The 55551-nt window shown below is 75.5% G+C and carries 57 protein-coding genes and 1 riboswitch (2 of these 58 running past the window's edge); of the genes, 34 read left to right on the top strand and 23 right to left on the bottom strand.

What is annotated here, in order from left to right:
• From rpe to ACTJIY_RS01500, 8 genes are all read left to right on the top strand, one after another.
• Positions 1-243: the final stretch of a ribulose-phosphate 3-epimerase gene (gene rpe / locus ACTJIY_RS01535; RefSeq protein ID WP_353709297.1), read on the top strand. The gene continues 426 nt to the left of window position 1, outside the view; only the last 243 of its 669 coding nucleotides appear in the window; its start codon lies beyond the left edge, outside the window; its stop codon occupies positions 241-243.
• Positions 244-457: 214 nt separating this feature from the next.
• A riboswitch (FMN riboswitch) is annotated at positions 458-581 on the top strand.
• A gap of 159 nt (positions 582-740) precedes the next feature.
• Positions 741-1865: a bifunctional diaminohydroxyphosphoribosylaminopyrimidine deaminase/5-amino-6-(5-phosphoribosylamino)uracil reductase RibD gene (gene ribD, locus ACTJIY_RS01530; RefSeq protein ID WP_440673031.1), complete on the top strand. Its 1125-nt coding sequence runs from the start codon at positions 741-743 to the stop codon at positions 1863-1865.
• Entirely contained in the window at positions 1865-2500 is a 636-nt protein-coding gene (locus ACTJIY_RS01525) for a riboflavin synthase (RefSeq protein WP_439157376.1), read from the top strand. The genes ribD and ACTJIY_RS01525 overlap by 1 nt, the downstream gene beginning before the upstream one ends.
• Positions 2501-2553: 53 nt before the next feature.
• Positions 2554-3933 carry a 3,4-dihydroxy-2-butanone-4-phosphate synthase gene (ribB, locus tag ACTJIY_RS01520; RefSeq protein ID WP_440697217.1) on the top strand — a complete coding sequence of 460 codons (1380 nt, stop codon included), beginning with the start codon at positions 2554-2556 and terminating at the stop codon, positions 3931-3933.
• A complete protein-coding gene (gene ribH, locus ACTJIY_RS01515) occupies positions 3930-4397 on the top strand; it encodes a 6,7-dimethyl-8-ribityllumazine synthase (RefSeq protein ID WP_253049397.1) in 468 nt (155 codons plus the stop codon). Before ribB ends, ribH begins: the two co-directional genes overlap by 4 nt.
• Before the next feature lie 73 nt (positions 4398-4470).
• Positions 4471-4734: a phosphoribosyl-ATP diphosphatase gene (locus tag ACTJIY_RS01510; protein WP_024839663.1), complete on the top strand. Its 264-nt coding sequence runs from the start codon at positions 4471-4473 to the stop codon at positions 4732-4734.
• A gap of 109 nt (positions 4735-4843) precedes the next feature.
• Positions 4844-5698 (top strand): ATP phosphoribosyltransferase, encoded by an 855-nt coding sequence (gene hisG / locus ACTJIY_RS01505; RefSeq protein ID WP_253049399.1) that lies wholly within the window; start codon positions 4844-4846, stop codon positions 5696-5698.
• Between the two features lie 60 nt (positions 5699-5758).
• A complete protein-coding gene (locus ACTJIY_RS01500; protein ID WP_253049401.1) occupies positions 5759-6253 on the top strand; it encodes a PH domain-containing protein in 495 nt (164 codons plus the stop codon).
• A gap of 95 nt (positions 6254-6348) precedes the next feature.
• Here the strand turns inward: ACTJIY_RS01500 and ACTJIY_RS01495 are convergent, their stop codons facing one another.
• The gene (locus tag ACTJIY_RS01495) at positions 6349-8259 is read right to left on the bottom strand and encodes a DEAD/DEAH box helicase (protein ID WP_353709294.1); all 1911 of its coding nucleotides are present in this window, start codon (positions 8257-8259) and stop codon (positions 6349-6351) included.
• Between the two features lie 401 nt (positions 8260-8660).
• On the opposite strand from ACTJIY_RS01495, the gene ACTJIY_RS01490 reads away from it, so the two are divergent.
• The 11 genes from ACTJIY_RS01490 (at position 8661) to ACTJIY_RS01440 (ending at position 19585) form a co-directional block, all read left to right on the top strand.
• Positions 8661-9287 (top strand): CDP-alcohol phosphatidyltransferase family protein, encoded by a 627-nt coding sequence (locus ACTJIY_RS01490; RefSeq protein ID WP_440673208.1) that lies wholly within the window; start codon positions 8661-8663, stop codon positions 9285-9287.
• Complete coding sequence (locus tag ACTJIY_RS01485) at positions 9284-10255, top strand: DUF881 domain-containing protein (RefSeq protein ID WP_440673033.1); 972 nt, start codon at positions 9284-9286, stop codon at positions 10253-10255. Before ACTJIY_RS01490 ends, ACTJIY_RS01485 begins: the two co-directional genes overlap by 4 nt.
• Positions 10252-10584, top strand: a complete 333-nt coding sequence (locus ACTJIY_RS01480; protein WP_021483549.1) for a small basic family protein — start codon at positions 10252-10254, stop codon at positions 10582-10584. The genes ACTJIY_RS01485 and ACTJIY_RS01480 overlap by 4 nt, the downstream gene beginning before the upstream one ends.
• On the top strand, positions 10581-12002 hold the full coding sequence (locus ACTJIY_RS01475; RefSeq protein ID WP_440673034.1) for a DUF881 domain-containing protein: 1422 nt from the start codon (positions 10581-10583) through the stop codon (positions 12000-12002). The genes ACTJIY_RS01480 and ACTJIY_RS01475 overlap by 4 nt, the downstream gene beginning before the upstream one ends.
• 177 nt (positions 12003-12179) lie before the next feature.
• The gene (locus ACTJIY_RS01470; protein WP_047234767.1) at positions 12180-12662 is read left to right on the top strand and encodes an FHA domain-containing protein; all 483 of its coding nucleotides are present in this window, start codon (positions 12180-12182) and stop codon (positions 12660-12662) included.
• Positions 12659-13420: a transcriptional regulator FtsR gene (ftsR, locus tag ACTJIY_RS01465; protein WP_353709291.1), complete on the top strand. Its 762-nt coding sequence runs from the start codon at positions 12659-12661 to the stop codon at positions 13418-13420. The genes ACTJIY_RS01470 and ftsR overlap by 4 nt, the downstream gene beginning before the upstream one ends.
• Before the next feature lie 110 nt (positions 13421-13530).
• On the top strand, positions 13531-14004 hold the full coding sequence (locus ACTJIY_RS01460) for a bifunctional nuclease family protein (protein WP_024839673.1): 474 nt from the start codon (positions 13531-13533) through the stop codon (positions 14002-14004).
• A gap of 212 nt (positions 14005-14216) precedes the next feature.
• A complete protein-coding gene (locus ACTJIY_RS01455; RefSeq protein ID WP_253049411.1) occupies positions 14217-14807 on the top strand; it encodes a MerR family transcriptional regulator in 591 nt (196 codons plus the stop codon).
• Between the two features lie 197 nt (positions 14808-15004).
• On the top strand, positions 15005-18403 hold the full coding sequence (locus tag ACTJIY_RS01450) for a pyruvate carboxylase (protein WP_440673036.1): 3399 nt from the start codon (positions 15005-15007) through the stop codon (positions 18401-18403).
• 79 nt (positions 18404-18482) lie between these two features.
• Positions 18483-19325: an MBL fold metallo-hydrolase gene (locus ACTJIY_RS01445; protein WP_440673037.1), complete on the top strand. Its 843-nt coding sequence runs from the start codon at positions 18483-18485 to the stop codon at positions 19323-19325.
• Positions 19322-19585, top strand: a complete 264-nt coding sequence (locus ACTJIY_RS01440; protein WP_440673038.1) for a DUF2510 domain-containing protein — start codon at positions 19322-19324, stop codon at positions 19583-19585. Before ACTJIY_RS01445 ends, ACTJIY_RS01440 begins: the two co-directional genes overlap by 4 nt.
• Before the next feature lie 59 nt (positions 19586-19644).
• Here the strand turns inward: ACTJIY_RS01440 and ACTJIY_RS01435 are convergent, their stop codons facing one another.
• The 6 genes from ACTJIY_RS01435 to ACTJIY_RS01410 form a co-directional block, all read right to left on the bottom strand.
• Positions 19645-20892 carry a phospholipase D-like domain-containing protein gene (locus ACTJIY_RS01435; protein ID WP_440673039.1) on the bottom strand — a complete coding sequence of 416 codons (1248 nt, stop codon included), beginning with the start codon at positions 20890-20892 and terminating at the stop codon, positions 19645-19647.
• A gap of 101 nt (positions 20893-20993) precedes the next feature.
• Positions 20994-21263: a DUF7218 family protein gene (locus tag ACTJIY_RS01430; protein WP_277515497.1), complete on the bottom strand. Its 270-nt coding sequence runs from the start codon at positions 21261-21263 to the stop codon at positions 20994-20996.
• Between the two features lie 103 nt (positions 21264-21366).
• The gene (locus tag ACTJIY_RS01425; RefSeq protein WP_440673040.1) at positions 21367-22836 is read right to left on the bottom strand and encodes a hypothetical protein; all 1470 of its coding nucleotides are present in this window, start codon (positions 22834-22836) and stop codon (positions 21367-21369) included.
• Positions 22837-22869: 33 nt separating this feature from the next.
• Positions 22870-23934: a tyrosine-type recombinase/integrase gene (locus ACTJIY_RS01420; protein WP_253049425.1), complete on the bottom strand. Its 1065-nt coding sequence runs from the start codon at positions 23932-23934 to the stop codon at positions 22870-22872.
• Between the two features lie 113 nt (positions 23935-24047).
• The gene (locus ACTJIY_RS01415; protein ID WP_440673041.1) at positions 24048-24758 is read right to left on the bottom strand and encodes a histidine phosphatase family protein; all 711 of its coding nucleotides are present in this window, start codon (positions 24756-24758) and stop codon (positions 24048-24050) included.
• Between the two features lie 229 nt (positions 24759-24987).
• A complete protein-coding gene (locus tag ACTJIY_RS01410) occupies positions 24988-25452 on the bottom strand; it encodes a hypothetical protein (protein ID WP_439157365.1) in 465 nt (154 codons plus the stop codon).
• 188 nt (positions 25453-25640) lie between these two features.
• On the opposite strand from ACTJIY_RS01410, the gene ACTJIY_RS01405 reads away from it, so the two are divergent.
• Entirely contained in the window at positions 25641-26030 is a 390-nt protein-coding gene (locus ACTJIY_RS01405) for a hypothetical protein (RefSeq protein ID WP_253049431.1), read from the top strand.
• Here the strand turns inward: ACTJIY_RS01405 and ACTJIY_RS01400 are convergent.
• The gene (locus ACTJIY_RS01400; RefSeq protein WP_439157364.1) at positions 26018-26185 is read right to left on the bottom strand and encodes a hypothetical protein; all 168 of its coding nucleotides are present in this window, start codon (positions 26183-26185) and stop codon (positions 26018-26020) included. The genes ACTJIY_RS01405 and ACTJIY_RS01400 overlap by 13 nt on opposite strands.
• A 48-nt stretch (positions 26186-26233) precedes the next feature.
• On the opposite strand from ACTJIY_RS01400, the gene ACTJIY_RS01395 reads away from it, so the two are divergent.
• The gene (locus ACTJIY_RS01395) at positions 26234-26656 is read left to right on the top strand and encodes a hypothetical protein (RefSeq protein WP_253049435.1); all 423 of its coding nucleotides are present in this window, start codon (positions 26234-26236) and stop codon (positions 26654-26656) included.
• Positions 26657-26703: 47 nt separating this feature from the next.
• Here ACTJIY_RS01395 and ACTJIY_RS01390 read toward each other — a convergent pair whose 3' ends face one another.
• A complete protein-coding gene (locus ACTJIY_RS01390) occupies positions 26704-27228 on the bottom strand; it encodes a putative immunity protein (RefSeq protein WP_253049437.1) in 525 nt (174 codons plus the stop codon).
• 272 nt (positions 27229-27500) lie between these two features.
• Between ACTJIY_RS01390 and ACTJIY_RS01385 the strand changes: the two genes are divergently transcribed.
• Complete coding sequence (locus ACTJIY_RS01385; protein WP_353709283.1) at positions 27501-28259, top strand: DinB family protein; 759 nt, start codon at positions 27501-27503, stop codon at positions 28257-28259.
• 6 nt (positions 28260-28265) lie between these two features.
• Here the strand turns inward: ACTJIY_RS01385 and ACTJIY_RS01380 are convergent, their stop codons facing one another.
• Positions 28266-29099, bottom strand: a complete 834-nt coding sequence (locus ACTJIY_RS01380) for a class I SAM-dependent DNA methyltransferase (protein ID WP_440673042.1) — start codon at positions 29097-29099, stop codon at positions 28266-28268.
• A 91-nt stretch (positions 29100-29190) separates the two neighbouring features.
• On the opposite strand from ACTJIY_RS01380, the gene ACTJIY_RS01375 reads away from it, so the two are divergent.
• On the top strand, positions 29191-29631 hold the full coding sequence (locus tag ACTJIY_RS01375; protein ID WP_253049440.1) for a pyridoxamine 5'-phosphate oxidase family protein: 441 nt from the start codon (positions 29191-29193) through the stop codon (positions 29629-29631).
• A 26-nt stretch (positions 29632-29657) separates the two neighbouring features.
• Here the strand turns inward: ACTJIY_RS01375 and ACTJIY_RS01370 are convergent, their stop codons facing one another.
• The 3 genes from ACTJIY_RS01370 to ACTJIY_RS01360 all read right to left on the bottom strand — a co-directional run bounded on the left by ACTJIY_RS01370 (position 29658) and on the right by ACTJIY_RS01360 (position 32560).
• Positions 29658-30407 carry a hypothetical protein gene (locus ACTJIY_RS01370; RefSeq protein ID WP_440673043.1) on the bottom strand — a complete coding sequence of 250 codons (750 nt, stop codon included), beginning with the start codon at positions 30405-30407 and terminating at the stop codon, positions 29658-29660.
• 150 nt (positions 30408-30557) lie between these two features.
• Positions 30558-31196 (bottom strand): FMN reductase, encoded by a 639-nt coding sequence (locus tag ACTJIY_RS01365; RefSeq protein ID WP_253049442.1) that lies wholly within the window; start codon positions 31194-31196, stop codon positions 30558-30560.
• Between the two features lie 176 nt (positions 31197-31372).
• Positions 31373-32560, bottom strand: a complete 1188-nt coding sequence (locus ACTJIY_RS01360) for an LLM class flavin-dependent oxidoreductase (RefSeq protein WP_440673044.1) — start codon at positions 32558-32560, stop codon at positions 31373-31375.
• A gap of 368 nt (positions 32561-32928) precedes the next feature.
• On the opposite strand from ACTJIY_RS01360, the gene ACTJIY_RS01355 reads away from it, so the two are divergent.
• Complete coding sequence (locus ACTJIY_RS01355) at positions 32929-33273, top strand: RNA polymerase-binding protein RbpA (protein WP_021483180.1); 345 nt, start codon at positions 32929-32931, stop codon at positions 33271-33273.
• Positions 33274-33439: 166 nt separating this feature from the next.
• Here ACTJIY_RS01355 and ACTJIY_RS01350 read toward each other — a convergent pair whose 3' ends face one another.
• From ACTJIY_RS01350 to ACTJIY_RS01305, 10 genes are all read right to left on the bottom strand, one after another.
• Positions 33440-34258, bottom strand: a complete 819-nt coding sequence (locus ACTJIY_RS01350; protein ID WP_253049446.1) for a polyprenol monophosphomannose synthase — start codon at positions 34256-34258, stop codon at positions 33440-33442.
• Positions 34255-36006, bottom strand: a complete 1752-nt coding sequence (gene lnt / locus ACTJIY_RS01345) for an apolipoprotein N-acyltransferase (RefSeq protein WP_440673045.1) — start codon at positions 36004-36006, stop codon at positions 34255-34257. Before lnt ends, ACTJIY_RS01350 begins: the two co-directional genes overlap by 4 nt.
• Before the next feature lie 286 nt (positions 36007-36292).
• Positions 36293-37933 carry an amidohydrolase gene (locus ACTJIY_RS01340; protein WP_440673046.1) on the bottom strand — a complete coding sequence of 547 codons (1641 nt, stop codon included), beginning with the start codon at positions 37931-37933 and terminating at the stop codon, positions 36293-36295.
• A gap of 127 nt (positions 37934-38060) precedes the next feature.
• On the bottom strand, positions 38061-41036 hold the full coding sequence (locus tag ACTJIY_RS01335; RefSeq protein WP_440673047.1) for a DEAD/DEAH box helicase: 2976 nt from the start codon (positions 41034-41036) through the stop codon (positions 38061-38063).
• A 90-nt stretch (positions 41037-41126) separates the two neighbouring features.
• Positions 41127-42242 carry a diacylglycerol/lipid kinase family protein gene (locus ACTJIY_RS01330; RefSeq protein ID WP_440673048.1) on the bottom strand — a complete coding sequence of 372 codons (1116 nt, stop codon included), beginning with the start codon at positions 42240-42242 and terminating at the stop codon, positions 41127-41129.
• 43 nt (positions 42243-42285) lie between these two features.
• Positions 42286-43029: a twin-arginine translocase subunit TatC gene (tatC, locus tag ACTJIY_RS01325; RefSeq protein WP_253050706.1), complete on the bottom strand. Its 744-nt coding sequence runs from the start codon at positions 43027-43029 to the stop codon at positions 42286-42288.
• A 36-nt stretch (positions 43030-43065) separates the two neighbouring features.
• Positions 43066-43332 carry a Sec-independent protein translocase subunit TatA gene (gene tatA / locus ACTJIY_RS01320; protein ID WP_440673049.1) on the bottom strand — a complete coding sequence of 89 codons (267 nt, stop codon included), beginning with the start codon at positions 43330-43332 and terminating at the stop codon, positions 43066-43068.
• A 57-nt stretch (positions 43333-43389) separates the two neighbouring features.
• The gene (locus ACTJIY_RS01315) at positions 43390-43716 is read right to left on the bottom strand and encodes a hypothetical protein (RefSeq protein ID WP_353709273.1); all 327 of its coding nucleotides are present in this window, start codon (positions 43714-43716) and stop codon (positions 43390-43392) included.
• 10 nt (positions 43717-43726) lie between these two features.
• Entirely contained in the window at positions 43727-44740 is a 1014-nt protein-coding gene (locus ACTJIY_RS01310; RefSeq protein ID WP_440673050.1) for a helix-turn-helix transcriptional regulator, read from the bottom strand.
• A complete protein-coding gene (locus ACTJIY_RS01305; protein ID WP_439157356.1) occupies positions 44733-45833 on the bottom strand; it encodes a helix-turn-helix transcriptional regulator in 1101 nt (366 codons plus the stop codon). The genes ACTJIY_RS01310 and ACTJIY_RS01305 overlap by 8 nt, the downstream gene beginning before the upstream one ends.
• A 36-nt stretch (positions 45834-45869) precedes the next feature.
• Between ACTJIY_RS01305 and ACTJIY_RS01300 the strand changes: the two genes are divergently transcribed.
• The 10 genes from ACTJIY_RS01300 to ACTJIY_RS01255 form a co-directional block, all read left to right on the top strand.
• Positions 45870-47039, top strand: coding sequence for a DUF3866 family protein (locus ACTJIY_RS01300; protein WP_440673051.1), 1170 nt, complete (start codon positions 45870-45872; stop codon positions 47037-47039).
• Positions 47036-47836 (top strand): DUF4129 domain-containing protein, encoded by an 801-nt coding sequence (locus tag ACTJIY_RS01295; RefSeq protein WP_440673052.1) that lies wholly within the window; start codon positions 47036-47038, stop codon positions 47834-47836. Before ACTJIY_RS01300 ends, ACTJIY_RS01295 begins: the two co-directional genes overlap by 4 nt.
• Positions 47833-48393, top strand: a complete 561-nt coding sequence (locus tag ACTJIY_RS01290; RefSeq protein ID WP_440673053.1) for a hypothetical protein — start codon at positions 47833-47835, stop codon at positions 48391-48393. The genes ACTJIY_RS01295 and ACTJIY_RS01290 overlap by 4 nt, the downstream gene beginning before the upstream one ends.
• The gene (locus tag ACTJIY_RS01285) at positions 48390-49397 is read left to right on the top strand and encodes an AAA family ATPase (protein WP_440673054.1); all 1008 of its coding nucleotides are present in this window, start codon (positions 48390-48392) and stop codon (positions 49395-49397) included. The genes ACTJIY_RS01290 and ACTJIY_RS01285 overlap by 4 nt, the downstream gene beginning before the upstream one ends.
• Entirely contained in the window at positions 49394-50749 is a 1356-nt protein-coding gene (locus ACTJIY_RS01280) for a DUF58 domain-containing protein (RefSeq protein WP_440673055.1), read from the top strand. Before ACTJIY_RS01285 ends, ACTJIY_RS01280 begins: the two co-directional genes overlap by 4 nt.
• On the top strand, positions 50746-51300 hold the full coding sequence (locus tag ACTJIY_RS01275; protein WP_440673056.1) for a hypothetical protein: 555 nt from the start codon (positions 50746-50748) through the stop codon (positions 51298-51300). Before ACTJIY_RS01280 ends, ACTJIY_RS01275 begins: the two co-directional genes overlap by 4 nt.
• Before the next feature lie 103 nt (positions 51301-51403).
• The gene (locus tag ACTJIY_RS01270) at positions 51404-51982 is read left to right on the top strand and encodes a Dps family protein (RefSeq protein ID WP_253049476.1); all 579 of its coding nucleotides are present in this window, start codon (positions 51404-51406) and stop codon (positions 51980-51982) included.
• Positions 51983-52159: 177 nt separating this feature from the next.
• The gene (locus ACTJIY_RS01265) at positions 52160-52648 is read left to right on the top strand and encodes a VOC family protein (protein ID WP_440673057.1); all 489 of its coding nucleotides are present in this window, start codon (positions 52160-52162) and stop codon (positions 52646-52648) included.
• Between the two features lie 735 nt (positions 52649-53383).
• The gene (gene argG, locus ACTJIY_RS01260; protein ID WP_440673058.1) at positions 53384-54832 is read left to right on the top strand and encodes an argininosuccinate synthase; all 1449 of its coding nucleotides are present in this window, start codon (positions 53384-53386) and stop codon (positions 54830-54832) included.
• Between the two features lie 143 nt (positions 54833-54975).
• Positions 54976-55551 carry the 5' portion of a YigZ family protein gene (locus tag ACTJIY_RS01255; protein WP_440673059.1) on the top strand. Its footprint extends 81 nt past the window's final position, so 576 of the gene's 657 nt are visible here — the first part of the coding sequence; its start codon is at positions 54976-54978; its stop codon lies off the right edge, out of view.

The following is a 55551-nucleotide window of genomic DNA, read 5'->3' as shown; positions in this document are numbered from 1 at the left end:
GGGCAGTCGTTCATCGAAGGGACCCTCCCGAAGATCCGACGGGCGCGCGAGGCCGTGAGCGAGTCCGGGCTGGACGTGTGGATCCAGGTCGACGGGGGAGTGTCGCGCACGACCATCGAGCGGGCGGCCGACGCGGGGGCCAACGTCTTCGTCGCCGGGTCGGCGGTGTACGGGGCGGAGAGCGTGCCGGGTGAGATCCAGGCGCTGCGCGAGCTGGCGGAGGCGTCGGCGCACGCACACTGACGACCGGCCGAGAGGGAGCCCGCACCTCGGGCTCCCTCTCTCGTAGCGACAAAAATAGTGTGCCAAGCGGTCATGACGACCCCCACCTACCGAGGCCGGTCACCACACAGCACGGAGGGGAGGAGTCGTTCGGTCACGTCTGCTCGGCAGGCGGACAGGCGGGCCCCGGGGAATGCGCGAGTAGCATGCTCGGTTGGAAGCAGCAGTACGCACGAACGTGCTCCGGGGTCGGTGCAATTCCGAGCCGGCGGTGACAGTCCGCGACCCGCGCCCACGCGCGGTTGACCTGGTGGAACTCCAGGACCGACGGTGACAGTCCGGATGGGAGGAAGCACGTGCGGCGCGGCCACGCCTGGGCGTGGTGCTCCGGCGACCCGTCGGAGCACCCGTCCGTGACGGCGACGGCCTCGCCGTGGTGAGCGACGCCGTCGGGCCCGTCCAGGCCTGACCCCGCCGCCCGCCCTCACCCCGGAGCACGCGTGCCCGGGAGGAGGACGATGGGCGAGCACCCCAGGACCCTGACGATCGACGCCGCGATGACGCGCGCGCTCGAGCTCGCGGGACGCGGACCCGCGCACGGACCCAACCCCCGGGTCGGCTGCGTCCTGCTGGGGCCCGCCCCGCACGGCCCTGCCCTGCCAGACGGCGCCGCGCCCGACTCGGTGGACCCGCACCCGCGGCCGGTCCTCGCCGAGGGATACCACCGAGGTGCGGGGACGCCGCACGCCGAGGCCGCCGCCCTCGCGGACGCCCGGGCGCGCGGCGTCGACGTCACCGGCGCGACCGCCGTCGTGACGCTCGAGCCGTGCGCCCACACCGGCCGCACGGGGCCGTGCGCGGACGCGCTCGTGGCCGCGGGGGTGGCCGAGGTCGTGCACGCCGTCGACGACCCGAACCCCGTGGCGACGGGTGGTGCGCACCGCCTGCGCGCGGCCGGGGTGCGCGTCGTGCGCGGCCTGCGCGCCGCCGAGGGCGAGGAGCTCCTCCGGGTGTGGCTGACGTCCGTGCGACGCGGTACGCCGTACGTGACGCTCAAGACGGCGACGACGCTCGACGGGTACGTCGCGGCCGAGGACGGCACGAGCCGCTGGATCACCGGGCCGGCGGCCCGCGAGCACGCGCACCGCGTGCGCGCCGAGGTCGACGCGATCGTCGTCGGCACGGGCACGCTCCTCACGGACGACCCGGCGCTCACCGCACGGGTGCGCACGCACGACGCCGCGAGCGCCGAGGCCCTCGCGGCGCACCAGCCCCTGCGGGTCGTCGTCGGGCTGCGGGGGATCCCGCCGGCGGCGCGCGTGCGCGGGGAGGGCGGCGAGCTGCTGCACCTGCTGACGCGCGACGTCGGGCTGGTGCTGGAACGGCTCGGGGAGCGCGAGGTGCGGCACGTGCTCGTGGAGGGCGGCCCGACGCTCGCGACGGCGTTCCTCGCGGCGGGCGTGGTGGACGAGCTGCACGCGTACGTGGCCCCGGTGCTGCTGGGGAGCGGTCGGCGGGCCGTGGACGGGCTGGGCGTGGCGACGATCGCCGACGCGCACCGGTTCCGCACGGTCGAGGTGAGGCGGGTCGGGGACGACGCGCTGGTGGTGTCCAGGACGAGCACGGAAGGACGGGTCGGCTGATGTTCACGGGGATCGTGGAGGAGATCGGGAAGGTTCGGGACGTCGGGTTCCCGGGCGGCGAGGGAGCGGATGCGGTGCTCACGGTGGAGGGGCCGCTCGCCACGTCGGACGCGGCGCCGGGGGACTCGATCGCGGTCAACGGGGTGTGCCTGACGGTGACGGGCCTGGGCGGCGACGGGTCGTTCACGGCGGACGTGATGCCGGAGTCGCTGCGCCGGACCGCCCTGGGCGACCTCGTGGTGGGCTCGCCGGTGAACCTGGAGCGTGCGGTGCGGGCGGACGCGCGGCTGGGGGGTCACGTGGTGCAGGGGCACGTGGACGGTGTCGGGACGCTGGTGAGCCGCGACCCGGGCGAGCGCTGGGACGACCTGGTGTTCTCGGCGCCTGCGGGCTTGACGCGGTACGTCGCGGAGAAGGGCTCGATCGCGGTGAGCGGGGTGTCGCTGACGGTGACGCGGGTGGACGACGAGACGTTCGGCGTCTCCCTCATCCCGACGACGCTCGAAGCGACGATCCTCGGCGGGCTCGTCCCGGGCGACCGGGTGAACCTCGAGGTGGACGTGCTCGCGAAGTACGTCGAGCGCCTGCTCCAGTCGGGCTCCGGTGCCGGCACCACCTCCGGGAGCGCGTCGTGACGGGCGGACGCGCGCCGTCCGCGAGCGCCGCCGTGCCGGAGGGGTCGGGGGGCGTGCGCCTGGGGTCGGTCGAGGAGGCGCTGGCGGAGATCCGGGCGGGGCGGCCGGTGCTGGTGGCGGACTCGCCGGACCGGGAGAACGAGGCGGACGTGGTGTTCGCGGCGCAGGGGGTGTCGGCGGAGTGGGTGGCGTGGACGATCCGGCACTCGTCGGGGTACCTGTGCGCGCCGATGCCGGCGTCGCGGGCGGACGCGCTGGAGCTGCCGTTGATGGTGCCGCACAGCCAGGACCCGCGGCGCACGGCGTACACGGTGACGGTGGACGCGGCGACGGGGGTGACGACGGGGATCTCGGCGGAGGACCGGGCGCGGACGTTGCGGGTGCTGGCGGATCCGGCGTCGGGTCCGGTGGACCTGATCCGGCCGGGTCACGTGCTGCCGTTGCGGGCGGTGCCGGGGGGTGTGCTGCACCGTGCGGGGCACACGGAGGCGGCGGTGGACCTGGTGCGCCTGGCGGGGAGGGGCGAGGTCGGGGGCATCGCGGAGCTGGTGCACGACGACGGGACGATGATGCGGCTGGGGGACGCGGCGGCCCTGGCGGAGCGTGACGGGCTGGTGCTCCTCACGATCGCGGACCTGGTGGCGTGGCGGCGCGTGCACGACCCGGCACCGGCGGCGGCTGTGGAGGTGCCGGACCGTGAGGCGCTGGCGCGGCGGGTGCACCGGACCGCCTCGGCGGATCTTCCGACGGCGCACGGCCGGTTCCGGGTGGTGGGGTACCGGGACCTGCGGACGGGGGCGGAGCACGTCGCTCTCGTTCCTGCGGTCGCCCCGGCCGGCTCGGTAGACCGCGGTGAGGCCGGTGCGGAGGCCGCGAGCGCCGTGGGGCCGGAGGTGGTGCCGGTGGTGCGGGTGCACTCGGAGTGCCTGACGGGGGACGCGTTCGGGTCGTTGCGGTGCGACTGCGGTCCGCAGCTGCAGGCGGCGATGGGGCGGGTCGCGGCGGAGGGGGGCGCGGTGGTGTACCTGCGGGGGCACGAGGGGCGTGGCATCGGGTTGCTGGCGAAGATCGGGGCGTACGAGCTGCAGGACGCGGGTCTGGACACGGTGCAGGCGAACCTGGAGCTGGGGTGGCCGGTGGACCGCAGGGAGTACGGGGCGGCGGCGGCGATCCTGGCGGACCTGGGGCTGTCGCGGGTGCGGTTGCTGACGAACAACCCGGCGAAGGTGACGGGGCTGGTGGCCTCGGGCATCGACGTCGTGGGGACGGAGCGGATCGAGGTGGGTCACGGTGAGCACAACCGGGCGTACCTGGTGACGAAGAAGGTGGCGATGGGTCATCTGCTGGACACGGTGGCGGTCCCGGACGGGGCTGCCCGGGGAGGGCCGGACGACGGGTCCGGTGCCGAGGAGTCGAAGGAGGACGAGGGATGAGCGGGGCAGGTGCGCCGTCGATCAGCGTGGACGGGTCGGGGCTGCGGGTGACGGTGGTCGCGGCGAGCTGGCACACGGAGGTGATGGACGGGTTGCTGGCGGGTGCGCGCCGGGCGTTGGCGGCGGCGAACGTGTCGCACGTGAGCGTGGTGCGGGTGCCGGGTTCGTTCGAGCTGCCGGTGGCGGCGGCGCGCGCGGTGGAGCACGGCGCGGACGCGGTGGTGGCGCTGGGGGTGGTGATCCGTGGGGGGACGCCGCACTTCGAGTACGTGTGCCAGGCGGCGACGTCGGGTCTGACGGACGTGAGCGTGCGGACGGGGGTGCCGGTGGGGTTCGGCGTGCTGACGTGCGACGACGAGCAGCAGGCGCTGGACCGGGCGGGGCTGGAGGGGTCGCGCGAGGACAAGGGTGCGGAGGCCGCGGAGGCGGCGGTCGCGACGGTGGTGGCGCTGCGCGACCTGTGACGGACCGGGTCGGGGCGTGCCCGCTGGGCGGACCGCGCCCCGGCCCTGCCCGGGCGGCGGATACCCTGGGCGCGTGAAGACGTTCGAGTCCCTGTTCGCGGAGCTGTCCGAGAAGGCCACGACGCGACCTGCCGGTTCCGGCACGGTCGCGGAGCTGGACGCCGGCGTGCACGCGATCGGGAAGAAGGTGGTCGAGGAGGCCGCCGAGGTCTGGATGGCCGCCGAGTACGAGGGCGACGTGAAGACGGCGGAGGAGATCTCCCAGCTCCTCTACCACCTGCAGGTCCTCATGCTGGCGAAGGGTCTGAGCCTGCAGGACGTGTACGAGCATCTGTGAGCGGCCGTGCCGGTGAGCGTCCCCGCTCCCGGCCGCGAGCGCCGCTCGCCCCTCGCTCGTCCCTGCTGTTCCCCGCTCCTTGCCCGATCCCCTGAACGAAGGTCCTGTCATGCTGCGTATCGCCGTCCCCAACAAGGGGTCCCTGTCCGAGCCCGCCGTCGAGATGCTGCGCGAGGCGGGGTACCGCCAGCGTCGTGACTCGCGCGAGCTGGTGCTGGCCGACCCGGACAACGACGTCGAGTTCTTCTTCCTGCGCCCGCGGGACATCGCGGTGTACGTGGGGTCGGGCACGGTCGACGTGGGAATCACGGGCCGCGACCTGCTGCTGGACTCGGGCGCGGACGCGGTGGAGCACATGCAGCTCGGGTTCGGGGGGTCGACGTTCCGGTACGCGGCCCCGGCGGGCACGGTGACGTCGCTGGAGCAGGTGCAGGGCCTGCGGGTCGCGACGTCGTACGAGGTGCTGGTCGAGGGTCACCTGCGCTCGCACGGCGTGGAGGCCACGGTCGTGCACCTGGACGGCGCGGTGGAGTCGGCGGTGCAGCTCGGGGTGGCGGACGTCGTCGCGGACGTCGTCTCGACGGGCACGACGCTGCGGGGCGCGGGCCTGGAGGTGTTCGGCGACCCGATCCTCGTGTCGGAGGCGGTGCTGATCCGTCCGCGCGCGGTCGCGGAGGCGGACGTCCCGGCGGGGGTGGAGGTGCTGAGCCGGCGCCTGCAGGGCGTGCTCACGGCGCGCCAGTACGTCCTCATGGACTACGACGTGCCGGTGTCGCTCGTGGAGCGTGCGGTCGCGATCACGCCGGGCCTGGAGTCGCCGACGGTGTCGCCGCTGCACGACCGCGACTGGGCGGCGGTGCGGGCGATGGTGCGTCGCGACCAGACGAACCAGGTCATGGACGCCCTGTACGACGTGGGTGCGCGTGCGATCCTCGTCACCCGGATCCACGCGTCCCGCCTCTGACACCGCTCGCCCCGGGGCGCGGCGCCGGTGGGCGTCGTGCGGGTGTGAGACGGTGGCGGCATGAGCACCGACCCGTTCCCTGATCCTGGCCTGCCGGGGGAGCGCCACGACGACCCCTACCGGCCGTTCCGGCCCCGGTTCGGCCTGGTGTCGGCGTGGGCGACGGGCGTCGTCGTGGTCGGCGGGTGCGTCGTCGTCGGGCTGTCGGCGACGGGCCCGCTCGGCACGTCGTGGGTGAACCGCCTCTCGCTGGCCGCGTTCGCCCTGTTCGCGGCGTGGCTGCTGTGGCGCCTGGGGGGCGTGCACGCCGTCCCGACGCGCGAGGGGCTGCGGGTGCGCAACGTCATCTACACGCGCGAGCTCGAGTGGGCGCAGGTCGTGTCCGTCCGGTTCGGCTCCGGCGACGCGTGGGTGCGCCTGGACCTCGCGGACGGGTCGACGCTCGCCGTCATGGGGATCCAACGGGCCGACGGCGCGCGCGGGGACGCGGAGGCGCGCCGCCTGGCGGCACTGGTCCAGGCGCACGGCGAGGCGCACGAGGGCCCGCGGACCTGACGCGCGACGGCACAGGGGCAGAACACGGACGGCCCCGGATCCAGCGGATCCGGGGCCGTCCCTCTGCTCGCGTCGCCGTCGGCGACGCGGGTGCGTCAGTACGCCGTGCGGTGGCGGGGCTTGCGCTCGCCCCGGTCGTCGGCGCGGTCGAAGCGGTCGCGACGCTCGTCGCGACGGCCCGACGGGCCGTGACCGCCGCGCGGGCCGCGCGAGGCGGGCGCGCCCTCGTCCACGCGGATGCGCAGCGCCTTCCCGGCGACCCGGGCGCGGGAGATGCGGTCCATGGTCTCCGCGTCGAGCGGCGCGGTGATGTCCACGAGGGAGAACGACGGGAAGATGTCGATCTTGCCGACGTCCGACCCGGCCAGGCCGGCCTCGTTCGTCAGCGCGCCGACGATCCCGCCGGGCATCACGCCGTCCTTGTGGCCCACGGACAGGCGGTAGCGGGTCCCGACGGCGTCGCGGCGGATGCCGCGCGTGCCGTCGCCCTCGCGGCGGCCCGACGCGCGCTCGCCGCGCGGGCGCTCGCCCGTGCGCTCGGTGCGGCGTGCCTTCGCCTGCTCGCGCGCGGCGGCGCGCTCGGCCTCGAACCGCTCCTGCTCCTCGCGGGCGCGGGGGCCGTCGTCGCCGACCGCGAGCGCCGCCATGGCCGCCGCGAGGTCGACGGGGTCGACGTCGTGCTCGGCGAGGAAGGTGCGCACCATGTCGGCGTACATGGACAGGCGGCCGGCCTCCTGGCGGGCCGGGACCTGGCCGAGGAGGGTGCGGACCTTGTGCGCGGACACGTCCGCGGGGGAGGGGATCTCGATCTCCTGCAGCGGGGTGCGGGTCGTGCGCTCGATGGCGCGCAGACGGCCCCGCTCGTGCGGGGTGACGAAGCTCAGGGCCTCGCCGGTGCGTCCGGCACGGCCGGTGCGGCCGATGCGGTGCACGTACGCCTCGGGCTCGCCCGGCAGGTCGAAGTTCACGACGAGGCCGATGCGGTCCACGTCGAGGCCGCGCGCGGCGACGTCGGTCGCGACGAGGACATCGAGCGCGCCGGAGCGCAGGCGCTCGACGATCTTCTCGCGCTCCTTCTGCGCGACGTCGCCCGAGATGGTGGCGGCGGAGATGCCGCGCTCGACGAGCGCGGACCCGACCTCCTCGGCGGCGCCGCGCGTGCGGGTGAACACGATCGCGGCCTCGGCGTCGGAGGTGGCGAGGACGCGCACGAGCGAGCCGGTCTTGTGCCGGAACGGGACGACGGCGTACGTCTGGCGCACGCTCGTCACCGTGGAGGACTGGCGGGCGACGGCGATCTCGACCGGGTCCGTGAGGTGCTCGTTCGCGACGCGGCGGATCGGGGCGGGCATCGTCGCGGAGAAGAGGGCGACCTGACGCTCGCGCGGGGCGCGGGAGAAGATCGTGTCGACGTCCTCCGCGAAGCCCATGCGCAGCATCTCGTCGGCCTCGTCGAGGACGAGGAAGCGCACGTCGTCGAGCACGAGGGTGCCGCGCTCGATGTGGTCGATGACGCGCCCGGGCGTGCCGACGACGACCTGCGCGCCGGCCGCGAGCGCCCGCTGCTGCGGCTGGTAGGGCGAGCCGCCGTACACGGCGACGACGTCGACCTTGGGCAGGTGGGTCGCGAACGACTCGACGGCGTCGGCGACCTGCATGGCGAGCTCGCGCGTCGGGGTCAGGACGACGGCCTGCACGCGGCGCAGGGACGGGTCGATCGCGGCGAGCAGCGGGAGGCCGAACGCGGCGGTCTTGCCGGTGCCGGTCTGCGCGACGCCGGTGATGTCGCGGCCGGCGAGGAGCGCCGGGATGGCCTCGGCCTGGATCGCGGACGGGGTGACGAAGCCGAGGTCGGCGACGGCGCGCTCGAGGGGAGCGGGCAGGCCGAGGTCGGCGAAGACGGGACCGGCGGGAGCGGCCGGCTCGGGGCGCGTGCGCTCCGCGCGCTCGGGGGCGTCGGCGGACTGGTCGAGGGCGTGCGAGGGCGCGAGGACGTCAGCAGTCATGAAGGGGTGAGGACCGTTCGTTTCGGGGTGTGGAGTGGCGTGCGGTCACCAGGACGGTTCTCGCAGGTCGCACTCCCGAACACACCAGGCCGGCCACCAGGACGATCAGGGACGATCGAGGGGGACGGCCGCTCTCACGGACACACGCGGGACGAGCGACGAACTCCAGAGGTGTGCCCATCCTACCGGAGGTCGCGGCGGGCTCGCGGGCCGGCCCCGGTGACCTCCCTCACCGCGGACGCCGCCCGGGGCGCCGGGCACGACGGACGAATCGGGTGATTTCCGCCCGCGGCGGGCGCCGCGCCGCGAAATGAGGGCCCGGGTGCGCGGGCCCGGTACGTAGGATGGTCCGCGCGCGGCAGGTCGCCGCGACGGCGCGACGTGAGCACGGGGCGGTGGGTGTGTCAGCAGGGCAGCAGGTCAGCTCCCGCGTCCTGACCGTCCCGAACGTCATCAGCCTCCTGCGGCTGCTCCTCGTGCCCGTGTTCGCGGTCCTCATCGTGCGCGGCGACGACGTGTGGGCGCTGGTCGTGCTCGCGGTGTCGGGGGCGTCGGACTGGCTCGACGGCGTCCTCGCGCGGCGCCTGGACCAGGTGAGCCGCCTCGGGCAGATGCTCGACCCGGCCGCGGACCGGCTCTTCATCCTCGTCACCCTCCTGGGGCTCGCGTGGCGCGACGTCGTGCCCGTGTGGCTCGTCGTGGTCATCGTGGGACGCGACCTGCTCCTCGCCGGTCTCCTGCCGCTGCTCGCGCGCCACGGGTACGGGCCCCTGCCGGTGAGCTTCGCGGGCAAGGCCGGGACGTTCGCGCTGCTGTACGCGTTCCCGCTCCTGCTCCTGGCCGAGATGCCGGGCTGGCTGGGCGACGTCGCCGCGGTCACCGGGTGGGCGTTCACCTGGTGGGGCGTGGGGCTGTACTGGCTCGCGGGCGCGCAGTACGTGCTGCAGACCCGTTCGCTCGTGGTCCGCGACCGGGCGGCCGTCGCGGAGGGCGACGAGACCGGCACGACGACGCGGGAGGCGCCGTGAGCGAGAACCGTCAGGACCCGGGCGGCGCCGCGCGCCGCGCCCCCGTCGACGCGTCGATGACGCTCCTCAACGAGGTCATGCACCGCCCGCTCGACCCCGGGTACGCGGACGCCGCGGCACGCCGGGCCGCCGGGCAGGCGCCGCACCGTGGTCGCACCGGCACGGTGGTCCTCGTCGCCCTCGCGGTCGCGCTCGGGGTCGTGACGACGGCGGCGGCCGTCGAGCTGCGCGCCCCGCAACCGGGCGTCATCGCGGCGCGCGAGACCCTGGAGCAGGAGATCCTCGACCGGCAGGGCGCCGCGGAGGAGCTCGCCGCCCGCGGGGCGGAGCTGTCCGCGGAGATCGAGCAGCTCCAGGGCGCGGCGCTCAGCGGCGCGAGCGCCGACGTGCTGCAGGGACTCCAGGCGGAGGGCGCGCTGACCGGTACGCAGGCGGTCGAGGGCCAGGGCGTCGTCGTCACGCTCGACGACACGAGCGGCGGCCTGTCCTCCGACACCGTGGACTCGAGCTCGCTCGTGCACGACTCCGACCTGCAGCGCGTCGTCAACGCGCTCTGGGCCGGCGGCGCGGAGGCGGTCGCGATCAACGACCAGCGACTCACCGGGCTCTCGGCGATCCGCTCCGCCGGGGACGCGGTGCTCGTCGACCTGCAGCCCCTCGTCGGCCCGTACCGGGTCGAGGCGATCGGGGACCCGGACTCCCTGCGCACCTCGCTCCTGCGCTCCGGCACGTCGGACTACCTGCAGATCCTGGGCACCCAGTACGGCATCCGGTCGAGCGTGACGACGCAGAGCCGCCTCGACCTGCCCGGCCGGCCCGCGCCCACGCTGTTCTTCGCGAAGGCCCCGGCGGCGACCGTAGACTCCGACACGCCCGCCGGGAGCACCGACAGCACGACGGACGGCACGACCGACGGGTCCGGGACGGGCCCGGAACCGCACGAGACAGGGCAGGAGATCGTCGAATGATCGCAGTCGTCGGACTGGTGGTGGGCATCGTCGCGGGCCTCGTCCTGCAACCCACCGTGCCCGTGTCGCTGCAGCCCTACCTGCCGATCGCCGTCGTGGCCGCGCTCGACGCGCTGTTCGGGGGCCTGCGGGCCCGGCTCGACGGGCTGTTCGACGACAAGGTCTTCCTCGTCTCGTTCCTCTCGAACGTCGTCGTCGCCGCCCTCATCGTCTTCCTCGGCGACCAGCTCGGCGTCGGGAGCCAGCTCTCCACCGCCGTCGTCGTCGTGCTCGGCATCCGCATCTTCTCCAACGCCGCCGCGATCCGGCGCCACATCTTCAAGGCGTGAGCGTGACCCGCGACCCCCAGGACCCGCGCGACGCGGCCACCGACGACGTGACGCCGGACCCCGCCCCGGACGACGCCCACGAGACCACGGACCCGACCGCCCGGCGGACCGCCGACGACGCCGCGACCGCCCGGCCGTCCCCCGCGGACCCCGGCGAGGGCGCCGTCGAGGCGGACAGCGAGCCCGAGCGTCAGCCCGAGGGCCCGGAAGAGCCCGCCTCCGCGCACGCGGGTACCGGCGAGGCGGTCGACGGCGCGCCGGACGCGACCGGCGTCGAGGACGACGCCCCGACCGACGGTTCCGCGCGCGAGCCCGACGCCGCTCCCGGGGCAGCGGACCGGGACACCGACCAGGACGACGCGATCGGCGACGGCTCCTCGGTCGACGACGACGAGCGCGGCGAGCCCTCCGCGGCCGCGACCCCCGTGACGGGCGAGGAGCCCGAGGACGACCCGACCGGCACCGCACCGCCGGAGAACAGCGACGAGGGCCCGGAGACCCCGGACCGCGCCCCCCTCGCCGCGGCCGACGCACCGGCCGACGCACCGCACCCCGCCCCGCCGCACGACGACACGACCACCGGGGGCGGCACCACCGACAGCCCCGCCAGCACCGACGCGTCGACGCCGGGGGAGCCGCCCGCGACGACCGGGACGATCGGCGCCGTGGGCCGGCACGGCGCCCCCACCCGGCCGGAACCGCGGGGCCTGCGCGGGCTCGGCCGCGCGCTGCGCCCCCGCGCGTCCCGGTCCCAGATCGTCGTCGGCGTCCTGTGCGCGCTCCTCGGCTTCGCGCTCGTGGTCCAGGTGAGTCAGACGCAGGAGGACCAGCTCTCGTCCCTGCGCCAGAGCGACCTCGTGCGCCTGCTCGACGACGTGACGCAGCGTTCCGGCGAGCTCGAGGACCAGGTCTCCTCGCTCGAGTCGACGCGCGACGAGCTGCAGTCGGGGTCCGGGCGCGAGCGCGCGGCGCTCGAGCTCGCCGAGCAGCAGGCCGAGACGCTCGGCATCCTGTCCGGTCGGCTCCCCGCGGAGGGCCCGGGCGTCGAGATCGAGGTCGTCGAGGGCGCGGAGGCGCTCGACGCGTTCTCGCTCTTCAACGTGCTCGAGGAGCTGCGCAACGCGGGCGCGGAGGCGATGGAGGTCAACGGGGTCCGCCTCGTGGCGAGCAGCTACTTCGAGGACTCTGCCGAGGGCGTCGTCGTCGACGGGCAGACGATCTCCTCGCCGTACCGGTGGAACGTGATCGGTGACCCGTCCACGCTCGAGACGGCCCTCGAGATCCCCGGCGGCGCGATGGCGTCGCTGCGCGCCGACGGTGCGCGCACGACGATCACCCAGCAGGACCGGGTCGAGGTCGCCGCGACCGTCGAGCCCGCTGCGCCGCAGTACGCCACCCCGGTCCCGGCCGACGAGTGACCGCGGCTTCCCGCATCCCCGCAGGCCGGGGTAGGTTGGGACGACCGTGGGTCGCGCGCACCGCGTGACCTGCGGGTGTAGTAGTTTTCGAGCACGATTCCCGCGCGGCGGGGCCACGGCCCCGCGGTGCGGTGTTCCGAGGTCGAGCACGACGTGCGTGAGCCCCGAGGAGGCGAGATGAGTGTCCCAGGCGGTCCTGAGGTGCCGAACCGGGCGGGTAGCGACACGACGGTCAGCTTCGGCCGGATCGAGGCCCCGATCGAGGAGGGCGTGCAGCCCGGCGGCCTGAGCCCCGAGGAGCACGCCGCGGTCGCGGCCCTGCCGCGCCACTCCGCCCTGCTCATCATGCAGCGCGGTCCCGGGCAGGGGTCCCGCTTCCTCCTGGACGCCGAGCGCACCGTCGCCGGCCGGTCGGAGCGCGCGGACATCTTCCTCGACGACGTCACCGTCTCGCGCAAGCACGCCGAGTTCGTGCGCGAGGGCGAGCACTTCCTCGTGCGCGACGTCGGGTCGCTCAACGGCACGTACGTGAACCGCAGCCGCATCGACGCCGTCGCGCTCTCGACGGGCGACGAGGTGCAGATCGGCAAGTACCGGCTCACGTTCCACGCCAGCCCGCACGCGGGGGCACCGGCGGGCGGCACGGCCCCCCGGTCGTGAACGCCTCGACGGGCGCGGCGCACGCCACGGTCCCCGAGCCCCCCGACGGCACGGAGCCGTGGCCGCAGGGCATCTCGCGCCGCGCGACCATGCGCATCTCCGACGTGCTGCGCGCGCTGCGGGCCGAGTTCCCGAACGTCAGCCACTCCAAGCTGCGCTTCCTCGAGGAGCAGGGCCTCATCGAGCCCGTGCGCACCGCGTCGGGCTACCGCCAGTACAGCCCCGCGGACGTCGAGCGGCTGCGGTTCGTGCTCGTCGAGCAGCGCGACCGGTACCTGCCGCTCAAGGTCATCAAGGAGCGCCTCGCCGCGCTCGACGCCGGCACCGAGGTCGAGGTCCTCGCCCCGCGCCTGGCGACGAACGACGGCGAACCCGGCTCGGCGACCGTCCGCCAGCGGTACACGGTGGACGCGCTCGTGTCCGCGGCGGGGGTGGAGCGCGACCTCGTCGAGGGGCTCATCGAGGCCGGCGTGCTGCGCCAGGCGCCCGGAGGCCAGCTCGACGCGCGCTCGCTCGACGTGGTCGTGCTGGCCGCCGGCCTGTCGGAGTACGGCATCGAGCCGCGGCACCTGCGCTCCCTGCGCACCGCCGCCGACCGGCACGTGAGCCTCGTGCACCAGGTCGTCTCCCCGTGGCGCGGGCAGCAGAGCGCATCCGCCCGCGCCCACGCCGGCACCGTGGCCTCGGAGGTCGGGGAGCTGTGCGCGCAGCTGCACACGGTGTTCGTGCGCCAGGGGATCGACGACCTCACGCGCTGACCGTCGCACCGGGTTCCCCGGTCCCTCGAGGCACCCGGACGAGACGGGCCCCAACCCCTGCCGGATGACGGAGGGCGACGTACCGTGGAGGGGTGAGCGACGACGTCCCGATGGTCCCCGTCGAGGTGCTGGGGGTCCGTCAGCAGCAGCGCGACCAGGAGATCGTGGTGCTGCTGCTCGACGACGCGTCCGAGCTCGTCGTGCCGATCGTCATCGGACCACGGGAGGCGAGCGCGATCGCCATGGCGCAGGCAGGCCTGCCGACACCGCGGCCCATGACCCACGACCTGCTCCGGGACCTCCTCGACGCCGTCGGGGTGCGCCTGGAGCGGGCGGAGATCGTCGCGCTCGACGGCGGCATCTTCTTCGCCGAGCTGGTCCTGAGCAACGGGGTCCGGCTCGACTCGCGCGCCTCGGACGCCATCGCCGTCGCGGTGCGCACCGGGAGCCCGGTGCTGTGCTCGGCGGAGGTCGTCGCGACGGCGGGGGTCGAGGTCGTCGACGTCGCGCAGCAGGAGGAGGTCGAGAAGTTCCGCGACTTCCTGGACCACGTCCAGCCGGAGGACTTCTCGGTGGACGAGTAGGGGGCGGTCCGCGCGCGACGGGCCGACCGTCGGGCACGGATCCGACCTTCGGACACAACGGACAACACCGACGTTCGACCTCAGGTCGAGGGTTGGGCGGCCGGACCGCCGGACGTGCGGGCGCGACACGCCCGCACGCTCGGGTCGTCGGTCGTTGACGACCCCCGACGGCGCCCATAGCGTGGTCGTGGACATCACCCCAGGAGGCGACAGTGAACAGCAGCGGTGAGGCGAGCGTCGGTGCCGGCGCGGCAGTTCCCCACGGTGCGCAGGGCCTCCTCTTCGGGGAGGACATCACCGAGCAGGACACCACGACCGGCTACCGCGGCCCGACCGCGTGCCGCGCCGCAGGCATCACCTACCGCCAGCTCGACTACTGGGCCCGCACCGGGCTGGTCGAGCCCACCGTGCGACCCGCCTCGGGGTCGGGCTCCCACCGCCTGTACAGCTTCCGGGACATCCTCGTCCTCAAGGTCGTCAAGCGGCTCCTGGACACCGGGGTCTCGCTGCAGCAGATCCGCACGGCGGTCGAGCACCTGCGCGAGCGCGGCGTCGACGACCTCGCGCAGATCACCCTCATGAGCGACGGGGCGAGCGTGTACGAGTGCACGTCCCCCGACGAGGTCGTGGACCTCGTCCAGGGTGGTCAGGGCGTCTTCGGCATCGCGGTCGGGCGCGTGTGGCGCGAGGTCGAGGGCACGCTCGCCGAGCTGCCCACCGAGTCGCTCGACGACGAGGACGACACGACGGCGAGCCCGCAGGACGAGCTCGCGCAGCGCCGTCGGGCCCGCTCCGCCGGCTGACGACCGCGAGCGCCGCCGGCTCCTGAGGCGGGCGGGGAAACACCGGGCCCGCCGAGGCCGGACGTCGTGACGCCCGGCTGTGGAGCACGTCACAGCCGGTGCGACGGCCTGCCCCGTGGGGCCGTGGGAGGATCGCCCGGTACGCGGCGCGTCACGCTCTCCCCGGCAGCGCCGCACGGTCGACGGATGGAGTGCCGGTGTTCTCGAAGGTCCTGGTCGCCAACCGCGCGGAGATCGCCGTCAGGGCGTTCCGCGCCGCCTACGAGCTGGGGGCCCGCACCGTCGCGGTGTTCCCGCAGGAGGACCGCAACTCCGAGCACCGGCTCAAGGCCGACGAGGCGTACCTCATCGGGGAGCCCGGTCACCCGGTGCGTGCGTACCTCGACATCGAGGAGATCGTGCGCGTGGCGCGGGAGGCGGGCGCGGACGCCGTCTACCCGGGGTACGGGTTCCTCTCGGAGAACCCCGACCTGGCGCGCGCGTGCGCGGATGCCGGGCTGACGTTCGTCGGTCCGCCGCCGGAGGTGCTCGAGCTCGCGGGCAACAAGGTGCGCGCGCTCAAGGCCGCGCGCGAGGCGGGGCTGCCGGTGCTCGCGTCGAGCGAGCCGTCGTCGGACGTCGACGAGCTCGTCGCGGCGGCGGACGCGATCGGGTTCCCCGTGTTCGTCAAGGCCGTCGCCGGGGGCGGCGGTCGCGGGATGCGCCGCGTGGACACGCGGGAGGACCTGCCCGAGTCGCTGGCGGCCGCGATGCGCGAGGCCGACGGCGCGTTCGGGGACCCGACGGTGTTCCTGGAGCAGGCGGTGCTGCGCCCGCGGCACATCGAGGTGCAGATCCTCGCCGACGGCGCGGGGAACGTCGTGCACCTGTACGAGCGGGACTGCTCGCTGCAGCGCCGGCACCAGAAGGTCGTCGAGATCGCGCCGGCGCCCAACCTCGACCCGGCGGTCCGAGACGCGCTGTGCGCGGACGCGGTGAAGTTCGCCCGGCACATCGGGTACCAGAACGCGGGCACGGTCGAGTTCCTCGTGGACACCGTGGGGGAGCGCGCCGGGCAGCACGTGTTCATCGAGATGAACCCGCGCATCCAGGTAGAGCACACCGTGACCGAGGAGGTCACCGACGTCGATCTCGTCTCGGCGCAGATGCGCATCGCGTCGGGGGAGACGCTGGAGGACCTGGGCATCCGGCAGGAGGACGTGCGCGTCAACGGCGCCGCCCTGCAGACCCGCATCACGACGGAGGACCCGGCGAACGGGTTCCGTCCCGACACGGGCCGCATCATCGCCTACCGCTCCCCGGGCGGGGCGGGGGTGCGGCTCGACGGCGCGACGGCGACGGCCGGGTCCGTCGTGTCGGGCCACTTCGACTCGATGCTCGTCAAGCTGACGTGCCGCGGCCGTGACTTCCCGACGGCGGTGCGGCGCGCGCGGCGGGCCCTCGCCGAGTTCCGCATCCGCGGCATCCGCACCAACATCCCGTTCCTGCAGGCCGTGCTCGCGGACCCGGAGTTCGTCGCGGGCAACGTCGCGACGTCGTTCATCGACGAGCGGCCCGAGCTGCTGGCCGCGCGCGAGAGCGCCGACCGCGGCACGCGCCTGCTCGCGTACGTGGGGGACACCACGGTCAACCGCCCGCACGGCGAGCCGCGGCGCACGACCGACCCCGCGACGAAGCTGCCCGCGGTCGACCTGTCGGTCGCGCCGCCGCCCGGGACGCGCCAGCAGCTCCTCGAGCTGGGCCCCGAGGGCTTCGCGCGCGCCCTGCGGGGCGAGCAGCGGCTGCGGGTCACGGACACCACGTTCCGCGACGCCCACCAGTCCCTGCTCGCGACGCGCGTGCGCACGCACGACCTGGCCGCCGTCGCGCCGTACGTGGCGCGGGCGACGCCGCAGCTGTGGTCGGTCGAGGCGTGGGGCGGGGCGACGTACGACGTCGCGCTGCGGTTCCTCGGCGAGGACCCGTGGGAGCGGCTCGCGACGCTGCGCGAGGCGATGCCGAACCTCGCGATCCAGATGCTGCTGCGCGGCCGCAACACGGTCGGGTACACGCCGTACCCGACGCGCGTCACCGAGGCGTTCGTCGCGGAGGCCGCGGCGACGGGCATCGACGTGTTCCGCATCTTCGACGCGCTCAACGACGTCGACCAGATGCGCCCCGCGATCGAGGCCGTGTGCGCCACGGGCACCACGGTGGCCGAGGTCGCCCTGTGCTACACGGGCAACCTGCTGGACCCCGCCGAGGACCTGTACACGCTCGACTACTACCTGCGCCTCGCGGACCGCATCGTCGACGCCGGCGCGCACGTGCTCGCGATCAAGGACATGGCGGGGCTGCTGCGCCCCGCGGCGGCGACGCGCCTCGTGACCGCGCTGCGCGAGCGCTTCGACCTGCCGGTGCACCTGCACACGCACGACACGTCCGGCGGTCAGATGGCCACGCTGCTCGCGGCGGCGGCCGCGGGCGTGGACGCGGTGGACGCCGCGAGCGCCGCCATGGCGGGCACGACGAGCCAGCCGTCGCTGTCGGCGCTCGTCGCGGGCCTGGAGCACACCGAGCGGGACACGGGCCTGTCGCTGACCGCCGTCGCGGACCTGGAGCCGTACTGGGAGGCGGTGCGTCGCGTCTACGCGCCGTTCGAGTCGGGGCTGCCCGGGCCGACGGGGCGCGTGTACGAGCACGAGATCCCGGGCGGGCAGCTGTCGAACCTGCGCCAGCAGGCGATCGCGCTGGGCCTGGGGGACAAGTTCGAGCAGATCGAGGCGATGTACGCCGCGGCGGACCGCATCCTGGGGCGCCTGGTGAAGGTGACGCCGTCGTCGAAGGTCGTGGGCGACCTCGCGCTGCACCTCGTGGCGGCGGGCGCGGACCCGGCGGAGTTCGCGGCCGACCCGCAGGCGTTCGACATCCCGGACTCGGTGATCGGGTTCCTCGGCGGCGAGCTCGGCGACCCGCCCGGGGGCTGGCCGGAGCCGTTCCGCTCGCGCGCGCTCGCCGGTCGTGCCGCGCGCGGCGGCGTGACCCCGCTCTCGTCGGAGGACGAGGCCGAGCTCGCGCAGGCCGGGGAGGTGCGGCGCCGGCGGCTGAACCACCTGCTGTTCGCGGGGCCGACCAAGGAGTTCGAGCAGGTGCGCCTGGCGTACGGCGACGTGTCCGTGCTCGACACCCCCACGTACCTGTACGGGCTCGAGCCCGGCCAGGAGGTCGCGGTCGCGCTCGGCAAGGGCGTGCGCCTGCTGGTGGGGCTCGAGGCGATCGGGACGCCCGACGAGCGGGGCATGCGCACGGTGATGTTCACCCTCAACGGTCAGCTGCGCCCGATCCAGGTGCGCGACCGTGCGGTCGACGTCGACGCGCGCACGGCGGAGAAGGCGGACCCGTCGCAGGCCGGGCAGGTCGCGGCGCCGTTCGCGGGCGCGGTGACGCCGGTCGTCGTGGCCGGTGACGTCGTCGAGGCGGGGCAGACGGTCGCCACGGTCGAGGCGATGAAGATGGAGGCCGCGATCACGACGCCGGTCGCGGGCACGGTCCAGCGCGTCGCGATCGGGGCGGTGCAGCAGCTCGAGGGCGGCGACCTGGTCCTCGTCGTGGGCTGAGCGGTGGGCGCTCTCGTGATCGGGGTGGCAGCCTGAGGCGACGGCCGTCGCGCCGGGCAGGGTGAGCTGAGGAGGATCCATGCGAGTCACGTTCCACGGCCACGCGTGCGTGTCGGTGCGCCACGGCGGGCAGGTCGTCGTGATCGACCCGGGCACGTTCAGTGACGCCGCGACAGCGCTGCGCGACGCCGACACGGTGCTCGTCACCCACCAGCACCCGGACCACGTCGACGCGGCCGCGCTCGGCGCCGCCCTCGCCGCGCGGCCCCGGCTCGTGGTGTGGGCGCCCGAGGCGGTCGTCGCCGCACTGCGGACGTCGCTGCCGGAGGGCGCGTCGGCGCGCGTGCGCGTGGTCGTGCCGGGTGACGGGCTGGACCTCGGCGGGCTGGAGGTTGTGGTCGGCGGCGGGCAGCACGCGGTGATCCACCGTGACGTGCCCCGGATCGCGAACGTGACGTACCTCGTCCGCGGGGACGGCGCGACGCTCCTGCACCCGGGCGACTCGTTCGACGTGCCCGACGACGCCGCGCTCGGGGGAAGGCGGCTCGACGTGCTCCTCGCACCGGTGGCCGCGCCGTGGCTCAAGCTCGCCGAGACGATCGACTTCGTGCGCGGGCTCGACCCGCGCGTCGTCGTCCCGATCCACGACGCCCTGCTCTCGGCGGCCGGGCACGGCCTCGTCGACCGTCTGCTCGGCGAGCAGCGCACCGGCGGGACCTACGCGTACCGGCCCCTCGCGCCCGGCGAGGCGCTCGACGTCGCCGCGGGAAGCCTGGACGGGACCGGGGACGCCGCGGCGCGGGCCCTGCGCGACGAGCACCCCGAGTACGGGGAGGTGACCCTGCTCGAGGCCGACGAGACCGTGCCCCCGCGCCCCGAGGAGGAGGCGGCCGACGTCGCCCGCGCGGACACCGGCCGGTGAGCGGCCCCCCGGTGCCAGGCTGGTACCCGGACCCGTGGGGCGTGCGAGCCGAGCGGTGGTTCGACGGGCGCGCGTGGACGCCGCACGTCCGGGACCGTCCCGCGGGCGCGGGCGGCCCTCGCACGATGCGCCCCGGGGCGATCGTCGCGATCGTGCTGGGCGTGCTCCTCGCCCTCGCGGTCGTCGCCGCCGTCGTGGTGTTCTTCGTCCTCATGGTGCAGGGCGTCGTCTGCGGCGAGGCTCCCCACTACTGCGACTGACGCGGCGCTGGTCCCGCGCCGGGCCAGGTCGGGACTCGTGACCCGTGCGGGCCCGCGCATCAGAGCAGCGGACGCAGGGGCGTCAGGACGACCTCGCTGAGCTTCGCCGCCACCGAGCGGGAGTCCCACTCGGCGAGCGTCAGCTCGCGCGAGTTCGACAGGTCGACCTCGAACACCTTCTCCATCTGCTCGGCCACCCCGGGGTCGGTGATCTCGAGGTTCACCTCGTAGTTGCCCGTCAGGGAGAGCCGGTCGATGTTCGCCGTCCCGATCGTCGTCCACGCGCCGTCGATCGTCGCCGTCTTCGCGTGCACCATCGCGTCCCGGTACAGGTGGATGCGCACCCCGCCCTTGAGCAGCGCCGTGTACAGGCCGCGCGAGAGCCAGTCGGCGAGCACGTGGTTGGAGCGCTCGGGCACCAGCACGCGGACGTCGACCCCGCGGGCAGCGGCGGCGAGGAGCGCCGCGAGGATCTCCCGGTCCGGGATGAAGTACGCCTGCGTGATGTAGACGTGCGAGCTCGCGCGGTCGATCGCGTCGAGGTAGATCCCGCGGATCGGGAAGACGAGGTGCGCGGGTGCGTTGCGCGCCGCGCGCAGGCGCGGCTCCCAGTGCACCGACCCCGGGTCCGCGAGGAGCGGCTGGCCGGGCTTGCGGTTCGCGTTCCAGAAGTCGACGAACGCGTTGCGCAGCTCCCACGCGCTCGGCCCCACGAGGCGCACGTGCGTGTCCCGCCACTGCGTCGCGTACAGGGCGCCGAGGTTGTACCCGCCGACGAACGCGATCTCGTCGTCGACCACGAGGATCTTGCGGTGGTCCCGGCCCGACTTGCGCACGTTGAGCATGAGCACGCCCGGGCGGAACACCGGGTAGCGGATCACGTGGATCGGCTCCGGCAGGTCGAAGAACGACTGCGGGACGACGAGGTTGGCGAACCCGTCGTAGACGACGAACACCTCGACGCCGCGGTCGCTCGCCTCGACCAGCGCCTGCTTGAACTCCTCGCCGAGCGCGTCGGCCTTCCAGATGTACGTCTCCAGCAGGATGCGGCGCTGCGCCCCGCGGATCGCCCCGAGCATCTCCCGGTACACGTCCTCGCCGTACGTGAAGACCGTGGTCGTGGTGCCCGCGACCTCCACGTCGGCGGGGGAGGAGCGGGGGAACGACGCCTCGGTCGTGTTGCGACGCTTGCGGATCGCGTCGGCGGTGACGAGCACGCCTGCCACCGTGACGGGCGCCGCGACGGCGACCACGAGCGCACGGGAGAGCAGACGGCGGGCGGTGCGCAGGGCGGCGGACAGGTGCACGGACTCACCGTAGCGGGCGCGCCTCCCGGCGCGACCCGAGGGCGTGCGCGCCGCGGGTGAGATCTCGCACCCCCACGCCGCCGGGGTCGACGAGCGTCCGGTCAGTGGGAGCGCAGGGCCTTGATCAGTTCGGCCTTGCGCATCGAGGAGCGGCCCTCGATGCCGATCTCCGCGGCACGCTTGCGCAGCTTCTCGACCGTCCAGTCGTCGTAGTCGCCGGCCTTGCCGCCCTTGCGGCCGACGCTCCGGCGGGACGAGCCCGCCGCGGCGTTCGCGATGCGCGCCGCCTTCTCCTTCGAGTCGCCCTCGTCCCGCAGCTTCTCGTACAGCTCGGGGTCCTTCACGCTGGGTCCCGGGTCGCGCTTCGGCACGGCGTCCTCCCTCGTCTCGGCCCGGCCGCATCGGGGCGCGGCCGGTCTCCCGTCAGGCTCGCCCCGACGCCGCGCGCTCGCACGCGGACCTCGCGCGGGCACCTCACCCGAGCACGACGACGCGCGACGTGCCCGGGTCCACGTGCACGACCCGCCCCGTCACCGCGGCGAACCCGTGCGGGTCCGCGTCGTACCCGGCCTGCCAGCGCACCCCGCCGTCGTGGAGCGACAGGCCGACCAGGAGCGAGCGCCGCGAGGAGTCCGGGTCGGGCACGACCACGGCGAGCGTCGCGCCGTCGGAGAACGCGGCCGTCACGCCGCCCGCGAGGTCCGGCCCGACGCCGGGCTCGCCCGCGGACGTTCCCGGGGTGGACCCCGACCACGACCACACCCGCTCGCCCGTGCGGGCGTCCAGGGCGACGAGCGCGCCGCCGGTGGCGAGGACCGCGCGGTCGTCCGCGAGCGCCACGGCCTGCACGACGGGCACGTCGGCGCGCCACAGCTCGCGCGGGGCGCGAGCCACGCCGCCGGCCGGGGACGCGAGCGCGCGCACCCCGCCCGGGGTCGTGACGAGCCAGGTGGTCGCGTCGCGGCCCGGTCCGGCGAGCGGCACGAGCAGCCGTCCGGAGACGGCGACGCGGACCGTTCCGTCGGGAGCGAGGAGCTGGGTGGACCCGGTGCGGTCCAGGGGTCGGGCGGTCGTGCGCCAGAACGTGCCGTCGGCGCGGGGCGTGACGGTCGTCGTGATCGCGTCGCCGGCGGCGTCCAGCCGGGTCCCGGCGAGAGTGAGGACTGCGCTGAGGCGGCAGCCGCGCACGACGAGCAGGTCGTCCTCGACGGTGACGGCGGCCTGGCCGGCGACCTGGGGCCGGCACATCGCGGTGCGCTCCGCGTCGTCGGGCCGGACCTCCTGCTGCCAGCGCACGCCTGCGGTGCGGGCGTCCTGGAGCGCGAGGCGGACGACGCCGCCGGTGCGCGACCAGCGCAGCACGGTCGCGCCGGGGGCGGGGACCGCTCGCCCGAGCTCGTCGCCGAGGGGGACCGGGTCCGTCGTCGGTCCTCCCGGGCCGAGGACGTGCGCGACGGGTGCGAGGGCGGGGCCGGTCAGGCACGTGATGACGGCCGGGTGGGGAGCCGGGGCCGACGTCTCGTCGGCGGCAGGCCCGCACCAGGCCGTCGGGTCGAGCGCCCGCCAGCGCCGCGCACCGGACCCGACGTCGTACGCCTCCACGCCCGCGCCGGTGACCACGGCGAGGGCCGTGTCGTCGCCGTCACCGACCACGGACAGCCGGGGCGCGGCGGCGTCCGTCTCCCAGTCGGGCGCCGGCGCCACCGCGAGGGAGGCGACGGCGCCGGGCCGGGCCAGGCGTTCCCGCTCGGCCGTGGTCGTGCGCCACGTCCCGACGGCGACGAGGGCGAGGACGAGGAGGACGAGCGGCGCGACGACGCGCAGGAGCAGCGCACGTCGTCGGGCCGGTGCCGCGGGCCCGTGGGCCCCCTCCGCGGGTGCGCCGCGCCCGGCCGGCGCGGGCTCGTCGTCCGGGACGAGCTCCACCCGGTGGAGCGAGGCCATACCGGTGACGCTACGCGCCCCGCCGGGCCGGCGTCAGGTCTCGGCGGGCTCGAGCGCGGCCGAGAGGGGGTGGGCACGGATCGCCGCGGCGAGCTCGCCCTCGATCCGGTCGAGGTACACGCCGGTGGTCGCGATGGACGCGTGCCCGAGGAGCTCGGCGACGACCTTGACGTCCCACCCCTCGGCGGCGAGGAGGGTCGCGGTCGTGTGGCGCAGGGCGTGCGGCGTCGCCTCGCGCCGGTACTGCGCGGGCATGCGCGCGACGCAGCGTCGCAGGAGGCCGCGGACGGCCTGCGCGTCGATGCGGCGGCCCCGCCAGGACAGCAGGAGCGCGCGCCGCGCGTCCGGGTCGTCCGGGCGGCGGGCGAGCAGTGCGGGGCGCAGGCGCTCCAGGTACTCCTCGAGCGCCGCGGCGAGCGGGGGAGAGAGCGTCACGGTGCGGACGTGCCCGCCCTTGCCCTGGATACGCCAGCGCGTCTGGTCGGGCTCGCGGGAGAAGTCGTCGAGGTTCGCGCGCTCGAGCTCGGAGACGCGGGGGCCGAGGACCAGCAGGAGCGCGACGACGAGTCGGTCGCGCAGCTGGAGGTCCTGGTCGCGGCGCGCCGCCGCGGCCGGGTCTCCTGGGGCCCGGGCGGCGGAGACCTCGAGCAGCGACGCCGCCGACCCCGCGGACAACGCGGTGCGCGCGACGCGCAGGCCGTCGCGCACGCGGGCCGGGGGAGAGGCCCACTGCATCGGGTCGGCCTGGACCCACCCCTCGCGCGCCGCGTGGGAGAAGAAGCGGGTGACGGACTGGCGGAACCGGTTGACCGTCGCGGCGGAGCGGCCCGAGCTCCCCGGCTTGCGCGACGCGTCCGCGTACCGGCCGTCGGGCGTCGTCTGGTAACGCAGGAGGACGTCGTCGACGTCCTCGCCGGCGACGTCGTCCAGCACCCGGGTCGGGCCGGCGAGCCGCGCGAACTCGGCCACGTCCCGCTCGTAGCTGCGGCGCGTCGTCGGCGACAGGACGCCCCGGAGGGTCTGCGCGGCCACGGACGCGAGGTAGCGGTCGGCCGCCTCGGCGACGGTGATCCGCTCGAGGCGGGGCGGGGCGACCATGAGCGAGCCTCCTTCGGGGTGCGGTCGCGGCCAGCCTAGGTCGTGCTACCGACAACGACGCGGCCGGGCGGCGCCCTGACCTGCACCGACGCCGGAACCGCGGGGTCGACGGCTCAGTGCCCCTCGTCGAGGTGCGCGACGTCCCCGACGCTCAGCACGGCACGGTTGTGGAAGAACCCGTCCTCGCGCAGGGTCGTGATGCTCCCGGAGGCGACCGGGAACGCGACGTGCCCGGCGGCCTCGACCGGCATCCCGATCCACGCCGCGACGACGAACGTGGCCGCGAACCCGTGCGTGACCACCACCTGGTGGTCCGCGGCGCGACGGAGCAGATCCGTGGTCGCCGCGTACACGCGCAGCGCGACCTCGAGCCTCGTCTCCGCGCCGACGATGCCCACGTCGTGCCGCAGGCGGTCGCCCACGGCCGGCGGTGGCACGAACCGGGCGTCGAGCCAGGACTGTGGCCGCCCGCCGGCGTCGCCGTAGGACGCCTCGCGCAGCCGCGCGTCCAGCCGGGGGACGACGCCGAGCGCCTCGCCGATCGCGGTCGCGGTGCGGCGCGTGCGCAGGAGGTCGGACGTGACGACGTCGACGGCGGCGTCGTGCTCGATCCGGGCACGCAGCGCCGCGGCGACCAGGGCCGCCTGCCGTGCGCCGCGCGCGGTGAGGTCGGAGTCGTGGACGCCGCCGACCAGGCCCGCGACGTGGTGCGTCGCCTCGGGATGGGTCACGACGTGCACCGTGCGCTCGCGCGCGCCGACGACGTCGGGCAGGGGCGGGGGCGGGGGAGGGAAGGCGGTCCGGGAGCGGGTGGAGTCGGGCACGTGCCCAGGCTGGCACACGCTCGGGCGTCGGGACGCCGGAGGCGGTGCGGTCGGCCAGAGGGCAGGGGACCGGGCGTGGGCGCGATCCCGGCGCGGGCTCGGTCGGACGCAGCGACGTGCCCGCCGCTAGCTACCGGACCGCGGAGGACTGGCGAGGCCCGCCGGGCCGGCGATGCCGCGTCACCATGCTGTTGACCTAAACACAATGGTTTGCGTTGTATGTCCGATTCTAGGCATCGTAACCCAGCGTGCGGTCGCGCACCAGACGTCGTCGAGGCGCTCGGACGCCTGGCGCGATCGACGGCTCGAGCTCGTCCCGTGGAGCGTCGACGTCGTCGGGCCCGGACCGCGGCGCCCGCGCGGGGGACACCGAGCGCCAGGCCCACACGGCGACCGTCGCCGCGCCGGCGGCGGCACCGACGAGCACGAACGCCACGAGAGTCAGGACGAGGGCCGGGACCCAGGCCAGCGTCACCAGCGTCGCCGTGACGAGGCGTCGCGGACGACGGCCGTCCGGTGCGAGCCCGGTGAACGGCGACGTCGCCGCGAACGTCCTGGAGACGGTTCCTGACGACGCCCGGGACGGCGCGAGCGCCACCAGGCCTGCGAGCGGCCGCCGGCCGGCGCGTCGGTCCGTGCTCGGTGCGCCCGGGCGGCGCATGCCGAGCCGGGGTGCGTACGTCGTCGTGCTCATGACGAAGGGGAGTGTGCGCGGGCCCTCCGTGATGCGTCGGAGCGACTCGTCCGACCTCGAAATGACATAATGTACATTATCGGCGCCGTGTTGGTGCAGGTGTCCGTAGCTCACCAAGGCTTCGCGCTGACGGACGATTCTCGGGAAGCCACCGTCAGTGCAGTCATCGCACCCGGGATACTTCATCCGTGAGCTCGCAGGCAGGAATCCCACAGGCACCGCGGTCGGTCCCGTGGTGGCGTGCGCTGCTCGGCCTGTTCGTGGCCGTCCTCGGCACCGTCGCGCTGTTCGTCCCGGCCGCGCTCTCGTTCGGCGTCGCGAAGGACTTCCAGAACGGCACCTGTCGGGAGTCGGGGCCGATCCCTGACACGTGCGACCACACGGCAGCTCAGGGGTATGCAGAGTCGATCGTGATGCTGGTCGCGCCCACCGTCGTCGGGCTCCTCATCACACGCCCCAGGCACGTGGGCAAGGTCGTTACCGTCATCCTCGCCGTCGCCCTGGTCATCTACCTGCTGCTGACGTTCACCGGCGAGACCACCCCACCGCCACCGGTCGAGCCGACCTACGGCGCGTAGTGGTCGTCACGGTGGTCGAGAGGGTCGCCCTTCTCGGTCTGCCGACGGATGTCGAGACGTGACGCCCGGGCGACGTACCAGCCGATCAGGAGGGCCAGGACGATGATGCCGCCACCGAGCACGAGCCACCCGCTGCCGTCCCCACCACCGTCCACGAGCCCGACCGTACCCGCGCCGGTAGGGCCGGGTGTCTACTGAGACCTATGGATTCCTCAGGCGTCGCTCCGACGACCCGGTGCGCGATCGACGCCGTCACGGCGCTGCGCCTGGTGCGCGACGACGTCGGCCTCGGTGCGCGGCGCCCGCTCGTCGGCCCCGTCGTGCTGCGCAGCCACGCGCTGTCGATGCTCTACCGCGACGTGCGCCGCGGCGTGCTCGACGAGACGACGGCACGCGCACGCCTGGAGGGCCTCGCCACGCTGAAGATCCGCCTGCTCGGCGACCGCGTGTCGCGGGCCACGGCGTGGCGGATCGCGCGCGAGCTCGACGCGGACGACACGGCGCTGACCGAGTACGTCGCCGTGGCCGTGCTGCAGGCCGACGTCCTCGTCGCCGGCGACGAGCGCGTCGCGGCCGCCGCGGACGGCCGGGTTCCCCTCGTCTCCTACGACGACCTCCTGCGCTGAGTCCCCCGCGACGACCGCTCCGGTCTCGCCTACCGACCGGTCCGGTCTCAGTCGTCGAACACGTCCCAGCAGATCGCGCTGCGCCGCCGCTGGTCGTCGAGCACGAGCTCGCGCAGCTCCGCCGGGATGCGCTCGCGCTGCCAGTCCCGCTCCGCGAGCCGTGCGGCCTCCGGGTCCTCGCCCCGGGCGGCGGCGTCCGCGGCGGCAGCCCGGATCGCGTAGGCCGCGGCGCCGAGGTCGTGCGCCGCGACGTGCGCGACCGCGACGGCCTGCCCGGCCGCGAGCGCCGCGAACTTGACGGGTGCGGGCTGGTCGCGGCCGGCGGCGTTGGCGACGAACGCGGTGCTGTGGGCGGTCTTCATGGGGACGTCGCCGCGGATCCAGGCGCGGGCGACGTCGAGGGCGTCGCGGGGTCGGGTGTCGTCGGGCCGGGCGTGCTCGAAGATCGGCAGGACGTGCTCGGTGCAGTCGACGGCCCACTGGGCGAGCTGGCGGTGGTGGTCGTCGGTGAGGGTGCCGCCGCGGCGGACGGTGACGAGTCGGGGGTCGCGTGCGGTGGGCAGGATCGGCATGGTCCGATGCTGCCCCAGGTCGACGCCTGCCGACCACCCTGGTGGTGGCCGTCGCCCATGAGAGCGGTGGGGTTGCGGGGTCGCGTCCCCCTCTGGTGGGCGTGGGTGGCGGGGCGTACGGTGCGTTCGTCGTCCCCGCTCGTCGTGACCGTCGACGAGGTGCACGCCCCTCCCCCGCCCGGGTGCCCCCGGTGCGGCGCTGTCGCCGCACGGAGGCCGCTCCCCCGGGCTGGTCGGCTGCTGCGGGCGGGTCGCTCCCCGAGGAGGCGTTCATGGCCCGGTTCACCCGCTCTGACGACCTGCGCGGCGCGAGGTTCGACGGTGCGGACCTGCGCGGTGCGCGGTTCGTGGAGTCCGATCTGTCCGGTGCGGTGATGCGGGGCGTGCAGGTGGAGGGTGTCGACATCGACGCGCCCTGGCTCGCGGACGGCGACGCGTCGTTCCGGGTGAACGGGGTGGACGTGACGGGTTTCGTGGAGGCGGAGCTGGACCGCCGGTTCCCGGGCCGGGAGCTGCGTCGTGCCGGTGACCCGGCGGGGCTGCGCGCGGCGTGGTCGGCGCTGGAGTCGACGTGGGCCGCGACGCTGGACCGGGTGGCGGCGCTGCCCGCGAGCGCCGTGGACGTGTCGGTGGACGGTGAGTGGTCGTTCGCGCAGACGGTGCGGCACCTGGTGCTGGCGACGGACGCGTGGTTGGGGCGGGCGGTGCTGGGGATCGCGCAGCCGTTCCACCCGTTGGGTCAGGCGGGGCCGCAGGCGGCGGAGGACGGGCTGGACCTGTCGTTGTTCGTGACGGGGACGCCGCCCTACGGGGAGGTGCTGGAGGCGCGTGCGGGCCGGGTGGCGATGGTGCGGGAGTTCCTGGCGGGCGTGACGCCGGAGGAGCTGGTGGTGGTGCGGCGCAACCCGTGGTCGCCGGAGTATCCGGAGACGACGTTGTCGTGCCTGCACGTGATCCTGGAGGAGGAGTGGGAGCACCACCGCTTCGCGGTGCGGGACCTGGAGGCGGTGGAGGCGTCCTGGGGTGCGTGAGGAGGTCTATCGTCCGCCGTCGACGACGTGGTCCTCCGGGTACGACGGCTCCCCGCCGGTCGATGCGACGTCTGTGGTGGGGCGGCGGTACACGGACACGTGGGAGCGGGACTCGGCTGTGAACGGCTCCCCTGCCCATCCGGCGTGCCGGGTCTCGGGCTCGAGCCCGGCGAGGCGGGCCATGAGGTCGAGCTCGGCGGGCCAGACGTACCGGTGGGGCGAGCGTCCTACCGTGGCGCTGCCGTCGTCGTCGAACTGGACGTGGTGGGACACGACGCGCTGGTGGAGGACGTCGTAGGTGTCGACGCCGAGGTAGCCGGGCTCGTCGTGCCAGACGGTCGCGGTGCGCCCGGGCGGGAGGGCGCGCAGCTCGGGGACCCAGAGCTCGACGACGAACCGGCCCCCGGGGGCGAGGTGGCGGGCGGCGTTGCGGAAGCACTCGACCTGGGCTTCCTGGGTGAGCAGGTTCGAGATCGTGTTGTCCACGAGGTAGACGAGCGCGTGCTCCCCCGGCACCCGGGCGGTGGCCATGTCGCCGACGACGACGGGCAGGGTCGTCTCGTCGGCCTTCTCACGCAGCCGGGCGACCATGTGCCGGGAGATCTCGATGCCGGTGACGGGCACGCCGCGTGCGGCGAGCGGGATCGCGACGCGGCCGGTGCCGACGGCGAGCTCGACGGCGCTCCCCCGGCCTGCGAGCGCCGCGAGCCGGTCGACGGCGGGGTCGAGGACGTCGGGGGCGAACATGCCCTCGCCGGGGGTGTCGTACCGGGCGGCGGCGACGGCGTCCCAGAGGCGTTCCTGGTCGGTGCCGGCGAGGTCGGTGCGGGGGTGGGTCATCGGGTCGACGGTGTCAGGTGGCGTCTGCGGTGGTCCAGGGTTTTCGTGTCGTCGCGCCTCTGGTCGGGAGCGCGGCCGCTACGGTGGCGGCATGGATCGTGAGGCGTTCGTCGGCTATGTCCGTTCGCAGGGGTGGGGCGTCGTCGCGTCGTTGGGCGACGACGGCGGGCCCCAGGCCGCGTTCCTCGCGGTGGCCGCGACGGGCGCGGGCGAGCTGGTGTTCGACGCGCGCGCGACGTCGCGCAAGGTGGCGAACCTGGCCCGGGACGCGCGCGTCGCCGTGACGGTGGGCGGGACGGACGGGACGACGCTGCAGTGCGAGGGCCTGGCGGACGTCCCGGTCGGGGCGGACCGGGACCGGTGCGCGGCGGCGTACGCTGCGGCGTTCCCGCAGTTCGCCGCCTCGCTGACCGACGAGGGCATCGTGCTGCTGCGCGTCGCGGTGACGTGGGCGCGGTACGGGGACTTCCGCGACGGCCGGTCCGTCATGACGGAGCTCGACGTGACCGGGTGGGGTCCGCTCTCGGGCTGACGGCCCGCCCGTCCTCGATCGACTCCTCAGCCGAGCAGCGCCTGCTTCGCGCGCGCGAACTCGGTGTCGGTGAGGTCGCCGGCGCGGTGCAGTGCGGCGAGCCGTTCGAGGCGGCCGACGAGGGCTGCTCCCCCATCGCCCGTGGTGGCGCCCGCGGCGGGTGCGCCGCGCCCGACGACGCGCCACAGCGCGCGGGCGAACACGCCCGGGCGCCGGGTGGTGCCCGCCTGGCCGGGGTGCAGGCGCGGTACGCGCGGCGAGGGCACGGTCCGGTCGTCGACGACGATGCTCCCGGGGCGCGTGTCGGCGAGCGAGCGGGCGAAGCGTGCGAACCGGGCGGACGACCCGTCGAGGAGGACGGCGCGGGTGGTCCGGGCCCCGGGGTGCTCGTCCCGCCAGGTCACGACGACGGTGGGCCCGTCGCCGGTGACGGTCACGACGGGTCGCCCGGCGGGCTCGAGCACGGTGTCGTCGCCGCGGACGAGGCGCAGCCGTGCGCCGTCCCACACGAGCCGGCCGCCCGCGACGTGGAACATGGCCGGGTAGCGGGGCGCGGCGGCGAAGCGCGACGTGTCGGGCGCGCGGCCGGGGATCGTGACGACGCCGACGGTCCGCCGTCGGGGCGGGACCGCGGGGATGGTTCCGTGCGCGTGCGCCGCGAGGGTCTCCACGACGGGGACCGCGACCGTGACGGGGGCGACGGGCTCGGCACCGGGCTCCGGGGCGGGTCCTGCCGGGTGCTGCCCGGCGTGGTCCTCGGTCGCGCTCGTGCTCATGGTGCTCCCCCGTCGTCGTCGGTCCCCCGATCCTGCCGCGCGACCCCTGCGGAGAGCAACCCCTCGGGTGGTGTCGCCGCAGGTCAGGGAGACATGAGCGCGCCCCCGGCCGGGAGCACCGGTGGCCGGGGGCGCGCAGCGTGGGGGCGGTCAGAGCCCGCCGAGGAGCGCCGTGAAGTCGGGCGTGGCGGCGAACGGGTCGGCGGGCCCGGAGTTCTTGCGCAGGGCGACCTTCTCCGCGAGCTCGCGGCCCGCGCGCGCGATCCGGGCGGGCAGACCGCCACCGGAGTCGGCCTCGGCGGCCGCCCAGTCGTCGGTGGCGGCGAACACGGACGTCGTGGCGACGTCGGCCCGCAGGTAGGTGAACAGCGGGCGCAGGGAGTACTCGAGCGCGAGCGAGTGGCGGGCGGTGCCGCCGGTCGCGCCGAGCAGGACGGGCGTGCCGGTGAGCGAGTCCTTGTCGAGGACGTCGACGAACGACTTGAGCAGCCCGGAGTACGTGGTCGTGAACAGCGGGGTCGTCACGACGATCCCGTCGGCGGCGGTGAGGCGCTCGAGGACCCCGGCGAGGTCGCCCGTGGGGAACCCGGTGAGCATGGCGTCCACGACGGCGTGCGCGTGGTCGCGCAGCTCGACGGTCTCGACCTCGGCGCTCACGCCGAGACCCTGCAGCTCGCGCACCGTGGCCTCGCCGAGCCGGTCGGCGAGCAGGCGCGTGGAGGACGGCTTGGACAGCCCGGCGGACACCACGACGAGGCGGCGGTCCGGGGCGGGGGTGCTGGCGGTCATGCGGTGCTCCTGAGGTCTGGCGTGCGGTGCGGGTGCGGCCCGTCACCGGGCCGGGTGGTGCGGTCGCCCGACGGCGGCCGGGCGCCCGGGTGCGCGGGGCACCCGTCGACCGTACGCCGTCGGGCGGGTGGTCGTGCGGCTCGTGCGCCCGGGTGGGCGCGGGCCGCGAGGTCCGGCTACAGGCCGAACGCGGCGCCGGCCTTCGCCGGCTCCTGGTCGTCCTCGGCGGTGCGCCCGGTCCAGCGGTCCTCGGTGCCGCCGACGTGCACGGCGCCCTCGGTCCCGGAGGCCCTGGCAGCGGCGACGCGCTCGGCGTGGCTCGGCGGGTTCGCCGGCACGTGCGCGGGGCGCGCGGCCTCCATCTCCTTGCGGAGCACGGGCACGACCTCGCCCGCGAGGAGGTCGATCTGCTCGAGCACCGTCTTGAGCGGCAGGCCGGCGTGGTCCATGAGGAACAGCTGGCGCTGGTAGTCGCCCACGTGCTCGCGCATCGCGGCGTACCGGTCGATGACCTGCTGCGGGGAGCCGACGGTGAGCGGCGTCTCGCGCGTGAAGTCCTCCATCGACGGGCCGTGCCCGTACACGGGCGCGTTGTCGAAGTAGGGCCGGAACTCGTCCCACGCCTTCTGGGAGTCCTTGCGCATGAACACCTGGCCGCCGAGCCCGACGATCGCGGTGTCCGCGGGGCCGTGGCCGTGGTGCTCCCAGCGCTGGCGGTAGAACTGCACCATCTGCTTCGTGTGGCTGATGGGCCAGAAGATGTTGTTGTGGAAGAACCCGTCGCCGTAGTAGGCGGCCTGCTCGGCGATCTCGGGGCTGCGGATCGACCCGTGCCACACGAACGGCGGCACGCCGTCCAGCGGCCGCGGGGTCGAGGTGAAGCCCTGCAGCGGGGTGCGGAACTTGCCCTCCCAGTCCACGACGTCCTCGGTCCACAGGCGGCGCAGCAGCGCGTAGTTCTCGATCGCGAGCGGGATCCCGTTGCGGATGTCCTGACCGAACCACGGGTACACCGGGCCCGTGTTGCCGCGGCCCATCATGAGGTCCATGCGGCCGTCCGAGATGACCTGGAGCATCGCGTACTCCTCCGCGAGGCGCACGGGGTCGTTTGTCGTGATGAGGGTCGTGGACGTCGACAGGACGATGTTCTTCGTCACACCGGCGAGGTAGCCGAGCATGGTCGTCGGCGAGGACGGCACGAACGGCGGGTTGTGGTGCTCGCCCGTGGCGAAGACGTCCAGGCCCGCCTCGTCCGCGTGCTTCGCGATCGTCAGCATCGAGCGCACGCGCTCGGTGTCGTCGGGGGTCCGGCCCGTCGTGGGGTCCGTCGTGACGTCGCCGACGGTGAAGATGCCGAACTGCATGGTGTGCTCCCGTGAGTCCTAGGTCGATGCGTTTGCATGTACATGCGCCTCAACCGGGTGTCCCCCGGGTTTGTTCCCGGGCCCTCCCGGCACGGGTGTGAGCGTGCGCACGTCGGGGGCCGTGGCGACCGTGACGAGTTGCGTCGGGCATCGAAACCCGGGAGCCTGGGACCGCGACGCGCCGAGGCGGACCGGCTCGACGCCGTGGGCGGCGGCCAGGCCGTGGAGACACCCCGCGACGTTCACCGGACCTTCACGGCGCGCCGGAACACCGACCGACGGTGAGGCGTTGCCTCTCGTAGACCGGGCCGCTGCCCGCACCCACCGGGCGCGTCCACCCACCCCCGAAGACCCCTCAGGAGGACACCATGGCCGACCGTTCGCTGCGCGGGATGAGCATCGGTGCGAAGAGCATGGAGTCGGACGAGGGCGTCGACTTCGCCCCCCGCTTCCAGGCGCACTACGACTGCCCCAACGGGCACACCATCATCCTGCCGTTCTCGACCGACGCCGAGGTCCCCCCGGTGTGGGAGTGCCGCTGCGGCGCCGAGGCGCTCCTGCGCGACGCCGAGCGCCCCGAGCCCAAGGCCGGCAAGCCGGCCCGCACCCACTGGGACATGCTGCTCGAGCGGCGCACGATCTCCGAGCTCGAGGAGCTGCTCGACGAGCGCCTCGGCCTGCTGCGCGCCGGCAAGCTGCGCCGCAGCGCCTGACCGCCCGCGACCACTGAGAGGCCCGGACCCCGCGGGGGTCCGGGCCTCTCTGCGTCGCGGCCGGGCCGTCGCCCTCGCACGGGCCCGTGCGCGCCGACGCGGCCCGGCACGGCCCGGGCTCGCTCGGCACGTCGCGGACTCACGCGGCCCGCACCACGGCGACGCCTCAGCGCGGGCCGCGCCGCCCCGCGACCGACCGCGCGAGGCTCGCGAGCTGGGCCGCGCGCCGTCGAGCACCCCAGACCGTGACCTTCCACAGCGCCTCGGTGACGATCGCGCGGCTCATCTTCGACCGCCCCGCCGTGCGCTCGACGAACGTGATCGGCACCTCCGTCGCGCGACCCCCCGCCCGCACGACCCGCCACGCCATGTCGACCTGGAAGCAGTACCCGTGCGACTCCACGCTCGCGAGGTCGACGGCGCGCAGCGCGGACGCGCGGTAGGCGCGGTAGCCCGCCGTCGCGTCGCCCAGGTGCAGCCCCAGCGCGAGGCGCACGTACGCGTTGCCCGCGCGCGAGAGCACCTCGCGGTGCCGCGGCCAGTTCTCCACGCGCCCGCCCGGGACCCAGCGCGACCCGATGACGAGGTCCGCGCCGTCGTGCGCGCCGTCCCCCGTGGCGGGGCCGAGGGCGGCGAGCAGGGACGGCAGCTGCTCCGGCTGGTGGGAGCCGTCGGCATCCATCTCCACGAGCACGTCGTACCCGGCGTCCAGGCCCCACCCGAACCCCGCGACGTACGCGGCGCCCAGGCCCTCCTTCCCGGCCCGGTGCAGCACGTGCACGCCCGGGTCGACGGCGGCGGCGGCGTCGGCGAGGTCGCCCGTCCCGTCCGGGCTGGCGTCGTCCACCACGAGCACGTCCGCGTCCGGGACCGCGGCGCGCAGGCGTGCCAGCGTGCCCGGCAGGGTCAGCGCCTCGTCGTACGTGGGCACGACGACGAGCACGCGCCCGCCCGGGACGCCGCCCTCCCCCGCCGGCCCGCTCACGGCGCCTCGTCTCCGGCCGGGGCCGCGGCGGTCGGGGTGCGGCGCTCGCGGACCGCGGTGACGACGCCCGCGGCGAGGAGCCCGAGGGCGAGGAGCTCGACGACGCGGCCCGGCCAGTCCCCCGCCCGCACGGCCGGGGTCAGGCTCGTGCGCAGCGGCAGGTCGGCGACCATCTGGTCGGCGGTGAACAGGTCGGTGCTCTGCAGGAGCTCGCCGTCGGGGGCGATGACGCCGCTGACGCCGACGGTCGAGACCTGCACGGTCGCGCGCCCGGTCGACACGGCGCGCAGGCGCGACATCGCGAGCTGCTGCGTGGACTCGGCGGTGTACCCGAAGGAGGCGTTGTTGGTCTGCACGACGAGCACCTCGGCGCCCGCGTCCACGGCGTCGTTCACGAGGCCGTCGTAGGCGACCTCGAAGCAGATGACGACGCCGAGCGGCACGGTGCGCCCGAGGCGCTCGGACGCGAGGTCCACGACCCCGGTCTCGGTGCCGGGGATCATGTCGATGGTGACCCGGTCGACCTGGTCGGAGAAGATCCGCAGCAGGGACCGCAGGGGGATGTACTCGCCGAACGGCGCGGGGTGCTGCTTGGCGTAGCGGTCCACGACGCCCGCGCCGGGCTCCCACAGCAGCGACACGTTGTACCGGCCGCCGGTCTCGGGGTACTCCTGCGCGCCGACGAGGATCGGGGCCTCGACCTCGCGCGAGGCGTCGTCGATGGCGCGCGCCACGTCGGGCGCGGTCTGCGGGTCGAGGTCGGAGCCGTTCTCGGGCCACAGCACCACGTCGAGGTCGCCGGGCTCCACCTGGTCCAGCAGCGCGACGGTCCCCTGCAGGTGGTTGTTGAGCACCTCGGCCCGGTTCGCGAACGACCCGAGCCCGGGCTCGCCCACGTTGCCCTGCACCGCCCCGACGGCGAGCGTGCCGGCCTCGGCACGCGTGTCGAGCGGCACGAGCAGGGGCGCCGCGACGAGCGCACCGGCCACGGCGACCGGGACGACGGCACCCGTGACGACGTCGCGGCGGCGCACCAGCGAGAGCACCGCGACCGCGAGCAGCGACCCGGCGAGCGCGACGAGCAGGGACACGAGGACCTCGCCCCCGAGCCAGGCCGCGCGCCCCAGCGGGGAGTCCGCCTGGGAGAACGCGAGCCGGCCCCAGGGGAAGCCGCCGAACGGGACCTCGGTGCGCGCCTGCTCGACGCCGACGAACAGCAGCGCGAACGCGACGGCCTGCGCCCCCGGGCGCCCGGTCAGCCACGACCACCGGCGGGCCCACGCCCAGGCGGCACCGAGCACGGCGACGAAGCACGCCTCCATGACGGACAGCGCGAGCCACGGCACGGTCTCGGTCGCGTAGTTGGCCCACCACAGGTGCGGCAGGAAGAACGCCAGACCCCACACGAGCCCGACGAGGAAGCCCCAGCGGGCGCCGTCGCGCCGCAGCCCCCAGAACAGCGCGGCGACGCCGACGAACGCGAGGGGCCACCACCCGCGGTCGGGGAAGGCCGCGTCCGTGGCGAGGCCGCCCGCGAGGGCCAGGAGGAGCGAGAGCGGCCGCGACGGGGGCGCGACGGGGCTGCCGCCGTCCGCCGCGACCGGGGTCCCGCGTCCGTTCTCGGCGCGCACCGGCGCGGGGGGCGCCGGGGACGAGGCGTGCGACGACGGGGTCTCCGGTCCTGAGGTGGCCGGTCCTGCGGGGCGGGGTCGCCCGGCCGGGGCGGCCGCGGGCTCGGGGGCGTGCACGGGTGCACCCTACGCCACGCACCTGCGCGGACCGGGGTCCGCGGCGTCGGTCCGGCGGGTGATCCGCAGGCGGCCCGAGGGTGGGTGTGTGCGGGCTCGCGCGCCCTTCGGCCCGTACGCCGCCGCCACCGGCGGAGCACGTTTTCTACTGAGCGCGCGAGCCCGGCCAGGTACCCGGCGCGGAACGCCGAGGGGTCGTCGTCGGTGGCTGATCCCCCTGCGGCCGCGGGGGCCGGAACACCCTGTCGAACCTACTCCGGCTCACGGCCCTGTCAAGCGGTAGCGGTCACACGAACGTGTCGAACAGGGGGACGCCGTCGCGCACCGTCTGCAGGCACCGGGGTCGCGGCACGTCGGGGCCGAGCTCCGGCAGGAGCGGCTGCCCGGCGCGCGCGTCCGTGCTCCACGACGACGTCGTGCGCCCGAGCGCGCCCTGCACCACGAGGTGCTCGCCCCGCCACACCGCGAGGTGCGCGGGCGCCCCGACGCGCAGCTGGCCGGCCCCCGTGTGGTCCAGGCCCGCGATGCGCCACCCGCCGCGCGTGTGCGCGCGGAACGCGGCCCGCGCCGAGATCTGCTGGTCGGGGTCCACGTGCGACATCGCCGCGAGCACGCCCGCCCACGGGTCGAGGCGCGTGACGGGCGCGTCCGACCCGAACGCGAGCGGGACGCCCGCCCCCGCCAGGTCCGCGAACGGGCTCAGGCCCTCGGCCCGGGTCGCGCCCACGCGCGCCGCGTACATGCCCTGCGGCCCGCCCCAAGCGGCGTCGAACCCCGGCTGGATGCTCAGGCTCACGCCGAACAGCAGCAGCGACGCCAGCGCCGTCGCGTCCACGAACAGCGCGTGCTCCACCCGGTGCCGCGCCGCGCGCACCGCGCCCTGGCCGTGGACCTGCGCGGCGACCTCGAGCCCGAGGACGAGCTCGTCCATCGCGCGGTCCCCGATGACGTGGAAGCCGCCCTGCGTGCCCGCCGCCCCGACCGCGGACAGGTGGTTCGCGATCTGCTCCGCGCTCAGGTAGAGGTTCCCCCGGTCGGTGGGGTCGGGCCCGTCCTGGTAGGGCAGGCGCATCGCCGCGGTGCGCGACCCGATCGACCCGTCCACGTTGAGGTCGCCCGCGAGCCCCGTCAGTCCCGGCACGTCCGCGAGGACCTCGCGCGCGTCGTCGACCGTGGTGCACAGCTCGCCCCGGTACCCGACGACGTGCGCCAGCCCCGAGGACGCGTCGCCCGTGAGCGCGAGGAGCTCGCGCAGCCCGGCGCGCGTGTCGATGTGCGGGGCGCTCATCTCGTGCACCGACACGATCCCCTGCTCCGCCGCCGCGCGCAGCGCCGCCCGGTACAGGGCGGTGCGCCGCGCGGGCGACACGTCGCGCGCGACGTCCCGGGCGACGTGGTGCGCCTCCCCCGTGACCCAGCCCGACTCGTCCCACCCGGGGCGCTCCGCCAGGGCGCAGCGCCGCGCGAGCGTCGTGGAGACCACGGCGGAGTGCACGTCGACCCGCGCCGCGTACACCGCGCGCCCGCCCGCGGCCGCGTCGAGCTCGTCGCGCGTCGGCGGACGCCCCTCGGGCCAGGACCGCTCGTCCCACCCGAACGCCAGCACGACGTCGTCGTCCCCGACGCCCGCCGCGGCCTTCGCGACCGCCTCCAGCGCCGCCGCGAGCGTCGTCACGCCGGCGCTCGCGGACAGGTCGACGCCCGCGAGGGCGAGCCCGATCTCGAACAGGTGGACGTGCGCGTCGACGAACCCGGGCGCGACGAGCGCGCCGTCGAGGTCGATCACGCGGTCGGCGCGGGCGGCGAGCCCGTCGGCCGTGTCGTCGGCTCCGATCCAGGCGATGACGCCGTCGTCGACGAGGAGCGCTTCTGCGAACGGGTCGGCCTGGGAGTGGATCACGCCGCCGCGGTACAGGGTTGAGGCCACAATCCTTCACGATACCGCCACAACCGCCCGAACCTCGCCGTTCCGGCGCGACGTCCGCGCAGGTGGCGGCGGGTGTCGTGCACGTCACGCGCCCGCGCGGGCTCCGGGGGGTGCGGGCGCGGGCGGCTCAGACGCTCGAGTACGCGACGACGCCGCGCCGCAGCTTCTCGATCGCCTGGTGCGCGGTGCGCCGCACGGCGGGCGTGGGCGCGGCGGTCGCGACCTGGTCGAGGACGTCGATCACCTGCTTGCACCAGCGCACGAAGTCGCCGGCCGCGATCTCGGAGCCGCGCAGCACGGCGTCGAGGCTGCGGCCCACGGCCCACCGGTGCACGGCGGTGACGAGGCCCTCGTCGAGGGCGCCGGTGGCGTCGATGTCGTGGGCCTCCTCGAGGTCGTCCACCTCGGACCACACGCGCGTGGTCGCCTCGAGCGCACGGGCGAGCGTGCCGTGCGGCCCGCCGGGGACGTCGGGCTCGCCGCGGTCCTCACGCCGTCCCGCGTACACGCACGTGGACACCACCGCGGCGAGGGCGGGGGCGTCGAGGTCCTCCCACACGCCGCGGCGCAGGCACTCGGCGAGCAGCAGGTCGTTCTCGGCGTACAGGCGCCGCAGCCACTGTCCGTCGCGCGTGACGCGCAGCCCGGCCCGCCCCGCGCGGTCGCGCTCGCCGCCGGCCCGGGCCCCGTGGGCGGGCTCCTCCGCGTCCAGGGCGTCCTCGAGCGGTGCGGCCGGGTCGTCCGCGACCTCGCCGGGGGCGAGGTAGCCGAGCGTGAGCAGGACGTCGCAGATGCGGTCGAAAACCCGCGCGATGGACCCGGTGCGGCCCTCGACGCGGCGCACGAGCTGGTCGTGCTCCTTCTTGAGCCGGGCCCACCGCTCGGCCCAGCGGGCGTGGTCCTCGCGGTCGGGGCAGTCGTGGCACGGGTGGGCGCGCAGCTGCGCGCGCAGGCGGGAGAGCTCGGCGTCGTCCGCGGCGGCGGACCGGGTGCGGGTGGTGCGCCCGGGTCGCGTGCCGGGCTCGTCGAGCGCCCCGAGGGCGTTGCGCAGCGTGGACGCGAGGTCGCGCCGCTGCGCCGGGACGCGCGGGTTGAACGACTTCGGCACCCGGACCGTGGCGACGGTGCGGATGCCGCCGGGCGCGTCGGCCACGGTGAGCTTCTTCACCTGCCGGTCCTGCGTGAGCACGGTGGGGCGCGGGCCGTCGAACCCGGCCCCCTCCCCCGGGTCGAGCACGACGACGTAGCCCGCGCGCCGCCCCGACGGCACCTCCACCACGTCCCCGGGCCGCAGCCGCTCGAACGCCGCCACGACCTCTGCGCGCCGGGACCGGCTCGCGGCGCGCGACAGGTCGCCCTCGCGCGCGGTGATGCGCCGCCGCAGCGCCGCGTACTGGGCGAAGTCGCCCCGGTCGCACGTCATGGCCTGCGCGTACCCGTCGAGCGCCTCGGCGTGCGCCTGCGCCTGCTTCGCGAGGCCGACGACCCCGCGGTCGGCCTGGAACTGCGCGAACGACGTCTCCAGCACCTCGCGCGCCCGGTCCCGCCCGACCTGCGCGACGAGGTTGACCGCCATGTTGTACGTGGGCCGGAAGCTGGAGCGCAGCGGGTACAGGCGCTTGGACGCCAGGCCCGCGAGGTGCACGGGGTCGAGGCCCGCGTGGTCGACGACGACGGCGTGCCCCTCGACGTCGATGCCGCGCCGCCCCGCCCGCCCGGTGAGCTGGGTGTACTCGCCGGGGGTGACGTCGACGTGCGCGGTCCCGTCCCACTTGACGAGCTTCTCCAGCGCGACGGACCGGGCGGGCATGTTGATGCCGAGCGCGAGCGTCTCGGTGGCGAACACGACCTTGACCAGGCCGCGGCTGAACAGCTCCTCGACCGTCTCCTTGAACACGGGCAGCAGGCCGGCGTGGTGCGCCGCGATCCCGCGCGCGAGCGACTCCGTCCACGTCCAGTACCCGAGCACCTCGAGGTCCTCCGCGGGGATGGTCTCGGTGCGTTCCTCGGCGACGCGCCGGATCTCCGCCTCCTCCGCGGGCGAGGTGAGGCGCAGCCCCGCCGCGAGGCACTGCTGCACGGCGCCCTCGCACCCGGCGCGGGAGAAGATGAAGTAGATCGCGGGCAGCAGCCCGTCCGCGTCCAGGGCGTCCACGACGGCGAACCGCGCCGGGGTGCGGCGCGCCCCGAGCCCGGACCGGTCGGGACCGGGGCGCCGCCCGCCCCGCCCCCGGTACCCGCGGTCGCCCGCGCCGCGCCGCCCGCCCGGGCCCGACGCGCTCGTGCGCGGGGCCGCGCGGAACGCGGCCAGCAGGTCCGGGTTGATGGGCGGGTTCACGCCCGGGTCCGTGGGGTTCACGTGCCCGGCGTAGAGGTCGAGCAGGTCCGCGCCGAGCGCCCGCCCGCCGCCCGCGTGCGCGACCCCGGTCGCCGGGTTCGCCGACGCGACGAGCACGTGCTGCCACAGCGGCACGGGCCGGCGCTCGCTGACGACGACGGTGGTGTCGCCGCGCACCATCTCCAGCCAGTCGCCGAACTCCTCGGCGTTCGACACGGTCGCGGACAGGGACACGAGCTGGACGTCGTCGGGCAGGTGGATGATGACCTCCTCCCACACCGGCCCGCGGAACCGGTCGGCGAGGTAGTGCACCTCGTCCATGACGACGAACGCGAGGCCGTCGAGCGTGCGCGAGCCCGCGTACAGCATGTTGCGCAGCACCTCGGTCGTCATGACGACGACGGGCGCCTCCCCGTTGATCGTCGTGTCGCCGGTGAGCAGACCCACGGAGTCGGCGCCGTAGCGGCGCACGAGGTCGCCGTACTTCTGGTTCGACAGCGCCTTGATCGGGGTGGTGTAGAACGCCTTGCGCCCGCCCGCGAGGGCGAGGTGGACGGCGAACTCGCCCACGACCGTCTTGCCCGCGCCCGTCGGCGCGGCGACGAGGACGCCGCGGCCCTCCTCGAGCGCCTCGCACGCGCGCTCCTGGAAGTCGTCGAGGGGGAAGTCGAGGACCTGCCGGAACTCCGCGAGCCGGGTGCGGGACGCCGCCTGGCGGGCCCGGGACGCGGCATAACGGGCGGCGGGCGATTCAGCGGCCGTCATGGTGCCAGCCTACGGTCCACCGCCGACCTCGCCGGTCGGCGCGCGGGCCGCCTCGCCGACCAGCCGCTTCCCGGTCGCCGACGGGGTGTGTCAGCGCCGCGCGGCGGGACGGGCCGGGGCGTCGAGGACGTGCAGCGCGCCCGGGACGACGTCGACCCGCAGCGGCAGGGGGCCGAGGTGCTCCCCGTCGGCGAACGCGTGCGGCGGGGTCGCGCCCGCCTCGGTCGCCGCGACCGTCACCGACGTCGCGCGCAGCGTCCCCACGCCCGGGTTCGCCAGGTGCCGCCCCGCGTACATGCCGGGGAAGATGCGGGTCGCGCCCCAGCGCCCGAACGGGCCCGCGACGACGACGTCGAGCAGGCCGTCGTCGAGCGCCGCGCCCGGCGCGATCCGGATGCCGCCGCCGATCCGCGGACCGTTCGCGACCGACACGAGCGCGCCCGGCGACTCCCACACCACGGTCCGCCCGCCCTGCGTGCCGCCGCCGTCGGGGCTCGTCCCGACGGCGGCGCCGTCGAGCAGGAGGGGCGCCCCGGCGAGCAGGTCGGGCAGCTGGTCGCCCGCGGGGACGCCGTGCAGCGTGACCCGGTACCCGTAGGGGCGGTAGCGCGTGATCTCCGTGAGGGCCGAGCGCGCGTACCGGGACCGGCCGCGGGGCCACGTGGCCGCGTTCGCGTGCGCGTTGACGGCGGCGTCGATCCCCGCGGACAGCACGCCCGCGTACCAGCGGGGCGCTGCCAGGTGCTCGCCCGTGACGCGCGCGGCGTCGACCGCGCGCACGGACGGCGGCGCGCTCGCCGAGGACACGGTGCTCGTGGCGGTGCCGAGGGCCGCGAGGAGGGCGTCCACGCACCGGTCGGTGCGGGTCGTGGGCAGCCCGAGGCCGTGCGCGAAGTCGTTGCCCGTCCCGACCGCGACGATCCCGAGCGGGACGCCGGTCCCGGCGGTCGCGTTGACGCCGAGGTGCACCATGCCGTCCCCGCCCACGACGACGAGCGCGTCCACCCCGGGCCGCGCTCCCGCGCCGTCGCCGCCCGGGCCGCGCACGGCGGCGTCGGCCGACTCCTGGGCGAGGGGCAGGCTCGGGGCGCTGAGGTCGACGACGGCGTGCCCGGCGGCGCGCAGCGCGTCGGCGGTGCGGTCCCCGGCCGCGCGGCCGCGGCCGCGCCCCGCCGTCGGGTTGACGACGAGGGCGACCGTGCTCACGCGCGACCCCCGCGCCCGCGGGGGCGCGGCCGGGGCGGGCCGCTCACAGGGCGAGCCGTGCGGCGTCGAGCTTGTCGACGCGCCGGTCGTGGAGGTAGCTGATGCCGAGCGCCGCGAAGTACAGGCCACAGATCGGCAGCGCCACGAAGATCATCGTCAGCGCATCCGGGGTCGGGGTCATCACGGCCGCGAACACGAAGGCGATGAGCACCGCCCACCGCCAGCCCTTGGCCATCGCGGACGCCCGCAGGATCCCGGCCGCGTTGAGCGCGACGAGGACGACGGGCAGCACGAACGCGAGGCCGAACGCCAGCACGAGGCGCATGACGAAACTCAGGTAGCCCTGCGCGTCGGCCAGGTTGGTCGCGCCGTCGGGCACGAACCCGGCGAGGATGTCGACCGCGTGCGGCAGCACCCACCAGGCGAGGAACGCGCCCCCGAGGAACAGCGGGACCGACGCACCGAGGAACGCGAACGCGTACCGCTTCTCCCGGGTCGTCAGGCCCGGTGTGATGAACGCCCACAGCTGGTACAGCCACCACGGGCAGGTGACGATGACGCCGAGGAAGAGGGAGACCTTGACCTTCATGTCGAGCGCGGAGGCCAGGCCCGAGAAGTTCAGGCTGATGACCTTGCCCTGCTCCTCCGCCGCCTTGAGCAGCGGCGCCTGCAGCGCCTCGAGCAGCGGCTCGTAGAGGAACCACCCGACGATCGCGCCGACCACGAGGCCGCACGCGGCGAGGAACAGCCGCTTGCGCAGCTCCAGGAGGTGCTCGCGGAGCGGCATCCGCCCCTCGGGGTCACGAGACGTACGTGACACCGACTATCCCTTCGAGGTGTCGCCCGGTTCGGGCAACGTCGTCCCTCCGGTCACGGTCGGCGAGGACGTGCCGGTCGACGCGGACGACGACCCGGCGCCGCCCGCCGCGGGCGGCGTGGCGTCGTCCTCGCGCAGGTCCTTGACCTCGCTCTTGAAGATCTTCAGCGACTGCCCGACGCTCTTGGCCAGGTCGGGGAGCCGACGCGCACCGAACAGGAGCAGGATGACGACGACCAGCACGATGATGTGCCAGGGCTTGAGCATGCCCATGGGCTAACTCCTCCTCGAGGCGAACGGCGCTACGCGAGCGAGTCTACGTGGTGAACCCTACGCGTTGAACCGGCGCCAGCGGGACCAGACCTGCTCGTCGCGCCGGCGCCGCTGGACACGCCGCTCCGCCCGCTCGGCGCGCAGCAGGTCCACGCGCTCCTGGAGCGCGACCGGGTCGTCGAACAGGGTCGGCGCGGTCGACGGCTGCGCCTCCTCCAGGGCGCGCGACAGCTCGTCCGCCCGCGCGCTCATGTCCGCCGCCACCTGCGACGCGCGCGACAGCTCGCGCCCCAGCCCCTTCACGGACCGCCACAGGCGCCGCGCGAGGAAGAACGCGCCCACGAGCGTGCCCACGACGAGCAGCGTCCAGACCCAGAACCACATGCCGCCCACCCTAGCCAGCAGCCGTGCCGCCGGACGCGACGCCACCCGACGCGCCGTCGGGCTCGCCCGGCAGGTGCGCGTACGCGGACAGGGCGGCGCTCGCGGCCTCGCGCACGTCGCGCGCGACCGAGGCCGGCTCGACGGCGAGCACGTGCCGCGCCCGCTCCGTGAGGAGCTGGCGCAGCCACACCGGGTTGGTGACGCGCAGGCGCACCTCGAACGCGCCGTCGGGCAGGTTGCGCACGGACTCGACGGGGACCTGCTCCGCGACGGCGCGCGCGGGGCTGGCGAACGTGATCGTCGCGAGCGGCGCGTCGCCGGTGGGCGTGAAGTCGACGTCGGGGTCGACGTCGTGCCCCTCGACGGGCTGGTCGAGCTCGGTGGCGGCGAGGATCCGGTCGACGCGGAACGTGCGCCGGCCCTGCGCGCGGTGGCACCAGGCGAGCAGGTAGGCGTGCTCGTCCTGGGTGTGCAGGGACACGGGGTCGACCTCGCGCTCCGACTCCTCGTCGGCGGCCGTCACGTACCGGACGCGCAGGCGGTGGCCCGCGACGAGCGCGCTCGTGATCGCCGCGACGACGCGCGGGTCGCCCTCGGGGGCGAGCTGCACGTCGAGCGCCGCCGCCGCCTCGCCCGTCGCGTCGGTGAGCTTGCGCAGCACCGACTCGACGACGCCCGCGCGCTCGGGGTCGGCCTGCACCGCCGCCGTCTCCCGCATGGCGCGCAGCGCCGCGATGAGCGCCACCGCCTCGCGCGTGCCCAGGCGCAGGGGCCGGGTCATGCCGCGCGCCTCGGTGAGCCGCACGACGCCGCGCTCGATCGAGTCGGCGTCGAAGTCGATGAGGTCGTCCGGCCAGTACCCGGGCGTGCCGGACACCCACAGGGCGTCGACGTCGTCCAGGACCTGGCGCTCGCTCACGCCGAAGTGCCGGGCGAGCTCGCCCACCGGCACCGGGCCCGCCCCGTCCAGGTACGCGACGATGCCCAGCAGGCGCACCAGCCGGTCGTCCGCGCGCTCAGCCACGCCCCGCCACCTCCGTCGACCCCTCGCCCTGCCCGGAACCCGGCACGGGTCCCGACGACGATCCCAGCGCCGCCGCGTCCCGCAGCCGGCGCACGACCGCCGCGCGCAGGTCCGGCGGCCCGAGCACGAGCACCGCGTCGCCGTACCCCACGACCTCGTCCGCCAGCGCGTACCGCACGTCGTACGCCACCTCCAGCACGTCCCGGCCCGCGCCGTCGCCCGCCCGCGCGTCCGGCACCGACCCCACGACCGTGCCGCGCGCCCGCAGCGCACCCGCACGCTCCGGCACCACCGCCAGGCGCGCCACCCCGCCCGCGTCGCGCGTGCCCAGCGCCGCGTCCACGTCCACCTCCGCCGGCACCTCGAACGCGTCGCGCGGACCCGTCGCCCGCACCCGGCCCTCGACCCGGCTCAGCCGGTACGACCGCGGCGCCCCCCGGTCCAGGTCGAACCCCACGAGGTACCAGCCGCCGCGCCGCGCCGCGATCCGCCACGGCTGCGCCCGCCGCGCCCGCACCTCCCCCGTGCTCGCCGCCCGGTACGTGAACGACACCGCGCGCCGCGCCGAGATCGCGTCCATCAGCGTCGCGTACGCGTCCCCCACCGGCCGCACCTGCGGCGCCAGACCCGCCACCACGTCCATCGCGGTCTCCCCCGCGCCCGCCGCCCGCAGCTTCGTCAGCGCCCGCGAGATGTCCGTCCGCAGCGTCTTGTCCTGCCAGAACTGCGCCGCCAGCGCCAGCACCCCCAGCTCCGCCGGCGTCAGGTCCACCGCGGGCAGCGCGTACGCGTCCTGATCGATCCGGTACCCCACCTCGTCCGCGTGCCCGCCCGCGTCCACCGTCACGATCGGGATCCCCAGGTCGCGCAACGTGTCCTTGTCGCGCTCGAACATCCGTTCGAACGCGTCCGGGGACGGGGCGTCGCCGTACCCCGCCACGCTGACGCGGATCTGCTGCTTCGTCATCGACGCGTTCGTGTTCACCAGCGCGATCACCAGGTTCAGCAGACGCGCGGCCGGGTTCGTCGGCGACGACCCCGACGACGACGGCGCAGGGTCGGGCACGGACGAGGGGGGCGTGGGCTCGGACATCGGGCACCACGCTAGTCGGTCGATAGGGTGTGCCGCGTGATCACGTGGCGGACCGCGACCGTGGTGTCGCACGCGAAGACCTGGACCGGCGCCCAGGAGCTGCACGTGCGGCTCCACACCCCCCTGCCCGGGCGCGACGACGACCCCGACGCGACCGTGCGCGCCCTCGCCTACACCCAGCTCGTCGGCACCCCCGGACCCGGCGACCACGTGCTCCTCAACGTCTCCGCCCTCGCCCGCGGCCTCGGCACCGGCGGGTACGCCCTCGTCGTCGGCCCCGCCCAGCCCGGCACCCCCCTCCCGCCCGACCCCGCACCCGGGCCCGGCCACCTCGTCAAGGCCCGCTACACCCCCCTCCAGGCCCTCGTCCTCGGCGTCGACGAGCAGGAGTCCCCCCACCACGACACCCTCCGCGACGCCGACGACCTCGACGGCACCCCCGTCGTCGTCGCCGACCTCCACTCCGCCCTGCCCGCCGTCGTCGCCGGCGCCCGGCACGCCGCGGCGCTCGCAGGTCGCCCCGCCCCCCGCGTCGCCTACGTCATGACCGACGGCGGCGCCCTCCCCGCCGCGTTCTCCCGCACCGTCGCCACCCTGCGCGACACCGGCTGGATCGACACCTGCCTCACCGTCGGGCAGGCGTTCGGCGGAGACCTCGAGGCCGTCACCGTGCACACCGGACTCCTCGCCGCCCGCCACGTCACCGGCGCCGACCTCGTCGTCGTCGCCCAAGGACCCGGCAACCTCGGCACCGGCACCCGCTGGGGCTTCTCCGGCGTCGCCGCCGGCGAGGCCCTCAACGCCGTCGCCGCCCTCCGCGGCCGCCCCGTCGCCTCCCTGCGCGTCTCCGGCGCCGACGCCCGCGACCGCCACCTCGGCGTCTCCCACCACTCCCTCACCGCCTACGGCCGCGTCGCCCTCGCCCCCAGCGACGTCCCCGTGCCCGTCCCCGCGCCCGACCTCGAAGCCCTCACCGGGTGGGGCGCCGACCTCACCCGCCGCGTCACCCAGCAGGCCGCGACCCTCGCCGCCCCCACCGGGCGCCACCACCTCGTCGACGTCCCCGCCGACCCCGACCTCCTCGACGCCCTCCACGACGCCCCCGTCCGGCTCTCCACCATGGGCCGCGGCCTCGACACCGACCCCGCCGCGTTCGTCGCCGCCGCCGTCGCCGGCGTCCACGCAGAGTCGCTCCGACCCGCATGACCGCACCGCAGGGGGACGACCACCGCCGGCCCGGACCGGCCCGCTTCGCCGTCGTCACGGCGCTGGCGCTCGCGGCCGTGCTCGCCGCGGCCGTCGGCGCGCCGTGGGGCTGGGACGCGCCCGGCTGGTTCGACGACGTCGCGCGGGACCCGGTCGCGCCGCCGCCGGACACCGCCGCGACCGACGTCCTGTCGCAGGAGCGGGAGGACCTCCGGGCACTGACCGACACCGGGGGCCTGTCGTTCGACGCGTACCTGCTCTGGTCCCTGGGCGTGGTCGTGCTCGTGGTCCTCGTCGTGCTGGCGCGCCGCTACCTCCCGGCCCTCCTCGTGCGGCGACGCCGACGCGACCTCCTCGTCACGGCGCCGGGCGACGTCTCCGTCCACGCTGCCGAGGACCCGGTCGTGCCGGAGCTGCGGGAGGCGGTCGAGCGGGCGCACGACGACCTGCGTGCGCCGGACGCGGACCCGCACGACGCCGTCGTCGCCGCCTGGGTCGCGCTCGAGCGCGCCGCGGAGCGGGCGGGCACCCGGCGCGACCCCGCACAGACGCCCACGGAGTTCACGACGGCGGTGCTGGCGAGCACCCGGGTGGACGCGGAGGCGGTCGCGACGCTGCGCGGCCTGTACCACCGGGCCCGGTTCGGCGAGACACCGCTCGGGGAGAGCGACCTGGAGGCGGCGCGCGCGGCGCTCGCCCGCATCGCGGCGGACCTCACGACGCGGGTCGTCGGCACCGGGGACCCCGACACGTCCGCGCCCCACGACCGCCCGCTCCACGACGAGGCCCGGCCGTGAGGGCACGCGGACGCTGGGACCGGCTGCGCCCGGCGGACCGGCGCGCCCTGCTCGCGGCCACCGCGGCCGTCGGGTTCGGCGTCGTCCTCGTCCTGCTCGGCTCCTCGCCCGCGCACGCCCTCATGCTCACCGCCCTCGGCGTCGCGGGCGTCGTGCTGTGGCACCGCACCGGGTACGCCGGGGACACCGTGTGGCCGCGCGTCCCCGACGTGCGGCGCGACGGCAACCGGCGCGACGTGTCCGACCTCGGCTGGTCGGTCCTGGGCCGCGACGGACGCGTCACGGTCGGCGCCGCCCGCCGGGTGCGCCACCTCACGGAGCGTCGCCTGGCCCGCCACGGCATCGACGACCTCGCCGACCCCGGAGCCGCGAACGACGTGGCCCGTCTCCTCGGCCCCCGCGTCGCGCGCACCGTCCACGACCTCGTCGCCGACGGGCGCCTCCCCACGCCCGCCGAGCTCGACGCCTGGCTCGCTGCGCTCGACCGGCTCGACCGGCTCGACCCGACGACCATCCACGACCACCCGGACCGCCCCGACGGAGGGACACCCCGATGACCGCCGACCCCGCCCCCCGCACCGCCGGACCGGGCACGACCCTCGACGTGCCCACCGTCGCCGCGCACGGCCGCGCCGTCCTCGACGAGGTCGCGACCGCCGTCGTCGGCGCCCGCGAACCCCTGACCCTCGCGCTCGCCACGGTCCTCGCCGGCGGGCACGTGCTGTTCGAGGACGTCCCCGGGCTCGGCAAGACCCTCGCCGCGCGCAGCCTGGCCCGGGCCCTCGGCCTCGACTTCACCCGCCTGCAGTGCACCCCCGACCTCCTGCCGTCGGACGTCACCGGGTCCTCCGTGTACGACCCCGCGACCCGGACGTTCGAGTTCCGGCCCGGGCCGGTCTTCACCGGGCTGCTGCTCGCCGACGAGATCAACCGCACCGCCCCCAAGACGCAGTCCGCGCTGCTCGAGTCCATGGCCGAGCGCCAGGTCACCGTCGAGGGCACCACCCACGCGCTGCCCCGCCCCTTCCACGTCGTCGCGACGTCGAATCCCGTCGAGCACGAGGGCACCTACCCCCTCCCCGAGGCGCAGCTCGACCGCTTCATGGCGCGCCTGTCCGTCGGGTACCCCGGCCGCGACGAGGAGCGCGAGGTCCTCACCCGCCGCATCGCCCGCCGCCACGACGACCCCGTCGTGCGCCAGGTCGTCGACCGCGACACCGTCCTCGCCATGCAGGCCGCCGTCGAGCAGGTCGACGTCCACCCCGACGTCGTCGCCTACTGCGTCGACCTCGCCGCCGCCACCCGCACCCACCGCGACCTCGAGGTCGGCGCGTCGCCCCGCGGCTCGCAGAACCTCGCTCTCCTCGCCCGTGGCGTCGCCGTCCTCGACGGACGTGACGTCGTCCTGCCCGAGGACGTCAAGCGCGTCGCCGTCCCCGTGCTCGCCCACCGCCTCACCCTCACCCCCGGGGCCTGGGCCGCCGACCTGCGGCCCGAGACCGTCGTCGCCGGCATCCTCCAGACCGTCCCCGGACCCGCCACCGTCGGCGACCGCGGATGAGCACCACCACGGCGGACCGCGACACCGACGCGCCCCGCTGGCGCACCACCGTCCACCTCGCCGCCGGTGTCCTCCTCGGCACCACGCTCCTCGCCCTCGGCGTCCTCCTCCGCCGCCCCGACGCCGCCCTCCTCGGGGTCGCGCCCCTGCTCGGCGCCGTCTGGGGCTGGACCCGCCGCCCCCACGGACCCGTCACCGTGCGCGTCGTCCTCGACGTCGACGCCCCACCCGGCACCCTCGCAGCCCGCACCGTCGCCGACGTGCCGCCCGGCGTCGAGCTCCTGCGGCTGCGCGCCCTCGCCCCCGGCGGGCTCGTCACCGAACGCCTCGTCGACGCGACCCACGGCCCCCGCGAGCTCACCTGGCGCGCGCCCTCCGCACGCACCGGCGTCACCGACACCCTCCGCGTCGACTACGCCGCCTACGGGCCCGACGGCGTCGAGGAGCAGGTCGCCCGTGTCGCCCACGGCCCGCGCCGACTCGTCCTGCCCCGCCCCCGACCCCTCGGACGCCTGCCCCTCGCCTCCCGCCTGCGCGGCCTCTCCGGGCCCCACACCTCCCGACGCCCCGGCGACGGCACCGAGCTCCGCGACGTCGATGCCTTCCGCCCCGGCGACCGGCTCCGCCGCATCGACTGGCGCGCCACCGCCCGCCGCTCACCCACCCTCGACACGCTGTACGTCCGCCGCACCTTCGGCACCGCCGAGGCGACCGTCGTCCTCGTCGTCGACTCCCGCGACGAGGTCGCCCCCGACCTCGCCACCTGGAGCGGCGTCGGCGCCCAGCGCCCCGACGAGGCCACCTCCCTCGACCTCGCGCGCCACGCCGCCGCGTCCGTCGCCCAGACCGTCCTCGCCGACGGCGACCGCGTCGCCCTCGACGACCTCGGCCGCCTCGCCCGGCCCGTCCGCGCCGGCGGAGGACGACGCCACCTGCGCCGCGTCCTCCACGGCCTCGCCCTCGCCCGACCCGTCGGCGACCCCTCCGCGCGCCTCCGCCCGCCCCAGGTGCCCGCCGGCGCCGCCGTCTACCTCTTCTCGACCCTCCTCGACGACGAGGCGCCCCGCCTCGCACGCCAGTGGCACGACACCGGGCACGTGGTCGTCGTCGTCGACGTCCTCCCACCGGTCTCCCTCGCCGAGGTCGACGACCACGTCGCGACCGCCTGGGCCGTCACGCGCCACGAGCGCGCGGACCGCGTGGACGACCTGCGCGAGCGCGGGATCGTCGTCGCTCGCTGGCACGACGGCACACCCGGCGCCGACGGCGCTCGCGGGACGCTCGAGCTCGCGGCACGACGGCTCGACCGGCAGGGCCCCGGTCGACCGGGCCCTCTCGGGGGTGCCCGATGAGACGCCTCGTCCGACGCGAGGTCGTCACCGCAGGGCCGCGTCCCCGCCTCGAGGTCGAGACCGGGCGCGCCGTCGCGGGCTGGTGGCCGCGCGTCGTCCTCCTCGTCCTCGCCACCGCCTTCACCGGAGCCGCACTCCAGACGACGGGTCTCGCACCGTCGTTCGTCTGGGGCACCGCCGTCGCCCTCGGGACCGCGACGGCCTTCCTCCCCGCGCCGCCGGTCCCGCACGTGCTCGTGCTCCTCGGCGGCCTCCTCCTGATCGTGGAGGGGGACGGCCCCTTCGACCCCGTCGTGTTCGCGCTCCTCCCGCTGGGCCACCTCGTCCTGCGCGCCGCCTGGTGGGCGGACCACGTGCCACCCGACGCGCGCGCCGAGCTGCGGGCGGTCCTGCCGGACCTCCGTCGGGTCGTCGTGCTGCAGGCCGCGCTGCTCGTGGTGGCGCTCGGCGTCCAGGCGGTCACCGCGCGAGAGGTCTCGTCCGCGGTCGCGACCGCGCTCGGCGGTGTCGTCGTGCTGGGCCTCGTGCTGCTCGTCACGCCGCGGGACTGACCTCGCCCTGCGAGCGGCCGAGGACCGCCCGACGATGGCGGGGACGGCACCCGAGACCGTCCCGCCGCCGCCGCGGCGCACGAACCGACCCGAGGAGGCACCCATGGCCGCTCGCTCCGACCTGCCGAAGTACACCGTCCCGTCGCTCACCCCCGAGGAAGGGGCGAAGGTCGCCGGGATCCTCCAGGAGCGCCTGCACGCGCTCAACGACCTGCAGCTCACGCTCAAGCACATCCACTGGAACGTCGTCGGGCCGCACTTCATCGCGGTGCACGAGATGATCGACCCGCAGGTCGACGCCGTCCGCGCGATGGTCGACGCCGTCGCGGAGCGCATCGCGACCCTCGGCGTCTCCCCGAAGGGCACTCCCGGCGCGCTCGTCGCGGAGCGGACCTGGGAGGACTACTCCCTCGGCCGCGCCTCGACCATCGCCCACCTGGGGGCACTCGACGAGGTGTACGTCGGGGTCATCACGGCGCACCGCGAGGCGGCGTCCGCCACCGAGGGCCTCGACGACGTCACGAACGACCTGCTCATCGGGCACCTGCACGACCTCGAGCTGTTCCACTGGTTCGTCCGGGCGCACCTCGAGTCGACCGGCGGCGACCTCTCCACCGACGGCGCGCGCACCGAGACGGGCGCGGCGCGCAAGGCCGAGCAGGCGGCCGCCGGCCAGCCCTGACGCCCGCTCCCCTGCCGGCCAGCTGCTCCACCGCTCAGAGCCGGCCGCGCGCCACGGTCCATCCGACCCGGCGCGCGGCCGGCTTTTCCGTGCTGTGTGGTGAGGCGTCTACGGCGGGTGGGTTGGTTGGAGCCGCTTGGCACACTATTTTTCTGAGATGTGACGTAGTGTCGCCTGATGAGCGACAACACTCCTCGCCAGCCCACCGTCCGCCAGCTCCGTCTCGTCGTGGAGGCGGAGGACTACGACGCCGCTCTCGCCTTCTATCGCGACGTCCTGGGCCTCCCCGAGCGCATCGCGTACGCCGACGGCGAGGAGGACCGGGTGGCCATCCTCGACGTCGGGCACGCGACGCTCGAGATCGCGAACCCGGCCCACAAGCGGGCGATCGACGACGTCGAGGTCGGGCGCCAGGTGGCCGGCCACCTGCGCGTGGCGTTCGAGGTGGACGACGCGCGGGCCGCCACCGAGCGCGCCGTCGAGGCCGGGGCAGACCTCGTCGCTCCCCCGACCCGCACCCCGTGGGGCTCGCTCAACTCACGGCTCGACGCCCCCGCCGGCCTCCACGTCACCCTGTTCCAGGAGCTCGGCGGCGAGGAGGGCGTCCCGCCCGGCGTCGTCGCCGAGCCCGGGACCGGCGACGATCCCGCTGCCGGCGGGCGCTGACGCCTCGACCCACGCGCGCCGGACCTGCTCGAAGCGCGTCGGCAGCGGAGCCCGCACGGCGCCGTAGCGGGCGTTCGTCCGGTGCACGAACCGCCGCCAGGAGAGCACGAGCCCCTGCTTGGTGATGGGCAGGCCGCTGGAGACCGTCACGCCGTTGTCGTGCGTGTGATGCACCGTGAGCAGCAGCGCGCGGGGCACGGACCCCTCGAGGTCTGCCGCCAGCACCTCGCGTACCGCCATCCAGCGCCGCAGCACGACGACGACGCTCGCGCTGAGCACGTGCTCGCGCACCGTGCGGTGCTTGCCGTGCGTGAGCACGACCCTCCCCTCCCCCGCCCGCGCCGTCGCGGGGCCGAGGTCGATCGCGTCGGCGGTGCAGCGCAGCAGGTCGCCGTACCGGGCGCCCGTCGCGCGCGTGAGCCCCGCGATCACGGCGAGCCGCACCGTCTCCGGCTTCGCCGACTCGACCATCGCCTCGGTGGCGAGCGTCCGCCACACCCACTCGGCCTCGTCCAGCGAGACCGTCGGCCGGGGATAGCGAGACGAGGAGGCCGCGGGGTCGGCACCCGTGCGGTCGGGGCCTTCGGAAGGCGAGGCGGCGGAGGCGGTGGTCACGGTCGAGAACCTATCCGCTTGGCACACTATTACCGAGTGAGACACGCCGCCGCCGGCGTGCGAGAGCCCGACCCGTCGGGCGAGATTGAATACCTATGCAGATTCGCGCATACTTTGAGCATGTCCAAGGTTCTCACCTCCCTCCCCGTCGGCGAGCGCGTCGGGATCGCGTTCTCCGGCGGCCTCGACACGTCCGTCGCCGTCGCCTGGATGCGCGACAAGGGCGCCGTGCCCTGCACCTACACCGCCGACATCGGCCAGTACGACGAGCCCGACATCGCGTCGGTGCCGGGACGCGCCACGGCGTACGGCGCGGAGGTCGCGCGCCTGGTCGACTGCCGCGCGGCGCTCGTCGAGGAGGGCCTCGCGGCCCTGGCCTGCGGTGCGTTCCACATCCGCTCCGGCGGGCGCGCGTACTTCAACACCACTCCCCTGGGCCGGGCCGTCACCGGCACCCTGCTGGTGCGCGCGATGCACGAGGACGACGTCCAGATCTGGGGCGACGGGTCCACGTTCAAGGGCAACGACATCGAGCGGTTCTACCGCTACGGCCTGCTCGCGAACCCCGCTCTGCGCATCTACAAGCCGTGGCTCGACGCCGACTTCGTCGCCGAGCTCGGGGGCCGCAAGGAGATGTCGGAGTGGCTCCTCGCCCACGACCTCCCCTACCGGGACAGCACCGAGAAGGCCTACTCGACGGACGCCAACATCTGGGGCGCCACGCACGAGGCGAAGACGCTCGAGCACCTCGACACCGGCATCGAGACCGTCGAGCCCATCATGGGCGTCCGGTTCTGGGACCCCTCGGTCGAGATCGCAGCCGAGGACGTGACGATCGGCTTCGTCCAGGGCCGCCCCGTCACGATCAACGGGCAGGAGTTCGAGTCCGCGGTCGCCCTGGTCCAGGAGGCCAACGCGATCGGCGGCCGCCACGGCCTCGGCATGTCCGACCAGATCGAGAACCGCATCATCGAGGCCAAGAGCCGCGGCATCTACGAGGCGCCCGGCATGGCGCTCCTGCACGCCGCGTACGAGCGCCTCGTCAACGCGATCCACAACGAGGACACGCTCGCGCAGTACCACACCGAGGGCCGCCGTCTCGGTCGCCTCATGTACGAGGGCCGCTGGCTCGATCCCCAGGCGCTCATGATCCGCGAGTCCCTCCAGCGCTGGGTCAGCACCGCCGTCACGGGCGAGGTCACGCTGCGCCTGCGCCGCGGCGAGGACTACTCGATCCTCGACACCACCGGGCCCGCGTTCAGCTACCACCCGGACAAGCTCTCGATGGAGCGCACCGAGGACTCCGCGTTCGGTCCCATGGACCGCATCGGCCAGCTCACCATGCGCAACCTCGACATCGCCGACTCGCGCGCCAAGCTCGAGCAGTACGCCGGCATCGGCATCGTCGGCACCGCGCACGCGGCGCTCATCGGGGCCGGAGCCGGGGCGACGACCGAGCTCATCGGCGCGATGCCCGAGGGTGGCGCCGAGGTCATCGCCTCGCGCGGCATGGCCGAGGGCGACGACGCGCTCCTCGACCGCGCCGCCATGGAGTCCGGCACGGACTGACCCCGGTGGCCGCACGCGCCGGAGAGAGCGACGGGCGACCGCACGGAACGCCGGTTCCGCACGGTCGCCCGTCGCTCTCTCGGCGGCAGGCCGCTCGCTCGCCGGTTGCTCCGGGCGACCGCACCCACGGATAGGCTCGCGGGATGAGCGCGGGCACCGGTGAGCTGTGGGGGACGATCGCCGGACCCGTCGACCACGAGCTCGTCGTCAAGAAGTCCCGGTTTCTCGCGCACCTCTCCCCCGTCACCTCGGTCGCCGAGGCGGATGCCGTGATCGCCCGGGTCCGCAAGGAGCACTGGGACGCACGGCACCACTGCGTCGCGCTCGTCGTCGGCGCCCACGCCGACCAGCAGCGCTCCACGGACGACGGCGAGCCCTCTGGGACCGCGGGCGTCCCCATGCTCGAGGTGCTGCGGCACCGCCAGGTCACCGACGTGGTCGCCGTCGTCACGCGCTACTTCGGGGGCGTCCTGCTCGGCGCGGGCGGGCTCGTCCGGGCGTACTCGTCCGCGGTGAGCGAGGCGCTCGACGTCGCGCGCCCCGTCCGTCGCGCGGTGCTCACCGAGGTGCGCGTCGACGTCCCGCACGCCGACGCCGGCCGCCTGCACGGCGTCCTGCGCGACTGGTGCGCTCAGCACGACGGCACCCTCGACGACGTCACGTACGGCACCGAGGCGCGGTTCACCGTCCTCGTCCCGCCCACCGAGCTCGACCGTTTC

It is taken from the genome of Cellulosimicrobium sp. 22598, from assembly GCF_052044445.1.
Classification (GTDB): Bacteria; Actinomycetota; Actinomycetes; order Actinomycetales; family Cellulomonadaceae; genus Cellulosimicrobium; species Cellulosimicrobium cellulans_G.
Note: the sequence above shows the minus strand (reverse complement) of the source record. Positions and strands in the feature narration are given on the sequence as shown.

Excerpts from the sequence above, each read along its gene's own strand:
- ACTJIY_RS01295 (WP_440673052.1), top strand. The coding sequence starts at position 47,036 with ATGACCGCACCGCAGGGGGACGACCACCGCCGGCCCGGACCGGCCCGC.
- ACTJIY_RS01495 (WP_353709294.1), bottom strand. The coding sequence starts at position 8,259 with ATGACTGCTGACGTCCTCGCGCCCTCGCACGCCCTCGACCAGTCCGCC.
- ACTJIY_RS01355 (WP_021483180.1), top strand. The coding sequence starts at position 32,929 with ATGGCCGACCGTTCGCTGCGCGGGATGAGCATCGGTGCGAAGAGCATG.
- ACTJIY_RS01395 (WP_253049435.1), top strand. The coding sequence starts at position 26,234 with ATGGATTCCTCAGGCGTCGCTCCGACGACCCGGTGCGCGATCGACGCC.
- ribH (WP_253049397.1), top strand. The coding sequence starts at position 3,930 with ATGAGCGGGGCAGGTGCGCCGTCGATCAGCGTGGACGGGTCGGGGCTG.
- ACTJIY_RS01500 (WP_253049401.1), top strand. The coding sequence starts at position 5,759 with ATGAGCACCGACCCGTTCCCTGATCCTGGCCTGCCGGGGGAGCGCCAC.
- ACTJIY_RS01445 (WP_440673037.1), top strand. The coding sequence starts at position 18,483 with ATGCGAGTCACGTTCCACGGCCACGCGTGCGTGTCGGTGCGCCACGGC.
- tatA (WP_440673049.1), bottom strand. The coding sequence starts at position 43,332 with ATGGGCATGCTCAAGCCCTGGCACATCATCGTGCTGGTCGTCGTCATC.
- ACTJIY_RS01275 (WP_440673056.1), top strand. The coding sequence starts at position 50,746 with ATGAGACGCCTCGTCCGACGCGAGGTCGTCACCGCAGGGCCGCGTCCC.
- ACTJIY_RS01265 (WP_440673057.1), top strand. The coding sequence starts at position 52,160 with ATGAGCGACAACACTCCTCGCCAGCCCACCGTCCGCCAGCTCCGTCTC.
- ACTJIY_RS01315 (WP_353709273.1), bottom strand. The coding sequence starts at position 43,716 with ATGTGGTTCTGGGTCTGGACGCTGCTCGTCGTGGGCACGCTCGTGGGC.
- ACTJIY_RS01380 (WP_440673042.1), bottom strand. The coding sequence starts at position 29,099 with ATGACCCACCCCCGCACCGACCTCGCCGGCACCGACCAGGAACGCCTC.
- ACTJIY_RS01270 (WP_253049476.1), top strand. The coding sequence starts at position 51,404 with ATGGCCGCTCGCTCCGACCTGCCGAAGTACACCGTCCCGTCGCTCACC.
- ACTJIY_RS01370 (WP_440673043.1), bottom strand. The coding sequence starts at position 30,407 with ATGAGCACGAGCGCGACCGAGGACCACGCCGGGCAGCACCCGGCAGGA.
- tatC (WP_253050706.1), bottom strand. The coding sequence starts at position 43,029 with ATGCCGCTCCGCGAGCACCTCCTGGAGCTGCGCAAGCGGCTGTTCCTC.
- ACTJIY_RS01480 (WP_021483549.1), top strand. The coding sequence starts at position 10,252 with ATGATCGCAGTCGTCGGACTGGTGGTGGGCATCGTCGCGGGCCTCGTC.
- argG (WP_440673058.1), top strand. The coding sequence starts at position 53,384 with ATGTCCAAGGTTCTCACCTCCCTCCCCGTCGGCGAGCGCGTCGGGATC.
- ACTJIY_RS01375 (WP_253049440.1), top strand. The coding sequence starts at position 29,191 with ATGGATCGTGAGGCGTTCGTCGGCTATGTCCGTTCGCAGGGGTGGGGC.
- ACTJIY_RS01420 (WP_253049425.1), bottom strand. The coding sequence starts at position 23,934 with ATGGTCGCCCCGCCCCGCCTCGAGCGGATCACCGTCGCCGAGGCGGCC.
- hisG (WP_253049399.1), top strand. The coding sequence starts at position 4,844 with ATGCTGCGTATCGCCGTCCCCAACAAGGGGTCCCTGTCCGAGCCCGCC.
- ACTJIY_RS01390 (WP_253049437.1), bottom strand. The coding sequence starts at position 27,228 with ATGCCGATCCTGCCCACCGCACGCGACCCCCGACTCGTCACCGTCCGC.
- ACTJIY_RS01365 (WP_253049442.1), bottom strand. The coding sequence starts at position 31,196 with ATGACCGCCAGCACCCCCGCCCCGGACCGCCGCCTCGTCGTGGTGTCC.
- ACTJIY_RS01305 (WP_439157356.1), bottom strand. The coding sequence starts at position 45,833 with ATGTCCGAGCCCACGCCCCCCTCGTCCGTGCCCGACCCTGCGCCGTCG.
- ACTJIY_RS01360 (WP_440673044.1), bottom strand. The coding sequence starts at position 32,560 with ATGCAGTTCGGCATCTTCACCGTCGGCGACGTCACGACGGACCCCACG.
- ribD (WP_440673031.1), top strand. The coding sequence starts at position 741 with ATGGGCGAGCACCCCAGGACCCTGACGATCGACGCCGCGATGACGCGC.
- ACTJIY_RS01385 (WP_353709283.1), top strand. The coding sequence starts at position 27,501 with ATGGCCCGGTTCACCCGCTCTGACGACCTGCGCGGCGCGAGGTTCGAC.
- ACTJIY_RS01335 (WP_440673047.1), bottom strand. The coding sequence starts at position 41,036 with ATGACGGCCGCTGAATCGCCCGCCGCCCGTTATGCCGCGTCCCGGGCC.
- ACTJIY_RS01460 (WP_024839673.1), top strand. The coding sequence starts at position 13,531 with ATGGTCCCCGTCGAGGTGCTGGGGGTCCGTCAGCAGCAGCGCGACCAG.
- ACTJIY_RS01285 (WP_440673054.1), top strand. The coding sequence starts at position 48,390 with ATGACCGCCGACCCCGCCCCCCGCACCGCCGGACCGGGCACGACCCTC.
- ACTJIY_RS01470 (WP_047234767.1), top strand. The coding sequence starts at position 12,180 with ATGAGTGTCCCAGGCGGTCCTGAGGTGCCGAACCGGGCGGGTAGCGAC.
- ACTJIY_RS01410 (WP_439157365.1), bottom strand. The coding sequence starts at position 25,452 with ATGAGCACGACGACGTACGCACCCCGGCTCGGCATGCGCCGCCCGGGC.
- ACTJIY_RS01425 (WP_440673040.1), bottom strand. The coding sequence starts at position 22,836 with ATGGCCTCGCTCCACCGGGTGGAGCTCGTCCCGGACGACGAGCCCGCG.
- ACTJIY_RS01525 (WP_439157376.1), top strand. The coding sequence starts at position 1,865 with ATGTTCACGGGGATCGTGGAGGAGATCGGGAAGGTTCGGGACGTCGGG.
- ACTJIY_RS01280 (WP_440673055.1), top strand. The coding sequence starts at position 49,394 with ATGAGCACCACCACGGCGGACCGCGACACCGACGCGCCCCGCTGGCGC.